Genomic DNA, 57671 nt, shown 5'->3' with positions numbered 1-57671 from the left:
ACCGGCGTAGGCGTGGAATCCCGCTCGGACACATAGGCATGGCCCAGCTGACCCTCGGTATTCTTGCCGAATGTCCAGACCGTGCCGTCATGCCGGATCACGGCGGAGTCGTTGCCTCTGGCATAGATCCGCCAGACGCCGGAGGTAGACACCCGCACAGGCACATCCTTCATGCTCATGTTGCCCACCACGTTGCCGCTGGTGTTCATGGGCACCAGGGTGTTGCCCGGCCGGCTGTTGCCCAGCTGACCATAGGTGTTGTCGCCCCAGGCATACACATTTCCGTAGGAATCCAGCGCCAGGACATGCTGCTCACCGGCAGAGACCGCTACAATATTGGTCAGGAACCGGCGCCCGCTGGTGCGATCCACGTACTCCCAAACACGGTCTGCCGTCAAGTCGTCGCTGAAGGTATAGTTCGCAGAGACCTCGCCCCTCATCACCCGCATGGGGACGGTGCTGTAGTTGTACTGCTCTGTCCGGTAGCCGTTGGCCTTGATGCCGGTCTCATTCATCAAGGGGTCGTTGCTGTCGGTGTAACCCAGACCCAGAACGCCTCTGGTGTTCTTACCGAAGGTATACACATATCCGTCGTCGTCCACGATCACCGAGAACTGGTCGCCGGCGGCGATGTCCACCACCCGGCGCATAACAGTGCTCAGCCCCAGCGTGCCGCCGCAGCCGGAGGGACAGGGATCGTCTACAGCCACACCGTTTTTGTAGATCTGGCCGCAGGTGTCGCACACATAGGTCACCTGCGCCAGCTGGCCGTTGCCCGCGTTGTCCGTGCCCACGACCACAGGGACAGGCAGCAGGGTCTCGCCGACCATGCCCTTGCCCACCTGGCCGTTGGCGTTGCCGCCCCAGGCCCAGACGATGCCGTTCTTGTCCAGCGCCAGCACGTGGTCAGCGCCCGCCGCCACCTTGACGATGCCGGTGAGATAGTCGCTGTCAGAGCCGGCGGCAGCGCGCACCTGAACCGGCGCCATGGAATAGGCCATGCCGCTGATCCCCACGCCGGTACCCAGCTGGCCGGAGCTGTTGCTGCCCCATGTCCAGACAGTGCCGTCGCTCATCAGACCCACAGAGAAGTCCTTGGCAGAGGCCACCATGGGCGTGGTCACTACAGAGGTGTCGATATTCGGCGTCACATTTGTGACGATGTTGGTCTGCCGATACTCCAGCTCCATCCGGCGGATCACATTGCCCATCCGATCGCTGAGGGTCAGGATGGAGTTGGCGTACCGCTTGGTGGTGTTGAGACGGATCGTCCAATCCTCTCCCACAGCGAAGGCGTCGCTGGAGGAGACCAGGATCAAGTCCTCTGTCTTGCGGGTGTCCTGGCTCCGGCTGAACTTCAGGTTCAGGAAGAAGTCATAGTAGGCATACGCCGCGTCGCGATCCAGCGTCAGATACTGGTCGTCTGTGAGGATCAGCTTGTCAGGCATGGGCTCATCTGCGTCGTAGGTCTTCACTGTGCCGTTGCTGTCGCTGAGCACCGCCAGATTGATCTTCACATTACTGTTAGCGCCGGTCACCGTCGGGGTCAGGGCGCCCCACTGGACGCTGCTGCCGTTGCCCAACTGATAGACGTTGTTCGCACCGGAAGACCAGATCTCATAGGTGGAACGCAGGATGGATGTGGAGCTTGCGCTCGCCGCCACAGACTGTTTATTGAGCGCGCTGCCGCCAGTCCACCCATCGTCGATGGTGTGAACCTCGTGGGCCACGTTCTGGCCATAGGTGTCGCCCAATCCCAGCTGGCCGTAGGTGTTGTCGCCCCAGCTGTAGACCTTTCCGTCCGCGGCCACCGCCACCATGTGCTGGTTGCCCGTGGCAATGGAGACCACGTCAGTCAGATAGGTGTTGTCCTCTTTGAGAACCCCGCCCACCACGGTGGTGTTGATATTGTTCCCCTGGCCCAGCTGGCCATAGGGATTGGAGCCCCAAGTGTAGACCAGGCCGTTATCGCCCAGCGCAGCGATGTAGTCCTGTCCGCTGCTGTTAGTTCCCACGGAGATATGGCGGATACCAGAGGCCACATAGCTTCCGGCAGACGCCCGGAACTCCGCGTTGGCGTTGGTGGACCAGGTGCGCACTCTGCCATCGGTATCCAGGATCGCCGCCGCATCATATGTGAAGCCGATCTCCTTCACAGTGATATTCTCCGTGACCCAGCCTGTGGTGTTGTTATAGCCGCTTACTGTCTGCACCGTGGTTCCCTGCGGCGTATAGGCGCTGCCGCTGCGGCGTATCCAGTAGTAGTTATTGCTGTTCCAGTAGCTGTCCGTAGCGTAATGGCCGATCTTACCACCGCTGTTGTCGCCCCAGGTGTACAGCACGTTGCTGCCGCTGATGGCCGCGGAGGTGTTGCCGCCGGCGAAGACCCGGGCGTTTCCATCCAGAGTCAGGACTTTCACAGCGTAGGGCTGGTCGGTCGTGCCGCCGTTACCCACCTGGCCGGCGTTGTTGCGGCCCCAGGCATAGATCGAACCGTCATTGCGCACCGCCAGAGCGTAGGTGGGGCCAGCCGCAATGTATACGATATCCCGCAGGAAGAGGTGGTTGTGATAGCTGTCGGCCATCTGTACCTGTACGGGCACCGCCTGATAGTTTCCGGTGGTTCCAATGCCCAGCTGACCGTAGGTGTTGTCGCCCCAACCCCAGACCGTACCGTCGGCCCGCAGGGCCAGGGTGAAGGTGTCGCCGGCCACCAGCATGGGATCGGTGAAGTTATACTCGATAACGTCTTCCGGCGAGATCTGATCGTTGAGCTTGCCGATAATCAGGGTAAAGCTCAGGCTCTGACCGGAGGCCAGGTCGGTCACCGTAATGACCACGGCGCCCACGGCATCTTCGATCGGCGTGATGGTGAATATACCGGCCGCCGCTTCCTCGATCTCCACAATGCCGCTGTCCGCAGTGAGCTTCACATTTGCCGGGAGGGCCTCGGTGGTGTTGGACAGCATGCCAAACAGGTTCAGTCCGGAACCAGCCGTGGTAATGACCACATTGCGCACATCCACGCGCTGGGTGTTGGTAATGTTGATCACCTGACCGTTGATGGTGCCTCCGGCGGGCGGCGGTACCATCACGCCATTCACCAGAACGTCGGCGTTGAAGCCGGTCACGCCGTCATTGCCCACAATGGTGGGAACGCTGACGCTGGAATAGTCGGCAATGGGCAGACCCAACTGACCGTGCTCGTTCCGGCCGGCGGTCATCACATAACCGTCATTGCGGATCATCACGGTGTGGTCGCTGCCGCCCACAACCTGGCGGATGTTGTCCATAAAGTTGCCCTCGGTGTCGCCGGGCATGACCCGGTACGGCATCGCCATGGCCACCGTCTTGTTGGCCGTGGCGCCATCGCCCAGCTGACCGTAGGTGTTCTCGCCCCAAGTGTACACCATGCCGTCCGCCGTCGTGGCATAGGAACCGGCCCGGCCAGTGGAGATGCTGGTCACACCAGTGAGGACTTCCAGCTCCACATTGTTGGTAGTCACTACAGGCGCGGGATAGTAGCGGTCTGTCTCGTCGCCCAGGCCCAGACGGCCCATGTAGTTGTAGCCGAAGGCGTAGACCGTGCCCTCGTCAGTCAGCACCAGGGTATGATCCTCCCCGGCGGCGATGTCCACCGCCCGGAAATCATGGCTGAAGGCATAGAGGTCATCATGCTCCGCCGCATCCTCGCCCCAGGTAATGGAGCCGGACAGGATCTCTCTGGGCAGATAGTTGGCCCGATGTCCCTCTGTCTCGCCGATGCCCAGCTGACCCTTGTCATTGTCGCCCCAGGTATACACTGCGCCGCTTTCCGTCAGGGCCACGGAGTGCCGGCCGCCGGCGGCGATGGCAGTCACGCTGTCCAGACGATAGGGCGTATTCTCGCCCTCCAGCTGCTTGATGCTGCTGGAGAAGCCGTAGACCTGCTCCGGCACAGTCCTGTCAGTCAGGTCGGACACACCCACCTGGCCGTAAGTGTTCTCGCCCCAGGCCCAGACCTGGCCGTTGGCGTCCAGCGCCAGGCTGTGGTCATCGCCCGCGGCCACTGCCACAATGGGATATTTCCCAAAGGCATAAGTGGTGGAAGTGCCAATGCCCTGATCCCACGCCAGCATCTGGGGGATCACATAGTTGATGGTGTCGCCGGTGCCCAGCTGGCCATGGCCATTGAAGCCCCAGGCCCACACGTTGCCATCCGTATCCACAGCCAGAGCGTGACGCTGGCCGGCTGCAATATACCGAATGGTCGGTATCGGGCTGATGTTGAAGTTCACAGGCCCAAAGCTCTCGCTGTAAGTCGCGCCGGCCGTATTCCAGCCCAGCACGCCGTCGGCGTTGTCGCCCCAGCTGTAGAGCTGGCCGGCCGCCGTCAGCGCCAGAGTGAAGCCGTCGCCGGCCGCCACCATAGGCGCGAATTGATTGATCTGGGTATCGTCGGTGGGCTTCCGGTTCACATAGATGGTCAGGATCCCCACAGCCGTGGTTCCGTCATCCGGATCGGTCTCCTTGACCTCCACGATGGCCACACCGGACACATTCTTCTTCGAGGTGATGGTGCCGGTATAGGTCACTGTGACCAGGTCGGTCTCCGTGCCGGAGCCGTCGGCAAGGGCCTCACCGCCCACCACCGTGTAGACCACATTGCCCGCAGGCGCTTTCATGGTGGGATAATGGAGCAGCTCGAAGCTGGCCGCGGTCGTCCGCAGCTCGTTGGCAAAGGTCAGCGTCTCGTCGTCCAGTATGACGAACTCCATGGTCTCGTTGCTGCCGGAGGTCGTGGTAGCGCTGCTGTTCGTATAGGTATAAGTGGTGGGCACGATCTGCGCCAGGTGGGCCACCGCCCGGTTGAGCTCGGTTTTGGCGCTTTCATTGAGGCGGCCCGTGTTCAAGGTGTTGTCGCCATCCTTGTCGCCCAGCTCACCGTAGTCATCCTCACCCAGGCCATATACAGAGCCGTTGTTGGTGACGATCATCGTATGGCTGTCGCTGGCGGAGGCGAAGAGGGCGTCCTCCAGAGGATCTGTATTCTCTGTGGCGCCAAGAGCCGCTTGGCCTGCAGTCACCTGGGTCAGGATCAGCGCCTCGCTGCCCTTCTGGCAGGTGTAGACCGTGCCGTCCGTGGCGATGAGCGCCAGGGAATCGTGCCGCACATAGATGTGGTAGATGTGCTCCCCAGCAGTTACAGCGGTCAGATCCACTTCCACCGCACCGTTTGTAGCCGCGCCGTCCACAGTGCCCCAAGCCCAGACCTTACCCGCGGCGTCCAGCGCCAGGGCATACTTCTCGCCGGCCTCCACCGCGACAATGTCACTCAGGGCCGTGCCGTCCAGGGCCTTGACCACCTGCAGGGGCAGGGTGGCCTTGGAAATGGGCGTGCTGCCGCCGACGGGCCTCTGTCCCAGCTGTCCATCGGCGTTATCGCCCATGGCCCAGATAGTGCCGTCCGTCTTTTTCAGCAATGTGTACTTATCAGAGGTCGCGAGATCGTCCACGCCACTGGTCTTCACGATCTCGGCAGAGGCGAATACGCCCATGTTCATCTTATCCCGGCCCAGCTTGCCGTCGGCCGTGTTGCCCCAGGCCATGACCGTTCCGTCATACATCAGGGCCAGGGCATGGTCGCTGGAGGCCACGATCTTGGTCACGCCGTTGATAAAGGCGGCGCTGTTTTCGGGATACTTGGTTTCAGTGCCCAGAGTCTGCGGGTTACTGATGTCGCCCAGCCGCTGGACGGTGATAGAGGGCGTACCCGTCACATTGTCCTGGGCATTGTTGCCCAGCTCACCGTTCTGGTTGAAGCCCCAGCCCACCACGGTCCCGTTCCAGAGGGCCTTGTTGACGGTCGTTTCAATGGCCTTGCCGCAGATGGGGCAGGGATCGCCCACCGGCGTCACCTCGTCCCGGCCATGGCTGGGACAGTAGTTGTAGCTGGCCACCGTCTCCTCCGCGCCCTTCAGCGCCAGGAAGAAGTTGTCGCCCACAGCGATCTGGGTCACGCCGGTGAGGAACCCGGTGGGATCGCTCTCGTCCCGCACCTGCGTGGGTACGAAGACCACGCTCTCACCCTTGTCGGTACCGCTGGCCAGATGATCCACACTTGCGTCAGTGTTCTTGCCCCAAGTCCAGACCGTGCCGTCAGCACGCAGGGCGGCGGTAAAGTTCTCGCCCGCGATGACCACGGGATCGGCGATGGCCTTGATGGTATCGCCGGTGGTGCTGTGGCTGCCCATGTCGTCGCTCTTAATGGACAGGCGGAACTCGCCTCTCTGCTCCACAGTCACATTGTCCGCGGCCAGCAGCTCCACCACCACGTTCATGGTCATGCCGTCCTTGGCCTCGCTCCAGTCGATGGTAGCCGTGTTGCTGGTGTGACCGGCAAACTCCACCGCATCTTCCTTTGTGGTGTAGTAGCGCAGCCGGCTCCTCTGGCTGTCGTCCAGCGCGATCCAAGCGGCGGCGGCCAGGAGGTTGAAGGAGTCCATTTTCTCGATCATGATCTTGGTGTCGTCGATCTTCACCGTCTCCTTACCGTTGTACAGGGTCACGGTAAAGGGAGCCTGGTATTCACGATCCACATTCATGTTGGCCAGCTCAAGAGCCAGAACGCTCTGGAGGTTCAGCCGGCTGCTGTTGGCCTGGGCATAGCTGACCTGCACCGGGGTCACGGTGGTAAAGGTCTCGTCCTCCTTGCTGGCACCCAACTGGCCCTTGGCGTTGGAGCCCCAAGTCCAGGCGGTGCCGTCCGGCTTGACCACCACAGCGGCGCTGGGCGCCAGGTCGAAGCTGTAGGTCGTATTATCGTTGATGGTCTCGACGCCCTGAGAGGCAGTAGTCACAGGCGCGGTCTTGGGCGGATCGATCTTATCCCAGCCCCAGACCATGGTCTTGCCACCCTGGAGCAGAACGCCGGACTGGTCGCCGCCCGCCGCCACAGAGGCGATGCGGTCATCGGGATCCATCGCGTTGTGGAGAACGGCGGCCCGGACGGGCAGGGTGGAGCTGGCGCCCGCCGTCAGATCGCCCAACTGGTTGGAATCGTTGGCGCCGATTGCGTAGATCACAGGCGTCGTATCCTTGACGATCTTGTTATTCTGAGTCGTCTCAGCCACATTGTTGGCATTCAGGATCAAGATGTGGTTGCCGTTGGAACCGGCGGCGATCTCCATGCTGTCCCGCAGGAAGATGCCGTTTCCGGTATAGGCACTCTCCACAGGCCGTTTCACAGGCATGGGCGTGCGCTGATAGCCGGAGGCCGAATAGGAAACACGGCTGTTTTCCAGGTTCGTCCCGTTGCGCTTGCCCGCAACGTCGCCCACATCATAACTCCAGGCGGAACCGGTGTAGATGGCGCCCCAAGTCCAAACGGTGCCGTCGGCCATGAGGGCGGCGGAGGTGCGGTTGCCCGCCTCCACGGCGATGATATTGTCCAGATACCGGTCATTGTCCGCGGGGACGTTGATCTGACCCATGCGGGCTACGCGCACCGGCACAGTGTAGTTGGCGGCGCGGGTATCGCAGCCCACCTGGCTGTAGTCATTGAGGCCCCAGCCCCATACCCGGCCATCCTCGTCCACCGCCAGGGTGTGGTAGCTGCCGGAGGAGAGCTGGACGAACTTTCTGTCAGAAATCGCCACAGGATACGCCGTATCGTCCGTGCTGCCAATACCCAGCTGGCCATAGCTGTTGCGGCCCCAGGCATAGACGGTACCGTCACTGGCGATGGCGAAGCTGGTGTCCATACCGGCCGCCACATCCACGATATCCTTCAGATAACCCAGGTTGTTGGCGCCGCGAACCTGGATGGGCTCATACTCATAGGCGTTGGCGCCGGAAGTGCCGTCACCCAGCTGGCCGTAGCTGTTGTTACCCCAAGTCCAGACCGTACCGTCGGCCATGAGGGCCACCGCATGGGCGAAGTCGCCGTCGGCGCTGGAGCCGTATACCACCTTGGGGGCGGCGATCTTCTCGTTGGAGTTGGGTACCTCGGGGATCACCACGACTCGGAGCATACGGGTGGTGTTGGTGGCGTCGTGGCGGATCATCACTGTCACTGTACCAAAAGCGTCGGGCACAGGCGTGAAGGTAACCGTATTGCCGGCGGCGTTATATTCCACGGTGAGAATATCCTCGTTGGAGGAGATGACGGTAAGTCCGCTGTCATTGATGGTGGCACTGTCAATGGCCTCTCTGCCGGTGGCGCGGATCCCCTCAAACTCAGCCAGGTTGAAGCCGGGCGTAAAGTAACGGTTGGGGCCGCTGTTGGCCGTGGTGACCCAGGTCTGGGTCACTCTGTCGGTCAGTCCGTCGTCGTTCACCACTGTCCGGGTGGTGATGATGGTGCCATCCAGCCGGGTCTCTGTAGTGGTGACGTCGCTGCTCTCCGCCGTGCCGCTGGTGGGCTCGGTGACGGAGGTGGTCGGCGGCGCAAGGGGGTCAAGAACCGTTCCCATGCTAAGCATGGTGATCTCCAGCTTCTCGCTCTCCTTGATGCGGATGGGCGTTACGCCAAGTCCGTTGGCGTCGTAGTCCAGATCGGTGGTCTTTCCGCTGCTGTCCTCGATGCGCATATTGGGCAGGACGAGGGAGTTGCTGTCCTCCATACCCACCCGGGTGGGCAGACCGGCAGCACGGTTGTAACTGTCGCCCAGAGTGCCCCGGGAGCCGGTGATGGCGTAATCGCCGGACAGAGCTGCGGCGTCAGAGGTGCCCATGGCCCAAACCGTGCCGTCGGCCCGGTAAATGACGGAGGTGCGGGTGTTCACATCCAGCTCCAGCGCCAGCTCGAAGGGCTCGTCGCCGGTAGCGTCAGAGCGGATGGCGGCGTCGTAATCCCGGTCGTGGTCGATGTAGTTATAGTTGACGCTGTCGCCCTGGGGGATCTCATAGTGGGCGGTAGTGGCGTTCACCGTGGCGGAGGAGAGCTGACCGTTGGTGTTGTCGCCCCAGCCATAGACCTTGCCGTCGGCGTCGCGGCTCATGGAGCTGTTGCCGCCGGCGTAGACCCGGGCCTGGGCCTTGCCGCCATTGACGGTATCCAGATAGTCGGTGAAGTCTACCCGCACGGGCAGGTTGGAGCAGTTCACCGTGGCGTCGCCCAGCTGGCCGTTGTCGTTGAGGCCCCAGCCATAAGCGGTACCGGTGGAATCCAGGGCGATGACATGGTAGTCGCCCACGGCGATGTCCACGATGTCCTGGAGATAGTTGGTACCGTTGTTCTGCTCGCCGGCGCGCACCTGTACCGGGTAGATCCGGTTATAATAGGTGCCGTCGCCCAGTTGACCGGTGGGCCTCTCCTTCACGGTACGGGACACATAGCGAGTCCATCCGCCGTTTTGGCTCACCATCGTACGCTCCACCGTGTCCACGCTGTTGAGACCCCAGGTGTACACCGTTCCGTCGGCCAGAAGGGCCACGGAGAAGTTGTTTCCGGCGGCCAGCTTGGTCACCTTGGCGGTGAGGTTGCCGGTGGACAGTCCGGCGGTATTGAAGGCGCCGGTGGAGTCGCCCAACCGGCCGGTGCCGCCGGGGCCCAGCACCACGGTGGGCGCCGTATGGTAGATATTGTCCATGGTATAGTAGTAACACGTGCCATATCCATGCCAGCCCCTGCTACCGCTCCCGTTGCTGTAGGCGTGGTTCGTCCGGGTGCCGGCAATACCGTCGCCCGCCCGCATGAGGTAGTGCTCCTCAAAGGTTCGGGCCGTACTGGTGGCGTGACTGGCAATGTTGGGCCAGGGGGCTTCGGCATAGTACGAACTTTGGGCGGCATGCCAGATGTCAAAGTTGCTCTTGCCGCTGTAGGTGGTGTAATCGGTCATGGGGCGGTCTATGATCTGAGACTCATAGCCGCCGCTATTGCCCCAGTAGACCACGGAGCCGTCGTTGCGCAGGGCGATGGCAAAGTCCCGGCCGGCGGAGATAGAGGCCACATCGGTCAGCTGGTCGGAGCCGCCCACCCCCAGCACCGCCACGGGGGCGTACTGGTTGGGATCCTCCCGCACATAGTGGGCGCCGTGGCCGGCGGGCATGTCAGACTCGCCCCAGGAATAGACCTGGAGGTATTCGCCGTTGCCCAGCTCGCCGTGGATGTTGAGACCCCAGCTCCACACCCGGCCGCTGGAATCCAGGGCGTAGCTGGCGTCGCCGCCGGCGGCGATGGCCACGATATTGCTCAGCGGCAGGTTGTTGTCGCCGGTCTGGACGCCGCCCACCACCAGCTGCGGTGTGGTAAAGGAGCGCAGGGCGGTAATGCCCTGGGAGTCTTTCACTACGGTAACAGTTTCGCTCCAGTAATGACTGTTGCCAACTGAATACCGGTACAGCTTCAAGCGGCTTTCCATGTTATAACCAATGCCCAGCTGTCCGTAGACGTTGGAGCCCCAGGCCCAGACGGTGCCGTCGGCCCGCAGGGCCAGAGTGTGGTTCTTACCGCTGACCACCATGGGCGTGGCCACCCGCCCGGCCTCGTAAATGGACAGCTGGAGAACACTCTGCGCTACCCGCTGGCCGCTGGCCTTCTCATAGGTGGCGAAGACGATGGCCACGGTGCCGAACTCGTCCAGGCCGGAGGGCTTGACGATCCAGCTGCCGTCGGCAGTGTCCTGCTCCACTACGGCGATGTAGGGATCCATCGACCAGGCTCTGACCTCGTAGGTCATGCCGTTGTCGATGAGCTTCATGCGGTTGTTGACGCTGGTTCCGGGCATCACCAGCCAGCGGCTGAGCTCCAGCCGCAGCTGCTTGTCGCTGGCCAGACGGTGCATCCAGCCCGAGTCGGTAGCCGTTCCGGTGGAGGCGTTGGTGATCCGGGACATGCCGGTGGCGGTGGGGTTGTACGCCGAGCCGTTGATAAGGGAACCGTCGGAGGCCGCAAAGGCGGCGCTGGCCGCGGCGGCGCCCAGGGTCTCTTCCACCGCGTGGTCGGCCCAGACGTAGCTCTGGTACCGGTAGCCGGCGTAAACAGGCTCTGTGGAGTAGGCGTAGGTGTCGGTATACACCCGGCCCGACTGGGTGGGATCATGGGCCGCGGAGTAGTAGTCGGAGGTCTGGGTGTAGACGCCCAGCTCGCCGTAAGTATTGTCGCCCCAGGTGTTGATGAAGGAGCCGAAGTTGACCCCGGCGGTGGAGACGTTATCGAAGCGCATAGCTCCGGCGTGGTCATAGCCGGCGGCGATGGCCCGGATGTTGGACAGATTGCCGGAGGTCTCCGGGGTCTTCATGCCGGTAGTGTTCAGTCCGGTGCCGCCGGAGGCATGGGTGAGGCCGTCGATGGTGTTCACCGCGGTCTCGCCGGCGGAGATCAGATCCGCCAGCGGCTGGTCGGCGGTGTTGCCGCCGCCCTTGCCCAGCTGACCCACGTTGTTCAGGCCCCAGGACAGAACTCGGGCGTCAGCGGTGAGGGCCAGGGAGAACTTGTTGCCTGCGGCCACACGGTTGATGGCCCCGTAGGCCAGATCCTCGCCCAGGTACTGGTTGTTCACTGTGATGACATACTTGGGGGAGACATAGTCGGCCGCGACGGCGCCGCCCTCCAGGGAAAGCTGGCCCAGGGAGTTGTCGCCCCAGCCGTAGACAAACTGCTGCTGCAGGCCGGTGGCGCTTTCGCTGGCGGGAATGGTCTGGACGGCCAGCATGTGACCGTAGCCCACGGAGACATAGCTGTTCTTCTCCAGGTACAGGCCGGAGCTGTTGGTGCTCAGACCCTTATGGACGCGAGCGGGCGTGCCCTGGTTGGTCGTGGTGTCGATACCGATCTGGCCGTGGTCGTTCTGGCCCCAAGCCCAGATGGAACCGTCCAGCAGCAGGGCAGCGGAGCTGTTGCCGCCGGCAGCCACCATAACGACGGTGGACAGATAACCCTCAGCCAGGTAGCCGCGAACCTTCACCGGCTGGGTGCTCTTCACATTGTCGGGGTACTGGCGGGCGCCCAGCTGGCCGTACTGATGGGAGCCCCAGGACCAGATCTCGGTGGTCTCAGACAGCGCCAAGGTGTGGCTGGTGCCTGCGGCCAGGCCCTGGATCTTCTCCAGATAGGGGCTGCGACTAAGCTCGCCGCCGCAGCTGCAGGTGCCGGAGGCGGGAATGCTGTAGTAGACGTTGCCGCAGTCGGCGCAGATGTAGGTCTCCTGGTCGCCGGCCAGAACGGGCACGGCATAGCCCTGGTCGTTCTGGTTGCCGTTGCCCAGCTGGCCGCTTTCGTTGCGGCCCCAAGTCCACACGCGGCCGCTCTGGGTCAAAGCCACCATATGGTACTCACCGGCGGCAATGGTGGTGATCCGGTCAGGCACCATAACGCCCTTGTTCATCACCAGCTGGTCGCCCAGGTAAGTATTGTCGTCGATGCGTACCCGCTGGGGATTCACGGTGGACACGCTTGTTCCGGCGGTGTAGCCGTCGCCGCCGGCGTTATATTCGCTGTAGCCCTGAGCGCCCTGGGTATTGCCCTGGCCCAGCACGCCGTAGCGGTTCATGCCCCAGACCCACACATAGCCTTCCTCATCCAGGATGGCAGTGAAGTCGTGGCCGGTAACCACTGTGGGCACGATCACGTCGCCGCCGCCCTGGTACTTGATGCCCAGGGTGCCGGTATAGACGCCCTCCAGCAGCTCACCGTCGGCATAGGGAGCGGAGAGGAGCGTACCCACCACATGATCGCCGTCCAGATAGGCGGTGCCATTTTTGTAGGCGGAGGAGACGGTGATGGTGGAGATATCCTCCTTGTTGGGCACAGCGGCCTTGATGATGATGCCCTGCTTGTTGCCCGCGCTGGGATAATCGCTCACCGTGGCCACGTCAGTGGCGGAGGACACGCTCGTCCACGCCTCGGTGGTGGTGGGCAGGCTCTTCACTACGGGGTAAAGGGCGAAGCCGCTGTTGTACTCCAGGTGGGTGTTGTCCCGGAAGATGACCACACTGTCGGTGTAGGCCACGTTTATGCTGCTGAGCACCTCATCCTGTGCGAAGACAGGGCTGATGCCGGAGCTGGCCTCCAGGCTGGTGCCCGGCGCCGCGCCGCCGGGCCGCACGCCGTAAGCGGCGGTAATGCCGGAGACACTGGTGCCGTTCATGGTCGCGATCTCGATGTAGTCGAAGACCAGGTTCAGGCTCTCCCGGGCGCCGGACTGGCTGGGCAGATTCACCCGGGTATTGCTCATCACGCCCAACTGACCGGTAATGGTCTCATCGTCTGCGGCGCTGGTGGCGGTGTTGAGGCCCCAGGCCCAGACATAGCCGAACTGGCCGTCGTTGAGCTCAGCGGGATAGTTGGCCACATGGTTGCTGTCATACATGTTGATGGTCAGGGTGTAGTCGCCGCCGGCGGAGATGTCCCGCACCCCTTCCAGATAGACATAGTTGGTGTTGAACTGCTCGTACTCGCCCTTGAGCACACGCTTGGCCACAACGCTGGAGTTGAAGCTGCTGTCGCCCATCTGGCCCAGGGAGCCGTCGCCCCAGGTGTAGGCATAATTGGCGTTGGTACGGGCCAGGCCGTGGTGGCCGCCGGCGGAGATATCCACCAGTGCCTCCCCTTCCATGCCCAACGTGGTCGTCGCAGTGCCGAACAGCTGAATGGTAGTGTTTTGATCCAGCACCTTCACCGGCACGTGAGAGCCGGTTCCGGTAAAGAGACTGCCCAACTGGCCGTAGGTGTTGTCGCCTGCGGCGTAGATGGCGCGATCCCCGTTCCCGTCAATGGTCAGGATCATCGTATATGCCCCGTCTCCGGTGGGCGCTTCGGCATTGTTGCCGCCGGCGGAGACGTCCATGGCATTGTAGAAGAACTCGTTGGTGCCGGTCACGCCCACAGTGGCGGGATTCTCGCCGGAGCGGACAATGTTGGGCACAGAGACATTGTCCTCCTGGGCAGGCACGTCGGGAGAGGTGAGGCTGATGCCCAGCTGGCCTTCCCGGCTCTTGCCCCAGGTCACCACAGTGCCGTCAGCGCGCAGGGCCGCCACATGGTCATCCAGCGCGGAGATCTGCACGATATGGGCAAGCCAGTTGTAAGCGCTGTTGGGATCGTTGGGGCCGGCGGCGATGCCATTGATGACCCGCACCGGAGCGGATACGCCGTAGACCTTGGCGGTAGAGTTGAGCTCATTAAAGAAGCCGTTGCCCAACTGGCCGTACTGGCTGTCGCCCCAGGCGTACACATAGCCGTACTTATCCAGCGCCAGGGAGAAGTCATACCCTGCCGCGATGGCCACGATATCGTGGAGATAATTTTCAGCGTCCGTTCCTGCGGCGCCGGGCGTCTGCGCGCCCAGAACGACCAGGCCCAGCTCGGCAGTCTCATTGGCCGCCACGCTGATATTCGCGCCGTTGCCCACCTGGCCCCGGTCATTGCGGCCCCAGGCGTACACATAGCCGTCTCTGGTCAGGGCCAGGGTGTGGTTGCCGCCCACGGCCACGGAGACGATATTGGTCAGCGCGACAATGCTGTTGCCCTCGGCGTCGATGCCGGAGAGCTGGTCGCCGCTTCTGGCGTTGGTGGCGTCCACCTGCACCGGGAAGAAGCGGTTGGTCTCAGTGCCGTCGCCCAGCTGCTTATAGTCGTTCTTGCCCCAAGTCCAGGCCGTTCCGTCGGGCTTGACCAGCGCCGAGTGGGCGTGGCCCGCCTTCACCTCAGACACAGACTGGGCGGAGCCGTTCTTGTCGCTGTCGATGACGCTCACCGGCATCAGCAGGTGATAGGTATGGCCATTATCCGTATAGGTAAAGCGGATCATGGTGTGGCCAAAGCGATCCACCGCCGTGGCCCGGAAGGTGTAGATCGTGCCGCTGTTGGTCACAGTGATCAGGCTGGGATCCAGAACTTCCACAGTGATATTGGCCGGGTTGATCGCCACCGCTTCATTTTCGGTGTTGAACATCTGCAGACCCAGATACTGCCGCAGATAGATCTTGGAGGTATCGAAGGTGGCGGCCGTACCCACAGTCACCGTGCCCAGGGCGGAGATATCCGTGGTCTCCGCGGAGGGGGTCACCACGCCGCCGGAGATAGTCATGCCGGGATCGTAGACCAGGATGGCCTCCTCCCGCTGACCGGCACGCTCCGGGATCCCGCTGTCGGTGGCGGTACCGTTGCCCAGACCACCTCTGGCGTTGTCGCCCCAGGTGTAGAGGTAGCCGTCGTCAGCCATGACCACCGTGTGCTCGTGGCCCGCGCTGATCCGATATGCAATGTGGTCGTAATTGCTGAAGAAGGTGCCGTGGCTGGGATCGAACAGACCGCTGCTGCTGGCGTCGCTGAAGGAGCTGGCGGTGGCCATGGCCGTGTCGGTCATGGTGACGATGCCCACACCCAGTTCGCCGTTGGCATTGTCGCCCCAGGTATAGATCGTGTTGTGGCCGCCCGCATCCTTCTTGCTCTGCGCCACAGAATGGTCGCCGCCTGCGGCGATGTAGGTGATATTGCTCAGGTTCGCGCCGGTGCTGGCGTCCAGCACCCGCACCGGGGCGGTGGTGTCCACGCCCTTATTGTTGTTGCCCAGCTGGCCGAAGTCGTTGGCACCCCAGGCATACATCTCGCCGTCCCGGTTCAGGGTGACAATGTGCCGTCCGCCGGCAGCGATGGCGATCATGTTCAGCAGGTAGGTGCCGTTGCTGTCCACCAGGGTATCCCGGTTGAACACCTGGACAGGGGCCAGCTTGTTCAGGATGTTTTCGTTGCCCAGCTGGCCGTTGGAGCCAACGCCCCAGGTGTAAACGCTGCCGTTGGAACGCACCACGGCGCCGAAGTCGTCGCCGGCGGTGATGCCCATGACATTGTTCATGTAGCCGCCGCCCTTGTAGCCTCTCAGCCGCACCGGGTAATTCTTGCTGGAACCGGTGTTGTCGCCCATCTGGCCGGAGGTGTTGCGGCCCCAAGTGGCCACATAACCGTTTTCGAACATGGCAATGGAGGTATAGTCCATTGCCGCCACCTGGATCACGCCGTCCAGAGTAGCCGAGGTCTGGTTGAGACCCGTCACCAGGGCGGGCATGGAGCGGTTGGCGTTGGTCAGGTCGCCCAGCTGGCCGTCCTCATTGCGGCCCCAAGCATAGACCCGGCTGCTCTCGGTCACCGCCAGGCCATGGTAACCGCCTGCCGCAATATAGGTGACCTTCTCCGTCTCGGGGATCATGACCTGAACCGGCGAGATCCGCGCACGGTTGATCGTGGTATTTGTCCTGTTGGCCGGGGTGTCGAAGCCGTCTCCGGTACCCAACTGGCCATAGGTGTTGTCACCCCAGGCCCAAACGGTACCGTCGCTCTTCAGCGCCAGGGTAAAGCCACGGCCGGCGGCGGTCATAGGCGCGACCTTGTCGGAGTCCTCGGGCACGATGACCAGCAGGGCGCCGGAGTAGCGGTAACCGTCGGTGGAATCCACCCAGAAGGTAATGACAGTACGGCCGAAGCCCGTGGGCTCCACAATGATCTGATTTGTATCGGTACTGCTCCGGTAGACCTTAGCCACGGTATCGTCCGCGCTGATGAAGGAGATCGGGTGCTTGGTCACGTCCTTGTGCTCAGTGTCGCTGAAGAGGTTGTAGCCCTTGTAGAAGACCTCTTCCATGTTGCCCGCGCTCTCATCCATGATATAGGTGTCCGAGACGCTGACGCCGTTGATCCCCAGGTGGAGCGTCACCTCCAGCGGCGGCTCGGGATTCTTGCCCCGCTCGTAGGTCTGCGCCAGGACGCCATTCTTGAAGAGCCAGGACTTCACAGGCTCCAGGGCGCGGTACTGCTGGAAGCCGGTCTGCACCGGGGAGTTCTTCTCCACTACCTCGAAGTCGCCCAGTTCGCCCTTGGTATTGTCGCCCCAAGAGTAGACATAGCCTTCGTCGTTGACCACCATGTTATGGTCATAGCCCGCCTGGATGGCCCGGATGCCTTCCAGCTGCTTGGCCAGAGAGCCGTCGGCCAGCTTGAAGGCATTGTCGCCGGCCTTCACCTGAACAGGCGTGATATAGTCGGCCTGCTTGCTGGCAGGCGTCAAGACGCCTTCCTTGTCATTGCCGTCATAGATACCCAGCTGGCCTCTGGAGTTGTCGCCCCAGGCCCAGACCTTGCCGTCCTCGGTGAGGAGCAGGGAGTGCATCCCGCCGGCGGAGACATGGGCGATCTTCTGGATCTGCGCCGCGCTGCCCAGGTCGGTGTTGTTCACCACACCGGCCACCGTGTTGGGACTGTTGCTGGCGCTGTCGCGTCCCAACTGGCTGTCCGTGTTCACGCCCCAAGACCAGACGCTCTGGTTGGTGCGCAGGGCGTTGGTGGCGTCCACCTCGCCCTGGAGGGCCAGGACATGATCCACGCCCAGGTCAAACTCCACGATCTGCTTGAGCACGTCGGTCAGGCCGACGGCGCAGGAGTCGTTATAGGTGCCCCGGCTGATGGAGGCCGGGTTGGGGAAGCGCTTGGACAGGGTGGTGCCGTCGCCGATCTGTCCGCTGGCGTTGTCGCCCCAAACGAACACGATACCGTCGGAGCGCAGGGCGCCGCTCAGGTCGCCCACAGCGGAGACCGCGATAATGTTGTTCAGATGTCCCCTGTCGCCCACGCTGCCGCCAATGCAGGTGTACCGCGGCATGGTGTGGTAAGCCACTGTCCGGACGTCATAGTCGCCACCCTGGCCCATGCTGCCGTTGCCCCAGGTCAGTACGCTGCCATCCTGAAGCAGCGCGATGGAGTGGTTGTCGCCCACGGCAATGTCCACCACGCCGGTGAGATAGCGCACAGCGCCGGTCGTATAGTCGCTCATATAGTGCCGGACGTTGTTCACCTCATCGTAGGTGTACCAGAAGGGGCTGTCTCCGGCCAGCACCCGGATGGGCACGCTGGAGTTGTTGGTAGAACCGTCACCCAGCTGGCCGTAGCCGTTGTAGCCCCAGGCAAACAGATCGCCATAGGCCGACAGAGCCAGCACATGATAGTTGCCGCTGGCGCTCTTGCTCACTGCCATATCCACAATAGCGTCGTTATAGCTATTGGTGATGTCGCCCAGCATACCGTGGCCGTTGATACCGGCGATCTGGGTGGGCGTATCGTAATAGCCGTTGAGGCCGCCGCCGTCTACCACATTTGCGCTGGAGGTATAGGTTATGGTGGCCGCGGGGAAGTAACCCTGGATCTGGGCCTCCATGCTATCCAGGCTTCGATCCATGCTGACGCTCACCACCGTGCCGGGGAAGGCGGTGGCGTTGGCATAGCCGTTGCCGATATCCGCGGCCTTCCAGGTCACATTGGTGATGTTGGCATTAGAGAATGTATTGTCGGCAATGGCCAGCATGTTCTCATTGATAGAGATACTGGTCATCACACCGCTCATGGAGCCGGCGGGGTCGTCCATAATGGCCACCACAGGCATGGAACTATAGCCGTTCAAAGCTGTCGCCGCAGTGCTGCTCAGCACCAGGGCGTAGTCGGAACGGTTCAGCGTCTCAGGCAGATCGATGCTGCCCAGAGTCTGACCCACCGGGCCGAGGCCGGTGATGATGGGCAGGCCGGGGTAGCCGTTATTGGCGGCATACGTGGCCAGAACATCCCAGAAGTCGCCAGCAGCCGTCGAATTGGCGGTCATTGTGGCCACATCGAAGTAGTTCCAAGTGAAAGCGGAGGCGGAGGTGTGCGCGGAAGAACCGGTGGGATCCACGCCCAGGAAGTTATTGGCGCTCTCGCCCCAGCCCCAGACAGTGCCGTTTTGCTGGATGGCGTAAGCGATATCCCGGCCGGCAAAGATGGCGGCATTGGTCACAATGGGATCCAGGTCGGTGTTCAGGCCCTCATTGAAGACCGTCACCCGGAAGGAGCCCCAGTACCCGGTGACCTTATCCACCGCATAGATGGTGGCGGTACCCCAGCGTCCGGTGGTAGGCTCGGTCGCAATAGCGGGCGTGATGGTCACCGTGCCCTGGCCATTGTTATCACTCACCTTCAAGATGCTCTCGTCGGAGGAGTACCAGGTCAGGTTAGCGGACTGATCCGCCAGGGTCTTGCGAACCACGCCCATCGCGTCCACCGTCTCACCGGTCGTCACCATGCTGTGCAGGAGATTGGTGCCGGGATAGACCTCCTCCTCCACCTTGGTGGCGTCGATGGTCAGTTTCTGACCAGAGGTCATCTCCACCACAACAGGCAAATCGCCTGTAAAGGTTTGTGCCTTGCCACGTGTGCCGTTTGCGGGGTTGTTGATCGCCGCAGCGTCTGTGCTGCTGGTGGCAGTCAGCGCGCCGGTGGTGATCTGGAGCAGGTTGCCCGGACGGGCGCCCACATAGACGGGAGACTCTACCGTGCTGCCGTAGCGGTACACAGTGCGGTTATCCGCGCCGCCCTCGCTGTTGCTCAAGGTGCTGCCGTCATTGGTGGAAACATTGCCCACTTCACCATAGTCATTGCGGCCCCAGCTGTACAGATAGCCATCCCCACTCATGACCGTGGTGGTGTAGTCGCCCGAAGCCAGCAGAACGATGTTGTTCATCGCGCCGTTGGCGTCGGCGCTGGGGGACTGGCCTTGGAGGGCAGGATAGGCGGCCATATCGATCCCCTGATCGTTCTGCGGTCTGCCCTGGTAAAGTCCGTCGCCCCGCTCGCCGTAGACATAGCTGCCCCAGCTCCACACGGTGCCGTCGCTCCTCAGGGCATGGTCGGTGTTCAGGTTGGAGGAGATGGATACCACATCCGTCAGCACGTTGCCGGCGGCGTCCACTACAAATTCAGGTTTGGTGTAGCTCTGATACACATCAGCGCTGTAATAGTTTCTCTCGAAGATATACCAGTAATTGTAGAGCCAGTATCTGCCCCACATCTTCACAGTGCCGTCCATCATCAAGGCCACACCGTGCTCTTTGCCGGCAGAGACCTCAATGGCCTTCATCACGCCGCCGTTATCCTCCAAGTACACAGGCGCGTAACGGTTCAGCGTGTCCTTGTTGTCCGTGAGTTTGCCGTTTCCAAAGGTGTCCACATCCAGACCCAGCTGGTAGACGTTGTTGCGGCCCCAGCCCATAACGGAGCCGTCGCTGCGGATGGCCAGGCTGAAGCTGGCGCCCGCGGCGATATCCACCACGTGATCCAGATACTTGTAGTTCTCAGAAGCGGCCTCGCCGCCCACCACACGGGCGGGAACGCCGACATAGTAGCTGCTCTGCGCTTCGGAATAGGCAGTGGGCTCATCCTGGCCCAGCTGGCCGTAATCGTCCATGCCCCAGCTCCAAACCGTGCCCTCGCTGTCCAGCGCCAGGATATGATCCTGGCCGGCGGCGATGTCCACGATGAAGGGATGGGTCGGCGTAGCGTGGTCTTCCAGATAAGAGTTGACAAAGTTGGCCCGCACCGGCACATTGCTCTGCACAATGCCGATGGCATAGCCCCAGACCCAGACGTTTCCGTCCGCATCCAGTGCCGCGCTGAAGTTGGTGCCGGCCGCGATGGCCACGATGTTCTCCAGATAGCTGCTCTCCACCAAAGTGGTAGCTCCGGTGCAGTCCGGGCAGTTGGCGGCAGCGATAGCGCTGTCGTGCACTGCGCCGCAGCTGGTGCAGCGGTAGACCTGCTGCTCGCCCGCCGCCACCGGCGCGGGATAAGAGTGGTCGCTCTGGCTGCCATTGCCCAGCTGGCCCACATTGTTCAGGCCCCAGGCGTACACGCCGCCGTCGCTCTTCAGTGCCAGGTTGTGCTGGGCGCCGCCCACGATAGCCGGCGCGGCCACGTCAGCCTCATACCGCTGAACGTTGTTTGCCGGGTCGGCGATCCGGGCCACAGAGATATTCAGAATGAGCAGATAGACCTTACCATTGGGATCGGTGTATCCAACGGACACATTGGTGCGGCCTGTCTTGCCCGCGTTAGGCGTAAAGATCAGCTCCGTGCCGCTGGTGTTCCAGCTGAGCAGCGCACCGTTATCCTGGGCGTGGATGCTCAACTGGCTTACATCGGTCAGGCCGGCCACTGTGCCGTTGTCATCGTTGCGGTCATAGAGCTCGAAACCTCTCAAGTAACGGTCATGCAAGTCAGAAAGCTTTACAGTCACCGTCTGATCGGCCCAGATGCGGATGATCTCCTCACCGTTGACATACTGCACGGTAGCGGCGGTATCGGTATAGATGTAGTCGGCCGCCATCAGGTTCATCGCGTGGGCGTTGACCTGGACGGGATAGATATAGTTGCGGTTCTCGGCGTCGCCGATCTGCCAGGCGGTGCCCAGGCCGAAGCTCCAGACAGTGCCGTCGGCTTTCAGCGCCAGGCTGTGCTCATAGCCGCCCGCCACACTGCGCACATTATTGATGAAATCAGTGGTGGAAACGCTGAGGCCCTTGGCCACCTTGACAGGCGTGGTACGCGGATCCTCCGCCTCCACATCCACAAAGCTCTCATTCGTGATGCCCAGCTCGCCGTTATCGTTGCCGCCCCAGGCATACAGGTCGCCGCCGCTGGTGATGGCGTAGCTGTGATCTGTGCCGGCGGCAATGCCGACGATGACCTCTTCCCCGGACTGGGTACCGGTGCTGCCCAGCACGCCGTTGGGCGCGCCGCCCGCGCCAGTGTCCGCAGTGCCCTGGACACGGGGACGGGCGTCCGGTTGACCGTCAGGTTCTGGGTACTCCAGACGCCCAGCTGGCCATGGCTGTTCGCACCCATGGTATAGACCTCACTGCGAATGTTGAGAGAATCGCCCGGGCTCACCGCACCGGTCTCGATGCGCACCAGCAGCACAGAGTGCTGGTCGCCGGCGGCAATGGCCACCACATTCTGGGCAAAGCCCGTCCCGGTCTGCATGGCGCCTTCGTGCACCTGAACAGGCAGATCCCGATCCTGGGTGCTGCCGTCGCCCAACTGGCCGGAGGTATTTTCGCCCCAGGTGTAGACCGTCCCGTCATTGCGCAGAGCCATGGAGAAACTGCCGCCCGCGGCGACGGAGACCACGCTGTTGAGATAGTAGCTGTCAGAAGCACTCTGGCCCTTGAGCACGTGCTGCGGCACCTCTGTGAAGGCGATGCCCGCCACATTGCTCACGCCCAGCTGGCCATGGTCGTTGCTGCCCCAGGCGTAGACCTCGCCGCCCAGCCGCAGGGTGCCGTTGGTGCCGGCCGGGATGCTGCTGCCGGTGGCTCCGGTGTGGGTCTCGGTGCTTTGCGTAAGCGCCAGCGTATGATAGGCGCCGGCGGCGATGCCGGTAACGAAAGAGTTGTCAAGGTCAGTCACTTGCTCGGCGTACATGGTGGCGTTTGCATAGCCAAGCTGACCATAGGCGTTATTGCCTGTGGTCCAAACCTTGCCGTTGCTGTCCAGCATGACCAGGTGGGCCTCGCCGGCGGCAATGGCAACAATATTCTGAATGTAAGTGCGCAGTCCAGGCGTGGTGGTGTTCTGCACCTGCACCTGAGTGGGCTGGCTGCGGGTGATGAGAGTGCCGTCGCCCAGCTGGCCGGAGGTGTTGAGACCCCAAGCCCAGACGGTACCGTCGCTGCGCAGGGCCGCCGAGAAGTCCTTCCCGGCCACCACCATAGGCGCGGCGATACCCTCACTGGGTGCGCTCTCCTGGGTCACTGTGATGTTGATGGTGCCAATGTGGCCGCTGGCCTCATTGGTAAAGCGCACCACCGTCGTTCCGTAGTAGCTGGTGCCGGCGGTGAGCGTGGCGGTGCCGCCGTTCAGGCTCAGGCTCTCGCTGATGGTCACCAGATTCTGGTCGGCAGAAGACCATTTCACCCTGCCGTTGACCACGTCGAAATTGCGCACAGACAGCGTCCGGCTGTCCACCAACAGGTTGAAGGCAGACAGGTAGGTCTCCGCCAGGTTGTTCTCCGTGGTGTTGTACTTCACCGTCAGCGTATCGCCCGGAGCCATCTGCACATTCATGGCGGACAGCCAGGCGTCCGTGTTAGTGGTGGGAATGCTGAAGGTGCCCTTCGGATTGCCCGCGGCGTCAAACAGCTCCGCCTTCAGGATGATGAGAGTTCTGGCCTCCGCGTCGCCCACCTGTACCGGCTCAGGCGCGATCTTGTTCAGCGCCACCTCGGGACTGCCCAGGCTGTAGCCGTCGTTTTTGCCCCAGGCGTAGACGAAGCCGTCTGCCCGCACCATCACCACATGTCCGGTGCCGGCATCCAGCGCCAGCACGCTCTGCAGCTCAGGCGCAGCGTTGGCGTTAAAGGTGTCGCCCTTGTTTACGTTCACCGGCGTGACACGATAGTCGATGCCGGTGGTCGTGGTATAATCCACGCCGCCTCTCGTATCCGTGCCGATGCCCAGCTGGCCGTCCTTGGCATTGCCCCAGGCATAGGCGTAGCCACTCTCGGTGACGGCGATGCCAAATCCAGTGCCCAGGCTCACTTCGCTGATCATCTCCAGCCCGGAAAGCTGGGTGGGCCCGGTCACATCCTGGGTATTGTCGCTGCCGCCGGCCTGATAGTTGTTGTTGGCACCCCAGGCATAGACTCTGCCGCCCATAATGGCCGCGGACACATAGTCGCCCGCCGCAATGGAGCTGACGTTTGTCAGGGTTCCAATGACCCGGGGATCTCCAACAGCCAACTGCCCGGGATAGGCGGAGCTCAGCTGATATCTGCTATTGTCGCCCCAGCCGTAGACCAGGCCGTTGCTCAGCGCCAGGAAGTGCTCCCGGCCGGCGGCCACCTGGGTCACGGGCAGACCCACCATGGCCGGCGTACCTACGGTCTCGCCCGCCATCCAGGTCACCACATTGCCGTTGGGGGTGTCGTCCAGAGCAATGAACTGGTCGCCCCGGGCGTCGATCTGCTTAAAGGTCGCGCTGGCAGAGATGAACAGAGTGGGCGTGCTGCCATAGCCGCGGCCCCAGACGTAGATATTGCCGGTATCCGTCAGCGCAGCCGCCACTGCATCGCCGGCGGCTACCGCCTTGAACTTAGTGCCCGCGGGGAAATTCGTCAGCTGATAGGGATACTCATAGCTGACGTTATCCCCGGTGCCCAGCTGACCTTCATCGTTGGTGCCCCAAACCCACAGATCGCCGTGCTGAGACACCGCCAGAGAGAAGTTTCCGCCCGATGCCACCATAGGCTCGGTCAGATTCTTATCGGTGATCGCCACCCGGAAATCGCTCTTGGCCACGTCGCCGGTGTTGGGATCGGTGTAGGTCACCGTCACGGTGATGATACCCGTCTTGTTGGTGGGCTGGCCCGTTGCAGCGTCCTTAGCCGGCGTTACAACAATGTTGGTGCCGGTCACGTTGACCTGGCCGATGGTCTCGTCAGAACCCGTGGCCTGAATCGTAAAGGGCTGGCCGGTCATGGCCTCATACCGGGGATCCTGATAAAGGTTGAAGCCCACGTTAAAGCGCACGGCCATCTTCATCTCATCCATGACCAGCTCCTGAGACAGGTCGATGGTAAAGTAGTCAGGTACCGGCGAAGGAGTGGGTGCGGTAACGCCGTATTCCCGCACGTAGCTGCCGCCTCCGACGGGCCGGATCCCGGCCCATTCCAAGGCCACGCCGCGATAGAAGGCAGTATCCACCAGCACCGGCAACGCCGCATTCTGGAATTCCCGGTTACCCAACTGGCCTTCCGTGCCGCGGCCCACATCAAACACAGTGCCGTCCTTCTTATAGAAGGTGGTGTGCTCGCCGCCCGAGATCACGTCGATGACGCCCTCGATATATGTGATGTTATTGTCCATGGGCTGGACGGTGTCACGAACCCGCTGTGCGTCGGTGGTGTTATCGTCGGCAATGGCAGTGGCATTCTGGCCGGAATAGTACTCCTGGCCCAGCTGACCGGAGGTATTGAAGCCCCAGGCGTAGACCCGCTCGCTGTCGCTGCCTGCCAGACCGGTGACCACGGCGCCGGTGCTGCCGCCCACGGTGACCTTATACACATCCTCCACCGGCTCGCCGGCGGTGTGGCCGTCATGGTTGACCGCGTATCTTACATAGGCCGGCCGCAGGATATCTGTACTGTTGCCCAACCGGTCGGGCCGCTTGCCGCTGCGCAGCGCTCTGTGCTCGTCGCCGGCGGCCTGATAGGTAGAGGTCTGATAGGCCGCGGAGTTATCGCCGATCTCCAGCTCGGTCACCCGATGGAGGTAGCGATCCCCGCTCTGATCCGTCACCGATGTGCGATCTATCTGCTCACCGGCAGCCACAGGCATGGCCCAAGGATATTTTCCGATGGACTGCTCACTGCCCAGCTGCATATGCTCGTTCTTGCCCCAGGTCACAGCCGTGCCGTTGTCCAGAATCGCGCCGCCCTGGCTGCCGCCGGCAGCCACAGCGATGACGTTGCGCAGGTAACCGCTGACGGCGCTGCCCTGCTCGTTGACGCCGGTAGCGGTGGCGCCGGCCCAGACCTTTATGGGAGTGCTCACCATTTCAGCCGTGGAGGAAGTACCCAGCTGGCCGTTTTCATTGGCGCCCCAGGCATACACAAAGCCGTACTTATCCAGCGCCAGCACAAAGCTGTCGCCGGCCGCAACATCAATAATGTCCTCCAGCTCAACGGTGCCGGTCTGTTCACCGGCCAGCACCTTATCGGCGTAAGGCCGGTCATCGGTTCCGCCATCGCCCAACTGGCCCTTGTCATTGGCGCCCCAAGTCCAGACGTGGCCATCCGCATCCAAAGCCACGGCAAAGCTGTCGCCGGCGGCCACCCGGATGATGTTGGTCAGCGCAGTACCATCGGAAATCAGGACTTGCACCGGCACGTTACGATCCGCGTCGTTGGCTGTAATGGTGGCGCCCTTGTCATTGTTGCCCAGCTGGCCCCGGTTATTGACGCCCCAAGTCCAGACCGTGCCGTCGGACTTCAGACCCATGTTGAACCGCTCGCCCGCGGCCACGTCGGGGGCCGCGATCTTCATTACGCTCACCGTCGGGTCGCTGTTGTCCTGGATCACCGTCACATGGATCATGCCATACTCCGGCCGCAGCTGTGTGGCGGCGTTACCCTCCTGGGTCACCAGCACATTGACCTCGCCGTAAGCGCCGGGTACCGGGGTAATGACCCAAATGCCGCCGCCATTGTCGGTCACAGTTATAATGTTCTCATCAGAGGAGACCAGCGTATAGTTCCCGCCCAGCAGAGCGGCGTTGGTGGTGATATAGTCGCCGTGGAGCCGGAAGCCGGTCATATCCTTCCGTGTGATGGTGTTGGTATTCACCGTCAGGGTCTGGGTCGTGCTCAAGGTCACATACGTGGCCTCCATGCCGGTGGGCATGGGCACGCTGCTGCCCACCGGGCCGGTGGTTCCGCCCAGGTTGACGCCGCTGCTCCGCACCAGGGTACCCAGATTATTCAGGTACAGGGCATAGTAGTCGTCCGCGCCCACCCGGAAGGGATGATAACGATCCGAGGGGTCGTTGTTATTGTTGCCGGGATACAGCCCATAGTTATTGGTCACGTAGGAGCCCAGCTGGCCCTCTACGTTGCGGCCCCAGGCATAGACAGTGCCGTCATCCCGCATCGCCAGGGTATGCTGACGCCCGGCGGCGATCATGATCACATGATCGAACTCCGCCGAGTCTGCGCTGTTATAGTAGTGCACATCTGTGTAAGGCGCGTTGGTCTCGTACTCCACCACCACCTGGGGGATCGCCGTGCTGGAGGCGGGGTTCTCAACGCCCAGGACGTTGTACACATCCGCGCTGTTGTTCAGGCCCGTGGCATAAACTCTGCTGTCATCCACGGTGTAGAAGCTCTGATGCGCCTCCGCATCCAGCTTCACGATGGGATCGGTCACGTTCACCGCCACCGGCGTAGAGGCGTCGGCGGGCGTGGGAGCGGCCACAGTGCCGTTGCCCAGCTGGCCCATGTGGTTCTGACCCCAGCTGACCGCGGCGCCGTCCAGCTGGAGCGCGGTCATATGCGTGCCGGCGGCAGCCACATCGGTGACCTCGCGCAGGATCATATCCTCGCTCTCTGTGGTAGCCTCGTCACCCTTCTTGACATACTGGGGCACCAGCTTGGTATAGCTTTCGCTGGTGTCGCCGGTACCGGTCTGGCCGTAATCGTTCAGGCCCCAGGTCACCACCGAACCGTCAGAGAGCATGGCGGCGGAGATGCTGTCGCCGGCGGAAATGTCGATCACGCTGTGCATATAGTCAAAGTACTGGGACAGCGGTGCGCTGACCAGGACAGGATCGCTATAGCTGTTGCCCCGAATACCGGTGCCCACCTGGCCATCGGTATTGTCGCCCCAGGCGTATACCTGACCCTCCTCGGTCAGAACCATATAGTGGTTGGCGCCCACAGCTGCCCGGACGATCTTATTGCCGCCAAACTTGCTCTGGGCGATCTTGCTGGCTTCGGTGGCGTCGTTGCTCCAGCTGTAAACCTCGCCGTCCTTGTTCACCGCCAGGGAGACATTGTTGCCCGTAGCCACATAGATGATGTCAGGCAGGGCAATGCTCTCCTTCTTGCTGACGGAGTTTCCAGAAGCGTCCGGCACCTGAACGGTGACCGTAATGGTAATCTGCACGGGATAGGTCTGCACCCGGCCCCAGGCCCAAACGGTGCCGTCAGCCTTCAGCGCCAAAGAGTAATTGCTGCCTGCCGCCACCATGGGCGCGGTCACGATGGGCTTATTGGCGGCAGACTTCTCCTTCACCGTCACAATGATCTGGCCCATGGTACGCTTGTCGGCGGGGGTGTCCGCGCCGCCTACGTTGGCGCCGGCGGGCACGTAGAAGCTGATGACCGCTTCGCCGTACTGACCATTCTGGTTGGCCGTGACCAAACCGTTCTGATCCACTGTGGCGATCCGCTCATCGGAGCTTTCATAGTAGATAGCGCCGGAGTAGGGCACCCGCTCCGTAGCCTGATAGCCGTTGAATCCCTTATAGGTGGTCAGCATGGCCCCGCTCAGCTGGAGGCTGCCGCCCTCTTCAATGGCGATAAAGGACTTATCAAAGGTGATGGCGTTGCTGGCGTCCGCCGTATCCGTGGCGTCCATACCCAGCTGATAGGTGTTGTGCTCGCCCACCCGCTCCGCGCGGTTGACCACCCGGTCAATGTTGCTCTGGGTGCCCAGCTCGCCGTATCTGTTGTAACCGGCACTCCAGGCAGAGCCGTCCGCCCGCAGCATCAGGGTGTGGTTGCTGCCCGCCGCCATGGTGATCACATCGTCCATGGGGGCGTTGGGATCGGCCAGATAATCGTCATCGTTCCAGCCGGAGATCATGATGGTAGGTACGCTCACCGGGTCATTGTCGCCGGTGCCCAGCTGGCCCATGCTGTTATCGCCCCAGCCGTACACGATGCCCCGGTTCTGAACCGCTCCGGTGCCGGCATCCACCAGATTGCCCTGGAGGAATACGGTGCCGTTGCGCACAGTGGAGGTATTCCAATAGATGCTGCCCGCGCTCATCTGGCGCAGGTTGGTGATGTAGAGCTTCTGGCCCGCGGGCACGAAGCTGGCGCCTGTAGCGCTCAGCGCGCCGTCTTCAATGATCTTGCCATAGTTGGCGCCCATGGCGCCCAGCCGGTAGCTGTCGTTGGCGTCACTCGTCCAGGCATATACCGTGGAGTTGTCGTCCTGGAGGAAGGTGGCCATGGTGCTGATGCTGCCGCCGCTCCAATGGCCGTTGTTGCCCACCACCCGGGTCTCGCCGCCGGCGATGGCTACGATGTTCCGCTGGAACACATCCTCGCTGACCGGGTCGGCAAAGCGGATGCGGTTCATCCGGACGTAGGCGGTGCCATCGGCGCGCAGGGCTGCGATGTTGTTGTAGGCCTTGGTCGCACCGTTGGGATCGGTATAATCATAGGTAAAGCTGGGCAGAGGCGCGATATCGATCACATGCTCCAGCGGGAAGAGCAGATCGTCATAGAGCAGGGTCATGCTCAGGTCATACAGGGAGAAGCGGTACACATGGCCCTTGTCCGTCAGGATATAGAAGCAGTGGTTATACCGCTCCGTCGGGGTGTCGTTGTCGGGCGGGGAATCCCGATAATAGCCGTGTCCATTGTAGCAGGCCACGGCGCCGTCGTTGTTGGAGACGCTGTAGACCACCTTTACCGCCTTCTCCCCGTTGGGGATGTCCACGGCAGTGGGCGTGGTCGTATACCGCACGTTCATAGTACAGGCGTGCCAATACAGGTCGGTAGTACAGGACTCGATCCCCCGGAAGCCCCAGTAGTAGAACTGGCCGTCGGCGGTGATGACCGCCGCATTCTTGTTGCCCGCCGCCACATCTACCACATTCGACAAGGTAGATACCTTTACAGGGAGGTTTCTTCCGTTGGTGGGCTGGAAGTTATAGTAGGGAGTCCAGTTTCTAATCTCGTACCACAACTGCTGATCGGAGAAGTTCACGTTGCCGTCAGAGTTTATACCGATGCCCAGCTGGCCGAAGTTGTTCACGCCCCAGGCCCAGAGGGTGCCGTCGCTCATCAGGGCATAGCTGGTGCCCATGCCCGCCGCCACCTTGGGAGAGGTGATAATGGTATCCGCCTGGCCCGCCGTCAGGTTCCTGTCATCCGGCCGGGGCAGAAGCTCCAGAGTAAGCAGGGTGTGGACATTGCGCTCCTCGTCCCGGATGCGGATGACCACAGGGCCGTAGCCCTCGCCCATGGGCGCCGCGGCGTTGAGGGTGATCAGATTGCCGACGGGCTGGCTCACGGTAATGATATTGGTGTTCATGGACTCCACCTTGACATTGGCGGCGGAGTTCACCTTGTTGTCGTCATAACCATCGGTGGAGTTGCGCAGGTTGAAGCCGTACTCGTTCCGGGTAAACATCGCGCTCAGATCCAGCTGCAGGTACTGGTTGCCCGTCATCTGGAAGCGGATGCCCAGGGGATCGTAGGTGGTGCCGGCGGGATCCACATCCTGGTGGTTCTCAATAGTATAGTTACGCACCGGAGAGGCTGCGCCGCCATAGGAGCCTGCGGCATATTCGAAGAGGATGGCGTCGTCCACCACCAGGCTGTTGGCGTCCCGCTTCCCCACCTGCTCCGGCTCGTGCTTGCTGGTGGTGGTGTTCCAGGCCCAAACCGAGCCGGTATCCTGCACGCCCATGCCGAAGCCGTCGCCGAAGGACATGGAAATTACGCGGTTGAAGAATCCCTGGTAGGTGGCGGGCAGGCTGGTGTCGTTATGGCTGCCGCCCTGGCCGATGCGCCCGGGCAGGTTCCGGCTGGGCACACCGCTGTCAGTGTCCGCCTCCAGACCCAGCTGGCCGTTGCTGTTGTCGCCCCAGACATAGGTCAGGGAATAGGGGTGATAGTTGCCGTAATTTCCGCCGCCTGCGGGATAACCGCCGGGCATGACGACGGCGCCGGAGTTATTACCGCCGGCGTAGATCTCAGTGACATATTCTTGTCTGGTGCCCATGGCATTGGTGTTGAGGACGTAGACCGGGTAGGCGGCATTCAAATTGGTGGCGTTGCCCAGCTGGCCCTCCGTGCCGCGGCCCCAAGCCACCGCATAGTGATCCTGGTTGCTCGCCCGCACCAGAGCCATGTGGTGGTAGTTGCCCGAAGCCACGCTCAGCACGTTTACCAGTCGGTCATTGCCGCTGTCGGCATAGGTATCGCCCGCGGCCACCGGATAGGGATTGGCGGTGGCCACCGTGTAAATATCCACCGTATTCCAGCCGTGGCCCTGCTGGCCATAGCCGTTGGTACCCGTTATGCCGGAGCTCATGGTAAAGACCATGCCGTCCGCCCGCAGAAGGGCATAGCTGTCCATTCCGGCCGAGATATCAATGATATCCGTCAGGAAGCCGGAACGCTTGAATACATTGCTGTTGTAAGTGGTCGTCTGGCCGACCCCGGTCTTGGGGTTCTTGGTCACCGGTTCCACGACCTTGTGCGCGGCGCTGTAGCCCGCCTTCACCTCAAACCAGCTGGCGTTCGTGCCGCTGGTGAAGGGCGTGATCTGGAACACCTCGCCCCGAACCATCTCCAGCGCGATCAGCGTGTTGCCCCGAGCCGCCAGCTGGACGATCTGGGCGTCGTTGCCGGTGATCCCGCTCTTCAGCTTCAGGTTGCTGGTTCTGCCATCGTTGTGGCGCATCTGGATGGAGCCGTCCGCCAGGGCCGCAGCGGCAAAGCTGGTGCCCGCCGCCACCCATACCGCGTCGTCGGCGAACTTTACGGGCTGGTTGGTGGCCAGGGTATCCACCCCCGTGTCGGCCCAGACCCAAGCCGTTCCGTCCGCCTTCAGGCCGGCGGTGATATTGGCTCCGCTGTCCACCATGGGGATGGCCATGGCGCTGGGTACGTTGTGAGAGGCCTCGGTCACGATGATGTGGAGCATCGTGGTATAATTGTCGGCATCGCTGATGTACACAGTGCTGTCGCCGAAATTCTGCGCGGTAATGATGATATTTCCGCCCGTCTGGGTTACGCCGACCACCTCCGGGTTCCCGGCGTCCAGCGTCATGATCCTGCTGGCGGCGGGAATCGGCGTGCGCTTATTCACCGTCAGCAGATTGAAGGAGGCATAGGTGTCCCGGAACAGTTCATCAATGGGGATGGTCATGGTGGTGCCGGCGGGAAGGGTATAGAAGTTGTCCCGCTTATCTCCGCCGATCCCGCCGTCCGTCCAGCTCAGCCGTTGGCTGCTCTCATAGCCAAACCGTCTGGGCGTCAGGAGGTTCCTGTCGGCCAGAGGATCGCCGCTGTTGATATTGAACTTGCCCACGCCGTAGCTGCCGGACACATAGACCTGGCCGTCCACAGTGGTGTAAACCGTAAAGCCTTCACCGCCGTCAAAGCTTACCGCGTTGCGGAAAGTCCCATCGGGGGCGGGCACAGTGCTCGCCAGCGGATACTGGGGACTTGCCGCGTCAGCGCTGACCGTGCCGCAGTTCGGGCAAATCACGTCCGTCCCGGTAAAGTTGAAGGCCACTTCAGTGTCTGCATAGCCGCACATCGGGCAAACCCGATAAGTGGTATAGGTCGTCAGATTCTCGCCCCGGTTAATGACCACAGGGGCGTTGGCCATAGTGCCCAACACACCGGTGCCCAGCTGGCCGCTGTTATCCCGGCCCCAGCCCAGCATCACGTCATCCATACCGCGCACCAGCACGGTATTGCCGTGGCCACTGATCTTGTCGATGGGTCTTCCGGCCAAAATGGTGTTGCTGAAATCCACCTGCACCGGCATGCTGCTGTTTGCCACAGTGGAGCCGTTGCCCAGCTGGCCATAAGTATTGTCGCCCCAGGTAAACACCTTGCCGTCCCGGAGCACCACCGCCATGTGGGCCTTGCCCACGCTCAGGCGGGTCACATCGCCCAGCAGATAGACATCATTACTGTATTCGCCGGACTTCACCAAGACGGGCGCCACCGTAGAGTCGTAGTCGCCGTGGCCCAGCTGGCCGGAGCTGTTCAGACCCCAGGCATATACCGCGCCGTCGGCCCGGATGGCGGCGGAGCTGTTGCCGCCCGCCGCAATGGCAGTGATGCCCCTGAGCCGGCCGGTACCCTCTACGCCCGTGACCGCCATAGGTTCAGTGGCCACCGTGATATAGTCGTCCTTGGCGGCCTGAGGTACATTATTGGTGTACTGCCACGCGCCACTCTTGTTCACGCCCAGCTGGCCGTTCACATTGTAACCCCAGGCCCACATGCAGCCATCCGCGTCCATGGCCAAAGCGTGCTTATCGCCCGCGGCGATCTGCACGATATTCTCCAGGAATTGCTCCGTCGTGCTCTGGGCGCCGGAAAGCACCCGCACCGGCGCGGACGCGTCGTTCACCGCCCGGGTCGTTGTGGATGTATAGTCGTTCCACTTGCCATTACCCAGCTGGCCCACGTCGTTGGAGCCCCAGGTAAAGACCTTGCCCTTGTTGGTCAGGGCCATGAAGAAGTTGCTGCCGGCGGCCACATCAATGACATACTCATCGCTGTCGATGCCGCCCTGTACATCGCTGGCCTTGGGCAGTTCGCCCTCCAGCGGGTACTCATAGCCAGCCTCATAGGTCTGGTTGTTGCCGTCGGTCAGCTGCCATTTGCCCCAGAACCAGACTGTGCCGTCGGCCTGAAGGGCAATGATGGCGTTATCGCCGCTGCGCACCTTGGGCTCAGCCACTACAGTATAATCCCGGTTGATCTCATCGATCTCTGTTCTGGGCAGGACTGTTACAGTATACTCGCCGTGATAGGTGCTGCCCACATGGTTCACGCTCACGATCACGTCGCCGTGGCGCTCGCCGGTGGCGTGGAGGTACCACTCGCTCCCCACCTGCTCCAGATAGGCGATGGTGGGATCAGAGACCTCCACCGTCACGTCGCCCACCTTGTCGGCGTCGATTTGACGCTCCATGACCTCGGAGATCAGGTTGAAGGCGCTGTAATAAGCCTCGTAGAAGTCCTTCACATCAAAGAAGAGCTCCTCGTCGTTCTGGAGATAGGTATACCGGGGCAGACGGGTATACTCCGTCCAATCGCTGTTGTGGGCGGGGCTCCGGTCATACTTATTAAAGATGGCGGAGTCTCCGATGACCAGGGTGTAGAAGTTCCCCACGCCCACCTGCGCCGGCTTATTGATGCTGTTGGGCTCCGCATTGCCGATCTGGTAGGCGTCGCCGATACCCGTGGCCCACACCGAGCCCTCTTCCCGCACCAGCACGCTGAAGTCACCGCCAGCGGCAATGGTCAGAGTCTCACGGAAATAGGTGGGCACCGCGTCCATACCGGAGGTACTGTCGCCGCGAACCATCCGCTTAGGCAGGGCCTCCTGGAGGGTGTTGCTGTTCAGACCTAACTGGCCCATATCATTTGCGCCCCAGCCCAGTATCAAGGTGGCCTCGTTGTAGCCGGTAGAAGTGGTGTTGAGATCCTTCACCAGCGCCAGCGAGTGCTGGCGGCCCGCGGCGATCTGGATCACATCCTTCAGATCGCCCGTACCGTCCTCATTGCGCATTTTCAGCGCCCGGTTGATATAGGGGATGCCGCTGCCCACGCCAAGGCCCAGCTGATCGCGGTCATTTACGCCCCATACCCACACATTGGTCTCTGCCGCACTGGCGCTGCTCGGCGTGCGCACCATGCTCAGCATATGCCTGTCGCCGGCAGAGACGGCCAGCACATTTTTCAGATAAAGGTCGTTATCCTGTCCGTAGATCTTCTCTACCTGGACAGGCGTTCTGGCCCCGCTGACGCTTGTTACGCTCAGCTGGCCCACATCATTATTGCCGAAGGTATAGACCGTGCCGTCGGCACGCATAACAGTGGTGAAATCCTTCCCAGCCGTCAGCCGCAGCACGCCGGTCATTCCCTGCTTATCCGCAGGCCGATCGCCGCTCTGGCCCTTCAGCATCTGCACGGGGCCGTAGTGCACCTCAACATCGCCCGCGCCCAGCTGGCCAAACTCGTTGCTGCCCATCGTCCACACGGAGCCGTCTCTGGCCAGCAGGGCCGTGTGATAGGCGCCGGCCGCCACGCTGACCATATCGGGCAGAGTAATACCAAATGTGTTGCTGAGGTACTCTGTCAGATTCACCGGCGTCAGCTGGCTGGGCGTGCTGTAGATCTTCCTCATGATGTCTACCGTCTGGGGATTCTCGAAGGCGTCCAGTTCATACACAATGGTCTTCAACGTCTGGCTCTCGTCCACCTCATAGTAGCCCAGCTGGCCATAGGTGTTGTCGCCCCAGACGTATACGTCGCCATTCTTCCCTACCGCCACAAAGTGCTCTTCGCCGGCGGCCACTGCGACGATGTCTGTCAAGCCATTTACCATTACAGGCACCCGCTGGGGTTTCGTGCTGTTCACATCATAGTCCAGCACGCCCCAGGTGTAGACGGTACCGTCGGCCTCCAGGCCAATGGCGCCCTTGCCGCCCACGCTCACCATGGGCGTGGTGAACCGCGACACCATGGTGCCGTTGTCGTCGTAAATATCCAGAACAGAGACTTCGGCGGAAGTGATAACATTCCCATTCCCGTCCAGAAGGGACACCACTGCGGTTCCGGTCTTTTTATGCTCCTCGTAAGTCAAGCCCGCGTGCGTCAGAATGGTGTTGCCATTGACGATCACGATGCTCTCATCGCTGCTCACCAGCGTGCCCAGCGTCACCGAGCTGGTCACCGGTTTGCCGCCCCAGCCGCGGAAGCCGTGATACTGGGTGCTGATACCGCCGGTGACCTGGATCTCTCCGTCATAGCTGAAGGCCACCCGGTTATATCCGTCGACATCCATCTTGCTGGGCGCGGTGGTACCGGCGGCAAAGCTCAGCTCCACCGTCAGTTCCTTGTGGTCGCCCACATACCGGGCCAGGCCCTCATATTGGCCCACACCATAAGTGCCGATGCCGGCCTGACCCATGTCGTTTCGGCCCCAGGAGAGCATCCGGCCGTCCTGGGTCATGGCCACGCTGTAATTCTCGCCCGCGGCTACGGCAATGACCTTACTCAGCACCCGCTGGCTCATCACGTTAAAGTCATCGCTTTCGCCGGCCAGAACGTAATCTGTCCGATCCGCCACCGCACTGGTGGTGTCGTTGCCTATCTGGCCGTACACGTTGCCGCCTGTGGCATAGACCGTGCCGTCCTTCCGGTAGACCACAGAGTGATCCATACCGGCAGCCGCGCCGGAAACATCCATCATCGGCATGCCGACGCTGTCCCGCATCAGGGTAGGTAAGGGCGAATTGGCCACTGCGGCAGTTCCGCCCAGCTCTCCGCTGTCGCCTTTGCCCCAGGCAAAGGCGTGGCTGCGGTAAGTATTCGTGCCACTGCCATCCTCCTGGAAGACCAGGGCGATGGCGTGATATCCCTTGGCGGAGATATCAGCCACATTGCCCAGCGTACGGGTGGCCGAATTGGCGGGCACCTTGTACTCGCCGGAAGCGACCTGAATGGGTAGGCTGGCGTCCCAATACGTGTTGCAGCCCAGCTGGCCGTACTCATTGCCGCCCCAGGCCAAAACGGTGTTGTTGCTCAGCAGCGCCAGGGAGAAGTTCTCACCGGCCGCCACCTTGCTCACATGCTTCTGAGGCGCCAGGCCCCGGCTGTTCATCACCCGCACGGCGTAGTTATAGCTCTCCGTATCGCCGACGCCCAGCTGGCCGCGGTCATTCTCGCCCACGGCGTAGACCTCGCCATTGTCCATGACCATCAACGCGTGGCGGCCGCCCGCGGCGATCTCCACCACCTTGGAGCCGTTGGTGCCCAGGATCTTGCCGTCCTTATCGCTGACGGTGCCCACCCGGGTCACGGTCTTATTGTCATAGTAGACATACCATGCGTGCTGGCAGTTATAGCACCACCAGATCTGGTACTCTTCCTCCCCCTCGGGAACTTGGGAATTATCCTTATCGTCATAGATCTTCGCGATCTTCACTTCGCCGATACCTGTCTGGCTGGCGTCGCAGCCGATGGAGCTGTGGTCGCCGTTGGTTCCGAGCTGGCCGCATTCGCAGGTGAAGGGGTCGGTGGAAGTGGGATCCCACAGCAGCTGGCACTTGGTACATCTCCACAGCCCTGTCCATACCCAGGTGGGCACAGTGACAACGGTGACATTGAACACCGCGCCGGTGCTGGCATATACCACCAGGAATCCGGCGTCATCGCCATCCTCGGCCTCCTCCAGCATCTGATCCAGCGTTCCCGGCGTGATGTTGTCCGGCAGCAGGTAGCCGTTCAGATCCTCATTGATCGCCTCAGTACTGTACCGCACGCCCAGGTACTCATAGTAATCCAAAGCACCGTTGGTAGTATTGTAGTGCGGCGTCGCCACCACACCCGGCTGCCGGGAGGGCGTCCAGTGATTGATCTGCTTGAGCTCCTCGTCCTTCTCCAGGTCTTCCTTGGTTCCGTCACAGAACCAGTTGGGACACTCCTCCGGCTCTACGCCCTCGGCCAGCACCTCGTGCTGAACCACAGTCGCGCCCGACAGATCACCCAGCACGTGGACTCTTCCATCCTCTGTGAGCACCAGAGTAAAGGTGTCGCCCGCCGCCACGGAAATGGCGTTGGTGAAGTAGGTCAGGGTCTCTTCCCGCTGACCCGCCACCATAGCGACACTCTTATCCGCCACCTGGACAGGATAGGCCCGGTCGATAAAGGTATTATCGCCCAGCTGGCCATATTCGTTGCTGCCCCAGGTCCAAACAGTGCCGTCGCTGCGCAGGGCCACAGTGTGGTTCTTGCCCGCCGAGATCATGGGCGCCACATCTCGATCCTCTGCCGCGTCAGCGCCGGGAATATCGCCCTGCCTGGGCAGAACAGTCACCTTGATAAGGGCCGTGATCTCCTCGGGCGCGTACCGGGCCACAACATAAGTGCTGCCCGGCGTATTGCCCAGGAAGTCCGCCGTCTGGGCAGCGGTGTTATACCCCATTTCCTGCAGGATCGTATCATTCAGAGAGTAGAAATACATCTGAAGCGGCTGGGCCACGCCCTGCGGCTCGCTGTAAGCGTGGAGGTTAAATCCGCTGTCCACCTGCAGCGTAGTCGGGGTGTTCTGATTCAGCGTCAGCGTATCGCCCACATGAATGGTCACATCGCTCATGCTGGAGGCGGCGGCGCCATTGATCAGGCCCCAGACATCCAGGGTATAGAAGCTTTCCACACCCACCCGCATGGGCAGATTGTGTCCAACTGTGGTGAAATCACCCAGCTGTCCCAGCGTGTTGTCGCCCGCTGCGTATACGAAGCCGGCCAGGCTGCTGAATACCATGTGCTGCTTGCCCACGGTATAAGACCAAACACCCTGGAGATAGTTGGAGTTATTGTCGTTCATAATACCCGCGCTGTCCACCAGTGCGCCGTCGACGTCCGCATAGGAGCCGACGCCCAGCTGACCGGCGCCGTTATCGCCATAGGCCAGCAGGACAGGGATAGTAGCAGGGGTATAGGCGGTGTCAGTATAATCGGCATACACCAGGCTGGAGTCATAGCCCGCCGCCATGGAGTGAACCTTGTCCCGTACCAGAACAGGGGCATCCTCTTTGCTCGCCGCGGCGGAACCCAGCTGCATGTGGTCGTTCTTGCCCCAGCCGTACAGCAATCCGTTTCCGCTGCTCTTGTCGGGATTGACACGCAGGGCAAGGACGTGACCGTCGCCTGCGGCGATGCTCACGACCTGGCTGATGTATTCAGAATTACTGCTCTCCTGCGGGCTGTTGCCCAGGCCCACACGGACGGCCCGCTCCCGAACGGTAACGCCGTTGCTGGAGGTTCCGTCGCCTATCTGGCCCAGGGTATTATCGCCCCAGGAGAATACGCTGCCGTTCGCCATCAGGGCATAAGAGGTCGTGCGGCCTACCGCCACCATGACCACATTGGTCATAATGGGCAGGTCGCTGGGAGAGTTGCCCTTCATTACCGATACCGCATAAGGTACGTAGCTGTCATTTTCCAAAATGCCCAGCTGATGATTGCTGTTATCGCCCCAGGCATAGAGATGGCCATACTTACTCAACGCCATCGCATAGTGTCCATTGGCGGCGATCGCAATGATCTTATCTGCGCGAAGTGCGCCCTTGTCGTTTGTAAACTGGTTTGTGCCCAGCGCCACAGTTCCGGCGCCGACGCCCGCAAAATATTGTACCAGCCCAGGCGTCGTCTCTTTCTCGGAAGCGCTGCCGTGGCCCAGCTGGCCATAGGCGTTGCCGCCCCAGCTCCACACTCGGCCCTGGGTATCCAAAGCTAGGGTGAAGTCGTCGCCGGCGGCCACATCTACAAATGTCACGTTGGACAGCAGCGCATGGCCGCCGTGATTCACAAAATAGGGTTCGTTGATATAGATGGGCACCGGGAACCCTTCCTCGCCCACGTACTCGATGTCCGTGTAGGCGTTTCCGTCACCCAGTTGTCCATATGTATTCTCGCCCCAAGTATATACCTCGCCATTGGTGCGCAGCGCCACTGTGTGATTGGCGCCCGCCGCCACGATAGGATCGGCCAGGATATCGGGCACATCGGTGTCACGATCCGTCCCGCCGCTCACCTCGCGATAGTAGACGCGCACCGGCAGGACAAAGGTGTTGGCCCTGCCAGCCGTGGCGTCATTGTAGATGATCGCCACACTGGTCAGACCCAGCTTTCCCTGGGGCACCAATTCATAGATGCCGCTCTGCGTAGACTGCGCTACTTTGAGCAGATCCTCATCCATGGTCACCACGGTGTAGTCACCGGCAGGCGCGTTGACGACCTCGCCTCTGGTCTGGAGGTTGAAGCCCGCGGTAAACTGGTTGTGCATCTGGTTCAGATCCAGTATGATCTTCTCGTCCCGGGTAATGGCCTGCTGGGCGGGAATGCTCTCAGCGCCATTCGCGCCATAAGTCTGACCGTTCCAGTCTCCGGCAATACCACTGCCCACGACCTCATACCACAGGGGGGTCAGGTTCTTCGACTCATCGTCGCCTACCCGGACGGCCTCCTGGGCGTCATTGATGCTGCCGTCGCCCAGCTGGCCCTTATCATTTACACCCCAGGCCCACACATAGTAGTCATCGCGCACCACCACCACATGCTGACCGCCGGGCGCCACCTGCAGCACCCGCTCCAGGTAGGTGCCCACAGTAGTAGAACCCTTGTGGGCGGGTGTGGGCATGCCAGAATAGAACAGGTGCTCCTTCAGCGTATCGCTGCGGCCCAGCTGCTCGTTGGTGTTATCGCCCCACATATAGGCATTATATACATTTCCACTGCTCAATACCACTGCGGCAGAGGTCTCGGCACCGGCCCCCAGGGAGATGACCTTTACGCCATCCAGGCCCTGCACCTTGGTGGGGATCGCCCTGTGATCTGACCGGGACGCCGGCGGCTCAGGGATCTCGTCCGGCTCATTGGGCAGCGGCGAGGGGATGGGCTCCGCATCCTTTACCACATCGCCGCCGGCAACGCCCAGCTCGCCGCGGCTGTTGCGGCCAAAGGCATAGAGGCTCCCGTCAGCGAGCAGCACCAAGCTGTGGTCGCCGCCGGCGGCAATGGCCACGCCGCAGCCCAGCCAGCTGCCATACTCCTTCACGCCAGTCTCTGTCTGAGAGGAGACCACCTGTACCGGGACATGATAACTAAACGTGCTATCAAGATCCCGATCCACGTCTACGCCCAACTGTCCATATTCATTGTTGCCCCAGGCAAACACGCCGCCATCGGAACGGATGGCCAGTGCGTGGGCATCGCCTGCAGCGATGGCCAAAATGTTTGTCAAGTAAACCCGCTTGCTGGCGCTGCTGCCCTGATAGACCTGGGTGGGCACTGTCACATCGCCCCGGTAGCTGGGTCTGGGCACTTCATCCAGCGTGCCCAGTACCTCCTTATAATGCTCCAAGTCCTCCAGGAACTGGCTGTACTTCACCGCATTGCCCGTGTATCCTACACCCAGCTGGCCCTGGTCGTTCTTACCCATACCGTAGACAGTTCCCGCCTCGGTGAGCATCAGCGTATAGCCGTCACCGGCCTCCACCGCGACGATCCGGCTGTCCAGCTTGTCGGCCGCCGGCACTTGCACCGGCTGGGCGACGATCTCTGTAGCCAGGGTGTTCTCCTCTGCCACAGTCTCCGTCTCTCCCTGGCCCAACTGGCCATGGAGGTTTCTGCCCCAGGCGTAGACCTCACCAGTATTGAACACAGCCACGGCGTGATCCTTGCCGGCAGCGATATCTGCCACCCAGCGGCCGTTTATTTCATCGGGATCCAGCCCATTCACCTTGACCGGCGAGTTAGCAAAGCTGCCCACAGTAATGTTGGCGCTGCCCAGCTGGCCATAGGTATTGTCGCCCCAGGTGTAGACTTCTCCGTTGGACATCAGCGCCACAGAGAAGCCCTCTCCCACCGACACTTTGGGCGTAACGCCCTGTCTGTCACCGGTGAGCGTCGTAGTCTCGACAGGGATCCAGTTCTCCACCGTTACCGCGATCAGCGCACTGTGCCCCGTCTTCTCATTGTGGATCCCCACCAGCACCGTGCCCGGCAGTTTTCCCGCCGTAAGCATACCGGTGCTGTTCCAGCTGGCAATACGCTCATCGGTAGATGTAAAGGTAAGATCATTTACATCCCCGTTGACCGGCAACTGGCTCTGCTCCCGCAGGGAATAGTTGCTGATGTACCGCTCTATCGTCCCGGTAACCTGAATAGTATCGTTGGTTCTCAGCTGGATACGGCCGTCCAACTTACTGGCCGTACTGCCATTTACTTCGCCGTTGACGTCCACCATCCAGCTTTCAAAGAAGCCTGCCGGGGAGATGTCGTCTCGATTTACGGTGGACATCTCGCCCAGCGCGCCTGTGTCGTTGCCGCCCCAGGTGTATACGTTGCCCAGGTTGTCCACCGCCGCGCTGCTTTCAAAGCCCGCGCCAAGCTCCACCAGGTAGGCCCCCTCCGGCAGATCCAGAGTGGGAAGCTGTTCCACCATGGTCATGGTGTTGTCTATGACCATCGTCATACTATCCATGTCCATGCGCTGGAACGCTTCGCTGTCAGGCACCGTTTCCACGCCCAACTGCCCCTTGGCGTTGGAGCCATAGGTGTAAAGTGTTGTCGCCTGCAAGCTGCCGTCGCTCGGGTTCTGGCTCCCGCGCAGGATCATGGTGTGCTCGCCGCCCGCGGCAATGGCCACCGCATCTTCGATCCGTTGGCCGGTCTTGTCCGCCACGTCCAGCACATTGGTGACCATGCTGTTCAGGCCGATATCGCTGCCCATACTGCTGCTGCTGCCATTGACATTGGCGATCTGGCCCTTGGTGTTTCCGCCGGCCACACGCACAATGCCCCGATCCATCAGCAGAACGGTGTGGTAATCACCGCAGGCCACATCCTTAACGTTGGACATCAAGCCGCCCTGCTGGCCGTAGCGCATAACCAGGGGGATGATGCTTACCGTCTCCATATTACTATTGGTACCCACGGTTCCGGCGCCCAGTTGGCCGTACTCGCCCCAGCCCCAGGCATACACACCGTCGGTCATGGAATCGAAGTTGCCCACGGCCACCGTGTGGTAGGCGCCCATCCGAATGATCCTGGTGCCCAGCAGATAACCGTCACCGCTGCTGCTGGCGCCCACCACCCGGCGGGCAAAGGGATAGATGGCATCCTCTTTGTTGGTGTAGTTCATACCCAGGCCCAACTGGCCGCGCCAGTCGTCGCCCCATGTATAGGTGTAGCGGTCACCGCTGCCCAGCACCACGCCGGAATGCCGCGCGCCGGCGGCCACGCTTGTGGCTCCGGTCATATACGCCTTCATGTCATTGGAGCTCTCGCCCGCCCACACGTGCAGCGGGTAAGTGCTGTAGGGCAGATTGGCCGCCAACACTCCCACGCCCAGCTGGCCGTAGGTGTTGTCGCCCCAGGCATATACGCTGCCGTCACCGCCCCTGGCAATGACATGGTGCTTGCCCACGGCCACCTCCTCGATCATGCCCAGAGTGCCGACATTGTCCGCACCCCGCACGGGCAGAGGCTCCACTACAAAGGGCACTTCAGCTCCATCCAAACCCAGACCCAGCTGACCATAAGTGTTGTCGCCCCAGGCCCACACGCTGCCGTCCGCCTTCAGGGCGATGGAGAATCCATCTCCCTGGTAGACCTTGGCCGCGGTAAAGTTGCTGGCGTCTTTGACGCGGATCTTCAGTTCACCCACAAATCCGGTCTCAGGAGATTCCGTGATCTTCAGAGTCTCCACACCATAGTTGCCGTCGCCCTCAGGAACCAGTCTGGCGTCGTCATTGTCCGTGGTATTGAAGTTGCCGATCTGGATCGGCGTCTCCATGATCCCCTTCTCGGGAACATAGGCATAATTTTCGGTCACATTGCCGCTGAGAACATAGCGATCCCGCTCCGACAGGTTAAAGCCGATATCCGTAAAGTGATAGATACCATCTTTATATATTTCAATGTACTGCCGGTCGGTAATGGAGATACCCGGGCCCCGGCTCACCTCGGTGGTGCCGTCCGGCCCATATTCCACGATCTCCATGATCTGCTTTTCCGGCATGCTGACCGCGCCAGGATGGCTCTCGTTGAGATAGACCCCCGGCTGGGTGGCATACCGCTCCGCCAAAGTGGCCGGCTGGGTCATGTCGATCTCGCCGTCCTCATCCAGAGCGTAGGTGTACACATGCACGTGGTTCAGCGCCAGCGACGAAGAGATATCGTCACCGGTGAGCACAGGGATCCGCTCCATCGTGGTCTCTTCTCCATTGCCCAGCTGACCGAAGAAGTTGTAGCCTACCGCGAACACCCGGCCCTTATTTGTATAGTATACGGTAAACGCTTCGCCCGCATCCGAGCCAATGACCCGTTCGCCGGGCGGCAGCGTATCCAAGAAGTTCTCCGTCTTGGTTCCGGCCGCGGTCTCGCCGCCCCAAACCACGCCGGCGGAGCTGAGCTTGGTGTCCCAGCGGCCCAGCTGGCCATTCAGGTTATAGCCCCAGCTGTACGCATTACCGCTCTTGACAACAGCCGTACTGTGCTGATAGCCCGCCGCCACGTGGATCACATCGCCGCTTTCGCCGCCGTCGATCCACTTCAATTCCTGTGCCGAAGCCACGGGAGAAAGCGTGCTGTCATTGCCCACTTCGCCCTGGCCGTTGTTGCCCCAGCCCCAGACCTTGGTGACCTGGTTCTGGGAATTGGCGTTGGTGGTCAGCGCCACCACATGGCCCGGGCTCAGCAGCTCGCTGCCGCCGCCGGTGCTGGAATTCGCATACTCGCCGGAGGCGGCCACTTCTACTATGTAGCGGTCTTTGCTCGCCACCGCGCTGCCGATGATCTGCTGCCCGCCCCGGGTGGCGCCAAACAGCGGATCCATCGTTACGCTGCCGACGCCGGCCTGTCCCTGCCGGTTATCGCCCCAGACGTACACATCGCCAGAGCTGCTCAGCGCCACAGAGAAGGTGCCGCCAGCGGCGATCTGCACGATGTTAGACAGGTAGCCGCCGCCATCCAGCGTCACCTGGATCGGAACGATGGTGGCGCCGGTGTCAGAGCCGTTGCCCAGCTGACCGAAGTTGTTGGAGCCCCAGGCCCACACATGACCATCCTCCGTCAGGGCCAAGGAGTGGTTGGCGCCTGCGGCGATGGCCACGATGTCCTGCGGCAGGCCCGACACCTGAAGGGGATAGGGAATATTGCTCTCGCCGCCGGGAATGGCCTGACCCAGGTCGTTGCCGCCCCAGCCCCAGACCGAGCCGTCATCTTTCAGCGCCAGGGAGTGGAGGCTGCCCGCAGCCACCATCATCATGTCGGCCATGGCCTCCATCCCGCCATCGCTGGTTCTCTGATAAATCGGCGAAGGCGTACGCACGACGCCCGTGTGAGCAGCCGAAAGCTCGCCGTTGGAGGCGTTGCCCCAACCCCAGACCGTACCGTCCGACATCAGCGCCAGAGTGTGGCTGGTATAGGAGCTGACCATGGGCACTGTCTTTTTCTGGTCATAGACCGACGTCAGGCTGCTCTGGGTGTAAAGGCCGATCACTTCCAGGGTCAGTTGAGAATAATTACCGCTGCTGTCCTTGGCCCACACCTTGGTGCGGCCCTCCGCGTCATCGGCAGTGGCCGTAACGTTCACGGCGTTGCCTCCGTTCGCCGCCACGGCGATGGTGGTGTCTACTACGCCGCAGTCGGCGATGTTGCTCAGGCCGAAAGCGCTGAGCGGGATGCTCAGGGTGTCGTTCACATAGAGCCGCTGTACCACACTGCCGCTTGTCAGCGCCAGGGTTTGGGGCACATCCTCCACGGGTATGCCGTCAGGGCCTACCAGGCTTCCGTCGGGCAGGGTCACGGTGCCGTCCTCATGGAACACGCTTCCCTCGGGGAAGACGATCTCGCCCTCCGGCGTGACGACCACGCCATTGGTCATGGTAATGGTGCCGTCGGCGTCCACCTTGGTACCGTCGGCATAGATCATCGAGCCGTCGGGCATGATCTTGGTTCCATCTGTTTTAAGAATGGTTCCGTCGGGATAAATGACAGTGCCATCCGTCTGGGTCACAGACCCGTCAGGATGGGTAATCGTGCCGTCCAGGTTGGTCACCGAGCCATCGGGGTGAGTGATGGTACCATCCAGGTTGGTCACCGAACCATCAGGGTGGGTAATGGTGCCGTCCAGATTGGTCACAGATCCGTCGGGGTGGGTAATGGTGCCGTCGGGGTTTACCACGTCCTCACCCTCCGCCGGGGTCTCGGGGGTCTCGGGGGTCTCGGGCTGCTCCGGCCCCGTGGTGTCCGGCTGGGTGCTGGGCCGGGTCTCCACACCGGGCAGGTAATAGGCCTGACCCGCGGTGATGATGCTGGGCTCACACACCATGCTCACGCTGAACGCGGCGGTGGGGATGGCGTTCTCATCCTCTTCATGACTATGATTGTCGTCAGTGTCTACATCCGTCGCCGCATCGTCGTTATTTTCCTGCTCCTCCTCGCTCTTGGGAGCTCTGAGGACTCTCTTTTGCATCACTCTGCCGAGGACGGCCCGGCCGCCGCCGGCGGCTGTCGTTCCCGCCTCGCCGCCATCCTGGGCCTGCTCCGGGGCCGCCGTCACTCCGGTCTCGCCGCCGTCCTCCTGGCCGTCATTCAGGCGGACGTCCACTTCATTTTCCCCATCCGCATCCACGCCGGTCTCAGCGTCCACACCAGCCCCGGCCTCCGGCTGGGTGTCAGCGGGAAGCACACTCTGGCCGGCGCTCTCAGTACCGTCAGCGTCCAGCCCGCTCATCAGGTTAAAGCTGCTGCCGGTGGAGGCGCTCTGGTCTCCGAAAATGGACAGGTCGTAATCGGAGTTCTCCTGGCTCAGCCCATCGTTGTACAGCTGACGCAGGAACTCCTGAATCTCGGGAGACTCATCGGCGATGCTCTTGTTTCCGGCGCCCTCGCCGCTCTGCTCCATAAGGTTCTGCAAGTCGTCAGCGCTCAGGCCGGCAGAGCTGGACGGCGCGTCAATGTACTGCACCGGCCGCTCACCGATCCACGTCACCTTCGCCGTGCAGGCGATCATAGGCGCGGTATTTTCCGTGGCCTCGTAGATGGTATAGGCGACCGGCTCAAAGGCGAGATTCTCGATCTTTTCGCCGTCCTCCCCGGCCACGTTGTCCCAGAGGAACTGGTTCTCCACATCCAGCTTCCGCTCCGCCTCCCGGCGGTGGCTGGCCCGGTCGGCCTCGCTCATGGCAGCGATGGATTCTCTCAAGCTGCTCGTGAGATACTCCGCCCGCTCCAGATCCAGGCCAACGGGGAAGAAGGACGCGTATTCCTCCAGCGTCAACAGCCCCAGGTAACGGATGTCCGTCATGTAGGCCGTGACCTCCACCGCTTCATCGCTCTCCGAGCTGAAGCCGATGCTGGCTCTGTCCAGCTGCAGAGGCATAGCGACGGTGCCCGAACCGGAGTCTTTAGAGACGCGCTGCGCCCACTCCCTCGCGGATACTGCCGCCACTCGCGACGGCTGACTGCTGATATAGCTCTCATCAGCCGCCATCGCGAATCCCCCTGAGGAGAACAGCGACAGTATCATCGAGGCAGTTAAAACCCCTGATACAGCTCTACGTATTACGTTTCTAAGATACATAGCCGTCACCTACTTTTGCGCTGGTAGTTCATGCAGGTCTTTCCAGTCCCGTAGAATTTTCCTTTGAAAGCATTGCGCCCGTGTGATTTCCTCGATTTCGTTCCTTAAAAAAGGGCGCAATATGGTCATAGATATATAGTATTTCAGGGTCAATTATGCCATTAGTTAACGTAAAAATCAAGAGGAAATTGCATATTTTTCGTTCCTTTTTGTTTATATAAGTATTTCCAAAAAGTGCTTTGATCTTCTTTTTGGAATTTTTTCTCCCTGAACAAGTCCTTTTGTGAGAAAATTGATCCCATTTTTATCTGGATCCGCTTGTGAAAAAATTTTGACGCTTTTCCGCTTTTTCCCCCTCTTTCCGTCTTGTTTTTCCACCGCGCGCCGCAAAAGATTCTGTTAACTATCTCACATCAATATCTTGTGTCCCCCCTCGGCGTCTGCCACTAAATATTTGTGTTTTCTGCTATCTCACCCAAGGGTCATGATAAAAGCGCACCAGAGAGTCCCTCCGCTGCGCTTTTCGTATATCCTATGCTCTTTTTCTTCCTGTCATGAATCCTCTGGCCCGATCCGAAGAGCCAGCGTCCCTCCGCATCTGCACCGGTACCGCTCCGGGTGCCGGGTCAACGCAGAGGCCCGAAAGCGGGGAATTTCCACGCCGCACCTCTCGCAGCGCAGCACATATTTCGGCTCCCTTATCCCTTGCACCCCAAGGGAGGCATTTGTAGTCACTCTCTGGATTTCATAGCCGTAGGCCCGGTTCATCCGCGCCGCATAGCTCTTCCATTTCGCCCCGTGGTTCCGGCAGCCCGGGCATGTGTGCAGCAGCTCGTGGGCCAACACCTCCCGGCAGCTCTTCTCCGGCCCTTGCGCCACCGTCTCCGCCACTTCGATATAAAACCGTCCGTTCTGAAATTTACAGCATCCAAACCGGGTCGCCGCTCTTCGGTTGATCCCCACTCTGGATTCGATCTCTGACGAAAAGGGGATCCCCAAGCGTCTGGCCTCTTCCATCACTTCGCACAGCAGCTCATCGCAATCATGCACGTCCGTCCACTCCCCGTCGTTTCCATTTGTGACTACGTTTGTAACCCGTTCATTTTTAAGGGTTTCGCTTATTGACGCCCCACCCTTTACCCCCATTATACACAAATTCAGTTCAAAAGCAACCGGTTTGCCCTGTCCCATTTGGTTCTGGCGGTCGCCCGGCGTTTTTTCTCCTCCTTTGGCCGGCGTCCATTTTTAAACTCATAAATTCAATATTTCTCTTGACATTTCCTTTTTTTATGGCTATACTGTCTCTTGTATCTTAAAATGTAAAAATTGATCGCCACCTTGTGTACGTCAGTTTCCATTTTGACATACGCGGGGCGGCTTCTTTTTTTGCGGCGGGATAACAACTTTTAGGAGGCAAAACACTATGAATCACGGCACTGTCAAATGGTTTAACAACGAAAAGGGCTTCGGCTTCATCTCCAACGATGACGGCAGCGGCGACGTGTTCGTCCACTTCTCCGCCATCCAGGCCGACGGCTTCCGCACCCTGGCTGAGGGCCAGAAGGTGACCTACGACACCGAGCCCGATCCCAAGGATCCCGGCAAGCTCCGCGCTGTCAACGTCGTCGCCGACTAATTTGAACCGAAAAAGAGGCCGCCCAGCAATGGGCGGCCTCTTTTTTATTGAGGAACCACAATTGGATTTTGGCTCCCGCTAAGGCTCTATACCAAAAGAAATGGGACACCTTACGGTGTCCCATTTCTTTTGGTGGAGACTACTGGACTCGAACCAGTGACCTCCTGCGTGTGAAGCAGGCGCTCTAACCAGCTGAGCTAAGCCTCCATATGGTGACGCGTATGGGAATCGAACCCATGTTACCGCCGTGAAAGGGCGGTGTCTTAACCTCTTGACCAACGCGCCATGGTTCCCCCCGACGCATCCGGCCGAAAGATGTCCCCACGGGACGCCCGGCGCCCCGTGGAGAATGGTAGCGGCACCTGGATTTGAACCGGGGACACCACGGGTATGAACCGTGTGCTCTAGCCAACTGAGCTATGCCGCCATAGGGCCCTCGCCGAACGGGCATGAATTAGTATACCCGATTTCTCCCCCTATGTCAATCAAAAATTTGCGGAAAGCCGCAATTTTTTCCGTCTTTTCTCACTCCACCTTATATCCTACACCCCAGACCGTCTTAATAAACCGGGGGCTGCGTCCCGGCTCCCCCAGTTTTTCCCGAAGCCGCCGGATGTGCACCATCACTGTATTGTTCCGATCCAGATATTTCTCCCCCCAGACCGTCTCAAAAAGCTCCTCCGCGGAGATGACCTTCCCCCGGTTGGCGCACAGCAGCCACAAAATGTCAAACTCGATGGGCGTCAGGTTCAGCAGCTCATCGTAGAGCCAGCACTGGTGGGTGGTTTTGTTAATGGTCAAACCGTTGATATTTAAAGTCTCTCCCGTCTCCCGTTCCCCGCCGTTATAGCTGGTGTAGCGGCGCAGCTGGGCCTTCACCCGGGCCACCAGCTCCAGGGGGCTGAAGGGCTTTGTCATGTAATCGTCCGCCCCCACCGTCAGCCCGGTGATCTTGTCCGTATCCTCGCTGCGGGCAGTGAGCATCAAAATGGGAAACTGATGGCTGCGCCGAATTTCTGCGCACAGGCTCATGCCGGAGATGTCGGGCAGCATCACATCCAGTACCGCCATATCCAGCTTTTCCCGGGCCACCACAGCCAGAGCCTCCGTGCCCGAACCACAGGGGAACACCTGAAATCCCTCTCCCCGGAGATATACCGTCACCAGATCGACGATCTCAGGCTCATCGTCTACCACCAGAATATTGGCCTCCATACGCGCCCTCCCAAATCGTTGTGACTATTCTTGTCTTCGTTGTGCCCCAATGGATTACAAATGTAACCAGCGTATTTTCCCTTCTTCTATATTCTTCGCTTTCGTCCTATTATATCCAGCCCTTTTTCCTCCGTCAAGACGCAGCGCTCCGTTGTCAGAAAATCTTCAGGAACGTTCTGTTACCTTCCACTCCTCCATTCCGGCAAACACATCCCGCTGGGTGGGCTTCATACCGCTCAAGCGGCCCCATTGTGTCAAAAGAGAGCCGTTCTTAAAGCACAGCGGCAGGACAGGCGCCATCTCCGCCACCCGCGTCCAGAGCTCAGAAGCCGCCATGACCCGCGCCGTACCCTCGGCGCCCCGATAACGCTCCAAAAGCTCATCTGTCTCCCGGTCGGTAAAGCCGCCATAATTCAGGCTGCCGGAGAGCAGCGCCTCCGGGTCAAAATCAGCGGTAAGCGTGGTCTCTCCCAAATAGAGGTCGAACTCCCCCCGGCTCAGAGCCACGGTAAATTCCTCCCAGGGCAGCTTGGCCAGCGTCACGTCACAGCCCAGCTCCCGCAGCGTTTCCGCCAGGGCCTCGGCCACCGTTACTTTATAAATGTTGTCCTGGTTCACGATCAGCCGCAGGGTCAACGCGCTGCGCCCCTGCCGCAGGCGGCCCTCCTCATCCGGCTCCCAACCCGCCAGCTTCAAGATCTCTCCTGTCACTGTCAGATCCTGCCGCAGACTCTCCGCCAGTTCCCCGTCGTAGCACTCCGCCCAGGGGTGAATAGGCAGGGGCGAGGCCACGGCGTGACGATCCAGAAGGCGCCGCGCAATGCCCTCTCGGTCAAAGGCGCGCAGCAGTGCTTGGCGCACCCGCACATCCCGGCACGCCCCGCTCCTTGTGTTGCACCCCACGTAGAGCAGCGTGGACGTGGGGTAATCCGTGGTCTCAAAGCGTCCGGAGTAGCCCAGGCTGTTGGTGCCGGTCAGATCCGCGTCCACCAGAGCGACCTCCTGAGCGTCAAAGGCGTAAACCAGGTCATCCCCGGAGCTGATGGAGCGCAGGGGGATGGGATCCACAGGCGCCTCCGTCCCATCCCGGGCCGCCAGGCACAGCTTTTCCCCCTCTCCCGCCAGATAATACCGCCCCGTCCCCAGCGGCCGCTGGGGATCCTCGCTCTCCTTGAAAATGGGGATATCCAATAAAAGCGGCAGGGCTCCGTTGGCCCGGGAAAGGGTCAGCGTCACCGATCCATCTCCCGGCGTCACCCGGTTCACATCCTTCAACCGTCCGCCATACCGGGCGCTTTTTCTCGCCTGTTCCAGAGACGCGGCCACATCTGCACCCGTCAGGGACGAGCCGTCGGAAAAGCTGGCCTGAACCAGGTGAAACGTCCATACAAGGCCATCCTCGCTGACAGTATAGCTCTCGCACAGCTCCTCCTTCGCCCGAAACTGTCCGTCCACGGAGAACAGTCCCCGGTAGAGCAGGGGAGAGAGCATCAGATTGATGCGGTTATTTCCATTGATCGGGTGGAATCCGCCGGCGGGATAGCAGGCCAGGGCAAAGGGCTTCTCCTCCTTCACCCCGGCCGCTGTGTTGACGGGGGTGGCCGTGACCTCCTCCAGCGGCGCCTCCAGGTGAGGCTGGCCGCAGCCGGACAATCCCACCGCCATCATCAGCGCCAAAGCCAGCGCTCTTTCTCCTCCCCTTTTCATATCTTTTCCCTCAAGCAGATCAGGGACGCCTGGCTGCCGCGCCGGCCCTCTGTGGCGCGGTGCGACCAGTACTTCTCCGACGCGCACATGGTGCAGTCAGGAGATACGTCTATGTTTGTAGTCAAAACGCCGCATCGCTTCAGCCGCAATGCATTTATCCCCTTTAGATCAACGTGATATTTCCCATTTTCTTTCCTGTCTACAAAGTCAAACGCAGCCTCTCCCAGAGCCTTTTCCATTGCCCTGGGAACGTCCTCGTCCGTCTCAAAACAGCATCGGGATATCCCCGGCCCAACGGCCGCCAGGATGTGCTCCGGACGACATCCGTAGTCGCTCACCATCCGCTCCACTGCCCGCTCTGTGATGCCCAGGGCAGTGCCCCGCCATCCGGCGTGGACGGCGCCGGCGACCTGTTTGAAGGGGTCATAGAGCAGAATAGTAAGGCAGTCTGCCCCGAAAACCGTCAGGGTCGCGCCGGGGATATCGGTCACCAGTCCATCGGCGTCGTAATCGATCTCCCTGTCCAGCCCCTTCCCGATATCCTCCTCCGTGACCCGCCGAACCAGGTCGCCATGTACTTGACTGGAGGACACCATTCGATGTATGTCCACCCCCAGGGCAGCGCAGACCCGCCGGTAATTTTCCTGCACCTTTTCCGGCGCGTCTCCCCGGTTTCGTCCCAGATTCAAAGAGGTGTAGATGCCCTCCGACGCCCCTCCCGGCCGAGTAGTGACGGCGTGAATGACCCCCGCCTCCTCCAGAAGAGAAGAGGTGTGCAGGATCAGTCCATCGGTTTTCTTGTCATAAAAGGCCATTGCTTTGCCTCCCTATAAACGCAGCCCTCACCGCCCCCTGTCGGGATCGGTGAGGGCTGGCGCTCAAATTCTATCACAGCGGGGCAGGCCGCCCACACCTTCAGACGCTCATACGTCCTCTTCGGAATGATACTCCTTGCAGTCGCATTTCTTCCATTTCTTTCCGCTGCCGCAGGGGCAGGGGTCGTTCCGGCCGATCTTGACCCCTTTGCGCACCACCGGCTGCTTCTTTACGGTACCGTCGCCGCCGCCGGACTCGCCGGTGACCTTGGCCACCCGCTCCCGTTTCACCTCGCCCTGAGGCTGGACGCGCACCAGGAACATCCTGCGCACGGTCTCCTCCTGAATGGCGGCGATCATCTCCTCGAACATATCGTAGCCTTCCCGCTTGTATTCGATGATGGGGTCGCTCTGGCCATAGGCCCGCAGACCGATGCCCTGGCGCAGCTCCTGCATGGCGTCGATATGATCCATCCAGTACTCGTCCACCACCCGGAGCATGACCACCCGCTCCAGCTCCCGCATCAGCACCTCGCCCAGTTCTTGCTCCTTGGCGTCATAAATGGCGGAGGCCCGCTCCTGGAGCTTCTCGATCAGCTCCTCAGAGGACATACTGGCGAGCTCCTCATCGGTGTAGAGCATCTCGTCAGGAGCCAGGAACACCCCGCGGAAATGCTCGGTGGCGGCGCGCCAACCCTCGGCGTCCAAATGCTCGTGCTCCCCGGTATGACCCATCACAGCGTTGGCGATGGTGCTGTCCAGCATCTTGCGGATACTGTTGTGAATGTCCTCCCCGTCCAGCACCTGACGGCGCTGCTTGTAGATGACCTCCCGCTGGGTATTCATCACATCGTCGTATTCCAGGGTGCTCTTCCGGGTCTGGAAGTTCCGGGATTCCACCTGCTTCTGGGCGTTTTCAATGGCGTTGGTGAGCATCTTCTGCTCAATGGGGGTGTCCTCGTCCACGCCCAGCCGATCCATCATGCCCATCACCCGCTCGGAGCCGAACAGGCGCATAATGTCGTCCTCCAGGGACAGGAAGAACCGGGTCTCGCCGGGGTCGCCCTGACGGCCGGCACGGCCCCGCAGCTGGTTGTCGATCCGGCGGGACTCGTGCCGCTCGGTGCCCACAATGAACAGGCCCCCGGCCTGGCGCACCCGGTCGGCCTCCGGCTTGATCTCTTCCTTATACTTGGCCTCCGCCTCCTGGAACGCTTTCCGGGCCGCAATGATCTCCTGGTCGTCGGTATCGGCAAAGCCGGTGGCCTCGGCAATGAGCTCATCGCTCATCCCCGCCCGCCGCAGGTCGGCCTTGGCCAAAAATTCGGCGTTGCCGCCCAGCATGATGTCCGTACCACGGCCGGCCATGTTGGTGGCCACAGTCACCGCCCCGAACTTGCCCGCCTGGGCCACGATCTCCGCTTCCTTCTCGTGGTTCTTGGCGTTGAGCACGTTGTGCTTGATCCCCTGCCGCTTGAGCATCTCGGAGAGGATCTCCGACTTTTCGATGGAGATGGTGCCCACCAGCACCGGCTGGCCCTTTTCGTGGCACTCCTTGATCTGCTCGATCACCGCCCGGAACTTGCCCGCTTCGGACTTATAGACCACGTCGTCGTGGTCTTCCCGGGCCACCGCCTTGTTGGTGGGGATCTCCACCACGTCCAGGGCGTAGGTGCCGTTGAACTCCTCCTCCTCGGTCATGGCGGTGCCCGTCATACCGGAGAGCTTTCCGTACAGGCGGAAATAATTCTGGAAGGTGATGGTGGCCAGGGTCTTGCTCTCCCGCTGCACCTCCACGTGCTCCTTGGCCTCGATGGCCTGGTGGAGCCCCTCGTTGAACCGGCGGCCGAACATGAGCCGCCCGGTGAACTCGTCCACGATAATGACCTGGTTGTCCTTCACCACGTAGTCAATGTCCCGCTTCATGATGCCCCGGGCCCGGATGGCCTGGTTGATGTGGTGGGAGAGGGTGGCGTTGTCCGGGTCGGACAGATTCTCGATGTTGAACGCCCGCTCCGCCTTCTCCACGCCCCGGGCGGTGAGGGTGGCCGTCTTGGCCTTCTCGTCCACCACGTAGTCGGCGTCCAAGTCGGGATCTTCCTCCTCCTTGGCGTCGGTCTTGGCGTAGACCTTGCACTTGAGGGTGGAGACAAAGTGATCCACGATCTGGTAGAGCTGGGTGGACTGATCCCCCTGGCCGGAGATAATGAGGGGGGTGCGGGCCTCGTCGATGAGGATGGAGTCCACCTCGTCCACGATGGCGAAGGCGTGGCCCCGCTGCACCAGCTCGCTGGCGTAGATGGCCATGTTGTCCCGCAGGTAGTCGAAGCCGAACTCGTTGTTGGTGCCGTAGGTAATATCGGCGGCATAGGCCGCCTTGCGCTCGGTGGGGGGCACGTCGTGGATGATCAGGCCCACGCTGAGGCCCAGGAACCGGTAGAGCTTGCCCATCCACTCCGAGTCGCGCTTGGCCAGATAGTCGTTGACGGTGACGATGTGCACCCCCTCGCCGGTAAGGGCGTTGAGGTAGGCGGGCAGGGTGGCCACCAGGGTCTTGCCCTCGCCGGTGCGCATCTCGGCGATGCGTCCCTGGTGGAGGATGATGCCGCCGATGAGCTGCACCCGGAAGTGGCGCATCCCCAGCACCCGCCAGGAGGCCTCCCGGCAGGTGGCAAAGGCCTCGGGCAGGATGTCGTCCAGACTCTCGCCGCTCTTCAGCCTCTCCTTAAATTCCGGGGTCTTGGCCTGGAGCTGGGCGTCGGTGAGGCCCTTGTACTCCTCCTCCAGCGCCTCGATCTTCTTCACGATGGGCTCCAGCGCCCGGACTTCCTTCTCCGAGGTGGTACCGAAGAGCTTTTGCAAAATTCCCATATCTTGTTCACCTTTCCTTTGCGGGGTGATATATCCATAATACAACAGGGTATAGTATACCACACTTTCCCACAATAAAAAAGAAGAATTTGTAAATAAGTAGGGGCGGCCCGGAGGGCCGCCCCTAAGAGAGAGGTGAGGAATTTGTCTTATGCGTTGAACACGTATTTGTCCAGTCGGTCAAAGGCTTCCTTGACCCGGGACAAGGGCAGCGCCAGATTCATCCGGATATGGCAGGGGCCGTGAAACATTTTTCCGTCCTGCCAGGCAACTCCAACCTTATACCCCATATTCTCCAGCTCTTCCAGGGTCTTTTTGTGCTTGGCGCACCATTCACTGCAATCAAGGAACAGCATATAGGTTCCTTCCGGTTTCGTGACCTCTACGCCTTCAAAGTGTTGGTTGATGTAATCCACTGCCCAATTGATGTTTTCCGTAAGCGTTTGGCACAGCTCGTCACACCACTCATATCCCTCCGGCCTGTATGCTCCGATCAGGGCGTGCATGGTCAGTACGTTCATTTCATTATACCGGGACAGAGACGCTTCCTTCTCCACCCGATCCCGAAGCCATTTATTATAAATAATGTGATATGCCCCGATCAGCCCACCCAGGTTAAATGTTTTCGACGGAGCGTAGACTGCTACAGTCCGGTTGCGGGCGTCTTCACTCACGGACTGAGGCGGAATATGCCTGTGGCCCGTCAGAATAATGTCCGACCAAATTTCATCGGAAACCACATAGACGTCATATTTTTTGCACAGATCCATGAATTGTTTTACTTCCCATTCTTCCCAAACCCGTCCATAGGGATTGTGGGGCGTACAAAAAATCGCCGTGTGGATGGACTTCTCTTTGATCTTCCGTTCCATGTCCTCAAAGTCCATTCGCCAAATTCCCCGCTCATCCTTCACCAGAGAAGAATACACGGCGTTGTATCCGTTGTTGGTCAGGCTGTCAATGAAGCCCACATAGGCGGGAGAGTGGATCAGCACATTCCCGCCCTTAGAACAAAGGATATTCAGAGCCGCGACAACCCCACCCAACACACCGTTTTGATAGCCGATACATTCCTTCGTTAAACCCGTGACCCCGTTGCGCTTTTCCTGCCAGTGGATGATCTCCTGGGTATACTCCTCCCGCGGCTGAAAATAGCCGTACATCGGGTGTTTGGCCCGCTCAATAATGGCCTCCGGGATCGTAGGGCAGGTGGGAAAATTCATATCTGCCACCCACATGGGGATAATGTCAAACCCCTCCCCGGGCAATCCCGGGCCGCCGGGCACCGCTCCAACAGCATCTACCGCTAAAGCGTCCTTTCCTCTTCGGTCGATGACCGAGGTAAAATCATATTTCATGCGTCTTAGTCCTCCGCCGCTGTGGCGGCAATAGCGGCTGCGGCGATCTCTTCCCGCTTTGCCAGCAGGTCTTCCTTTTTCACCGAGCCCGTCCGCAGGCTGATCTGAGACAGAATGATCATTGCCGCAATTACTACCACGCAAAGGATCATAGAGGTAGTGTTCATATCCTTAAACAGGTAATAGGCCACGGCCAATGCGCAAGCGGCGCTGGCCACGCATACCACATTAAATACCGGCGTAGGCATATGGAGCGTCGCGTTCTTCCACTGCTCCGGATAATCCTTTACCAATTTGATCAGCGAGATGTTCATGTACGCGTTGATGGCCATGGTGGGGATCATGACCAAAGAGATCAGGGTGTCAATGGTCAAGTCGGTAAACAGCGGCAGGATGGAGAAGGCCAGCAGCAAGCCCATCACCATGTAAGGATAGCCGTTCTTCGTCGTCCTTTTAAAAACCTTGGGCAGCCAGCCGTCTTCCGCCACCGCCAGCAGCGGATAACGCTGCATTACGATGCCGGCACACAGAGAGGACATGATAGCACAGCAGGCCGCGCCCAAAATAAACACCTTAAACAGCGTGGGGGTAAAGATCTCTCCGGCTACCAAGGACAGATTCTGCCCCATGACCTGCTCTACCGGAAGCACACCGCTGGCCACATAGCCCATCAGTGCATACACAATGCCCACTGTTATGGTAATAAGCAGAATTCCCAAGGGGATCGTGCGGCGCGCTTTCTTTGTGGTCGCCATGACGGAAACAGGGGGCTGTGTGGTACCTTGGCACGCAAAGGCCATGATCGCAATGGCGCTGATAAAGCCTTGGGCGCCGTTGGCCCAGAAAAGTCCGTCCTCATTTGACCAAAAGCCCGGCTTTACCTGCGGCACACCCATAATCACAAACATGGCAATAGACGCCAGCAGCACAAAGGTAATCACCGTCGTCACACTGGACATCATCTTTGTTCCGCCCAGCGACATACCGAAAAACACCAGCATCAGTGCGGCCGCTATCAAATTTTGATAGGGCTCCAGACTTGTAAATACAGAGACAAAATAGCTGGAGAACGCCATGCCAAAGGACGCCATGCCAAAGCCGTTCAGAAGGGTGACCAATGCGGAAAAGCCGGTCATCGTCGGCCCCAGCAGCATGGCCCTCATATCATAATCTCCGCCAGGCATGACAAACATGGATGCCATAATGGGGTGATACAGATACGCAAAAAGGATGTACACGCTGGCAATGCACAACGCCAGTACAATGGATCTTCCGGTGTATCCGATTCCCGAACCCAACATGACAAAGATCCCTGAGCCAATTGTCCCGCCGACCCCCAAGCCAAAGATATCAAGTAACCCTAATTTTTTCTTTTCTGCCTGTTTCATCTCTTTTCCTCCTTCTACAATTTTGTCGCTTAATTATTAAGCATATTTATAATACCATAAATATGCCGTGTTTCAAGCAATTTCTATATATTTAAGATACTTTAGTATTTTGCCCAAATTTTCTGTTCACAATTTGTTCACGTTCCACAACGGGATTGAGGCATATTGGTATAAAAAAGCCGGGCGGCTCCCCTTGAGCAACGAAGCGAAGGTGCTGTATGCCTTTGTCCTGCGCCGGGCGGAGTTGTCCCGGAAGAA

The 57671-nt window shown here is 60.8% G+C and carries 9 protein-coding genes, 3 tRNA genes and 2 pseudogenes (1 of these 14 running past the window's edge); 2 read left to right on the top strand and 12 right to left on the bottom strand.

All coding sequences use genetic code 11. The features are described from left to right. The 3 genes and pseudogenes from NFR87_RS01990 to NFR87_RS01980 all read right to left on the bottom strand — a co-directional run. A protein-coding gene (locus NFR87_RS01990) for an RCC1 domain-containing protein (RefSeq protein ID WP_251445600.1) crosses the window boundary here: on the bottom strand, window positions 1–21500 show its 5' end (the start). It extends 49075 nt beyond the left edge of the window; only the first 21500 of its 70575 coding nucleotides appear in the window; the start codon lies at window positions 21498–21500; its stop codon lies beyond the left edge, outside the window. 200 nt (window positions 21501–21700) lie between these two features. Continuing rightward, window positions 21701–44722: pseudogene (locus NFR87_RS01985) on the bottom strand (RCC1 domain-containing protein); the annotation flags it as partial. 2253 nt (window positions 44723–46975) lie between these two features. Continuing rightward, window positions 46976–47473, bottom strand: a complete 498-nt coding sequence (locus tag NFR87_RS01980) for a SprT-like domain-containing protein (protein ID WP_251445597.1) — start codon at window positions 47471–47473, stop codon at window positions 46976–46978. A gap of 373 nt (window positions 47474–47846) precedes the next feature. Between NFR87_RS01980 and NFR87_RS01975 the strand changes: the two genes are divergently transcribed. Further along, window positions 47847–48059, top strand: a complete 213-nt coding sequence (locus NFR87_RS01975) for a cold-shock protein (protein WP_251445594.1) — start codon at window positions 47847–47849, stop codon at window positions 48057–48059. A gap of 130 nt (window positions 48060–48189) precedes the next feature. Here NFR87_RS01975 and NFR87_RS01970 read toward each other — a convergent pair. From NFR87_RS01970 to NFR87_RS01930, 9 genes are all read right to left on the bottom strand, one after another. Then, window positions 48190–48266: transfer RNA gene (locus NFR87_RS01970), tRNA-Val, on the bottom strand. Between the two features lie 3 nt (window positions 48267–48269). Beyond that, a tRNA-Glu gene (locus NFR87_RS01965) sits at window positions 48270–48344 on the bottom strand. A gap of 65 nt (window positions 48345–48409) precedes the next feature. Further along, window positions 48410–48486 (bottom strand) — tRNA-Met (locus NFR87_RS01960). A 98-nt stretch (window positions 48487–48584) separates the two neighbouring features. After that, entirely contained in the window at window positions 48585–49274 is a 690-nt protein-coding gene (gene vanR, locus NFR87_RS01955; RefSeq protein WP_251445591.1) for a VanR-ABDEGLN family response regulator transcription factor, read from the bottom strand. Window positions 49275–49439: 165 nt separating this feature from the next. Next, window positions 49440–50981 carry an ABC transporter substrate-binding protein gene (locus NFR87_RS01950; RefSeq protein WP_251445588.1) on the bottom strand — a complete coding sequence of 514 codons (1542 nt, stop codon included), beginning with the start codon at window positions 50979–50981 and terminating at the stop codon, window positions 49440–49442. Beyond that, the gene (gene pgeF / locus NFR87_RS01945; protein WP_251445585.1) at window positions 50978–51796 is read right to left on the bottom strand and encodes a peptidoglycan editing factor PgeF; all 819 of its coding nucleotides are present in this window, start codon (window positions 51794–51796) and stop codon (window positions 50978–50980) included. Before pgeF ends, NFR87_RS01950 begins: the two co-directional genes overlap by 4 nt. Window positions 51797–51904: 108 nt before the next feature. Next, window positions 51905–54667: a preprotein translocase subunit SecA gene (secA, locus tag NFR87_RS01940; protein ID WP_251445582.1), complete on the bottom strand. Its 2763-nt coding sequence runs from the start codon at window positions 54665–54667 to the stop codon at window positions 51905–51907. Window positions 54668–54816: 149 nt separating this feature from the next. Beyond that, window positions 54817–56025: a MalY/PatB family protein gene (locus NFR87_RS01935; RefSeq protein WP_251445578.1), complete on the bottom strand. Its 1209-nt coding sequence runs from the start codon at window positions 56023–56025 to the stop codon at window positions 54817–54819. A gap of 5 nt (window positions 56026–56030) precedes the next feature. Beyond that, window positions 56031–57413 (bottom strand): APC family permease, encoded by a 1383-nt coding sequence (locus tag NFR87_RS01930; RefSeq protein ID WP_251445575.1) that lies wholly within the window; start codon window positions 57411–57413, stop codon window positions 56031–56033. A gap of 190 nt (window positions 57414–57603) precedes the next feature. Between NFR87_RS01930 and NFR87_RS01925 the strand changes: the two are divergent. Continuing rightward, window positions 57604–57671, top strand: a pseudogene (locus NFR87_RS01925) (replication initiator protein A); the annotation flags it as partial.

It is taken from the genome of Vermiculatibacterium agrestimuris, from assembly GCF_943193085.1.
Lineage (GTDB): Bacteria > Bacillota > Clostridia > Oscillospirales > Oscillospiraceae > Vermiculatibacterium > Vermiculatibacterium agrestimuris.
The sequence above is the reverse complement of the archived record's forward strand: the minus strand, read 5'-3'. Positions and strand labels throughout refer to the sequence as shown.

Bases quoted from the DNA above. Each gene is read 5' to 3' on its own strand.
- secA (WP_251445582.1), bottom strand. From the start codon at position 54,667: ATGGGAATTTTGCAAAAGCTCTTCGGTACCACCTCGGAGAAGGAAGTC.
- NFR87_RS01930 (WP_251445575.1), bottom strand. From the start codon at position 57,413: ATGAAACAGGCAGAAAAGAAAAAATTAGGGTTACTTGATATCTTTGGC.
- NFR87_RS01975 (WP_251445594.1), top strand. From the start codon at position 47,847: ATGAATCACGGCACTGTCAAATGGTTTAACAACGAAAAGGGCTTCGGC.
- vanR (WP_251445591.1), bottom strand. From the start codon at position 49,274: ATGGAGGCCAATATTCTGGTGGTAGACGATGAGCCTGAGATCGTCGAT.
- pgeF (WP_251445585.1), bottom strand. From the start codon at position 51,796: ATGGCCTTTTATGACAAGAAAACCGATGGACTGATCCTGCACACCTCT.
- NFR87_RS01950 (WP_251445588.1), bottom strand. From the start codon at position 50,981: ATGAAAAGGGGAGGAGAAAGAGCGCTGGCTTTGGCGCTGATGATGGCG.
- NFR87_RS01935 (WP_251445578.1), bottom strand. From the start codon at position 56,025: ATGAAATATGATTTTACCTCGGTCATCGACCGAAGAGGAAAGGACGCT.